Genomic DNA, 51,611 nt, shown 5'->3' with positions numbered 1-51,611 from the left:
GCATCCGACCCCCTCCGTCTTCCGGGAGTCGTCTTCAGAATCCGTCTTGCCTTCCAATGCAATAGCTAGACAAAACCCATATGCGATTCCCCTGCACAAGGGGGGAGGGTGAAGCAGCACCGGCTTCGATAAACTCAGTGCGGTAGGGTGGGCAAAGCGAAGCGTGCCCACGTCCTGCGTGTTTGGCGAGACGACGTGGGCACGGCGCAAGTGCGCCTTTGCCCACCCTACGATTCCGGACTCGCTGAGAGAGACCCCTCACCGTATCGCCGCCATGCGGCGAGCCACCCTCTCCCACAGGGGAGAGGGTGCAGCGCGCCCGCCGCGCTATCTCGCTAACATCAAAACGGATCCGTTCCCAATCCCGGCACATCCGCGGGCCGCGGCCCGGGCGCGGTCCAGTGAAACCGGCGATCCTTCTCCGCAATCGCGATATCATTGATCGACGCCTCGCGCCGCTTCATCAAGCCGTGCTCGTCGAACTCCCACTGCTCGTTGCCGTAGGAGCGATACCACTGTCCGCCCGCGTCGTGCCATTCGTACTGGAAGCGCACGGCAATGCGGTTCTCGTCGAAGGCCCAGAGGTCCTTGATCAGGCGGTAGTCCTGCTCCTTCTCCCATTTGCGGGTGAGGAAGGCGACGATGGCCTCGCGGCCCTGAAAGACCTCAGAGCGATTGCGCCAGCGGCTATCCTCGGTATAGGCGAGCGAGACGCGCACCGGGTCGCGTGAATTCCAGGCGTCCTCGGCCATGCGGGCCTTCTGCGCGGCGGTCTCACGGGTGAAGGGCGGAAGCGGCGGGCGCGACATAATGGCCTCATCGGTTGGTCGGGGCCGCAATCTATCGCCCCAACTGCTGGAGTCGATAGACCATCACAAATCGGGCGATCACTTATCGGGCGATCACGAAATCAGATCGGCCTTCATCAACGCGCGGATCGATTTCGGGATCGGCTGCGCGCGGCCGCCGCTGATGAAGGCGACGCGGACCTCGGCCTTCACCAGAACTTCCCCGCCGCGCCGCACTTCCTGCGCCAGCATGATCGAGGCGCCCTTCACCGCGACCGGCCAGGTCACGACATCGAGCACGTCGTCCATCCGCGCGGGTTTCAGGAAATCCAGATGCATCGAGCGCACGACGAAGGCGAAGCCCGCGCCTTCCGTCTCCACCTGATCGAACAGCGCCTGCTGCTCGGCGCCCATCAGCCGGAGGTGATTGGTGCGGCCACGCTCCATGTAGCGCAGATAATTGGCGTGATAGACGATACCGGAGAAATCCGTGTCCTCGTAATAGACGCGGACCTGCATGTGGTGGCGGCCGTCGCGGATCTCGCCGTCGAGATGAGCTGTCACGTCGCGAGCCTCTTCGCTTGTCGCTATAGGTCCGTTTTGCGCAAAAACGGCCGGACGCGCAAGCGTTGCTAGGACACAGCGAGCCCTGTCCTTCCCAGCGTCACCTCGACGATCTCGGGCGGCACACCGACACGGACCGGCATGATGCTGCAACCGAGGCCGCCGGAGACAATGAGGTCGCATTTCAGCCGGAAGTGGCCATAAGCGAGGCGCAGGCCGTTCTTGGGCGAAACCGCCGGCGACCAGCCGAGCAGACGAACCTGGCCGCCATGGGTATGGCCGGACAGTTGCAGCGCGACGCGCCCAGGTACGAGCGGCGCGATGTTGGGCTCGTGCGCGAGCAGGATGACCGGCGCATCGTCGGTGACCTTCGCCAGCGTGCCCGCAAGATCATCGACGCCAAGCCGGTGCGCGCGGCCGAAGCGCTTCGAAGGATAATAGGCCAGCTGATCGCCGAGCCCGGCGAGCCAGAACGGGCGGCCGTCTTTGGAAAGACGCACGACGTCGTTCTCGTAGACGGGAATGCCGGCCGCCTCCAGCGCCCGATGCGCGATGGTCGGCCCATGCCCCGCCCGCTGCACGGTCAAGTCGTCCCAATAATCGTGATTGCCCATGACGGCATGGACGCCGAGCGGTGCCTTGAGTCCGACCAGCACCCTCGCCCATTCGCGCGACGGGATGAGACGCGTGACGTGGTGAAGGCCGGCGACATAGTCGCCGAGCAGCACGATGATATCAGGCTTCAGCGCATTGGTACGGTCGACGATGCCCTCGATCCGCTCCAGCGACATCCAGGGATCGCAGGCGTGGATGTCGGCGATGGCCGCGATCTTCAACGGAAAATCCGCCGGCCATTGCCGCGGCGTCGGATGATAGCGGGTGACGCGAAGCCGCAGCACCGGCTCGACGCCGACGCCGTACGCGGCGGTCGAGATGCCGAGGGCGGACAGACCGCCGATGGAACGGATGAAATGACGGCGCGTGATCATGGAAGCCCGATCGAGATGCGCCTTGTTGATGCGGTCTGATTGGAGCGGAATTGGGGTGCGTTCGTGCAGACCGTCTGCACGAGATTACCAGAAATTCATGATAGAAGGAGCGCGCTGCATTGGCGCAGCTCAATCGTCGCTCTCGTCCGTGCCGAACAGGCCGAATTGTGCCGCCGCATCGCGCGAGGGCTCGGCGATGCCGAGATGACGGAAGGCGTGCGAGGTGAGCAGACGGCCGCGCGGGGTGCGCTGGAGATAGCCGCACTGGATCAGATAGGGCTCGATGATGTCCTCGATCGCATCGCGCGGCTCGGACAACGCGGCGGCCATGGTCTCAACGCCAACCGGGCCGCCGCCATAGTTCATCGCGATGGTCGTGAGGTAGCGACGGTCCATCGCGTCGAGGCCCGCGGCATCGACCTCGAGCGCGCTCAGGGCGTGGTCGGCGATCTTGCGATCGATCTTGTCGGCATCGGCCGCCGAGGCGAAATCGCGCACGCGGCGGAGCAGGCGGCCGGCGATACGCGGCGTGCCGCGGGCGCGGCGGGCGATTTCGTTGGCGCCATCCGCGCTCATGCCGACATTGAGCACGCGCGCGCCGCGGCTGACGATGCTTTCGAGCTCCTCGATCGTGTAGAAATTGAGCCGCACCGGAATGCCGAAACGATCGCGCAATGGATTGGTGAGCAGGCCGGCACGCGTGGTGGCGCCGACGAGGGTGAATTTCGACAGCTCGATCTTCACCGAGCGCGCCGCCGGGCCTTCGCCGATGATGAGGTCGAGCTGAAAGTCCTCCATCGCGGGATAGAGCACCTCTTCCACCGCCGGGCTCAGACGATGGATCTCGTCGATGAAGAGCACGTCGCGCTCTTCGAGATTGGTGAGGAGGGCTGCGAGATCACCGGCCTTTGCGATCACAGGCCCTGACGTCGCGCGAAAGCCGACGCCCAGCTCCTTGGCCACGATCTGCGCCAGCGTGGTCTTGCCGAGGCCGGGCGGGCCGACGAACAGCACGTGATCCAGCGCCTCGCCGCGCTTGCGCGCCGCCTCGATGAAGATCGAAAGGTTCTTGCGCGCCTGCTGCTGGCCGACGAAGTCGGACAGCGATTGCGGCCGCAGGGCGGTGTCGCCGACATCGTCGCTGCGGCGCTCGGGCGAGACCATGCGGTTGGCCTTGGGATCGCTCACCTGGCGAACTCCCCGTAGGGTGGGCAAAGGCGCTCTTCGTGCCGTGCCCACGATATCTCTCCGATCGCCCTAAGAGTGGTGGGCACGCTGCGCTTTGCCCACCCTACGAGACTGACCATTGCCGCGCTCACTTCGCCAGTTCCTTCAGGCCGAGGCGGATCAGCTGCGCCGTCTCGGCATTCTCACCCGCGCTGCGCGATGCGGATGCAATGGCGGCGGCCGCTTGCGGCTGACCATAGCCGAGATTGACCAGCGCGGAGATCGCGTCTGCGACGGGCCGCGGCGCCCGCTGGTCGTCGACAGCGCCGGCAAGATGCACCACAGCCGGATCGACATTGGCGAAAGCCGGCGCCTTGTCCTTCAATTCGGTGACGATGCGTTCGGCGACCTTGGGACCAACGCCGGGCGTGCGCGCCACCGCGGCCTTGTCGCGGAGCGCAATGGCATTGGCGAGATCGGCCGGCGCCAGCGTGCCGAGCACGGCGAGCGCGACCTTGGCGCCGACGCCCTGCACGGTCTGGAGCAGGCGAAACCATTCGCGCTCCTGGTCGGTGCGGAAGCCGAACAGTTTGATCTGGTCCTCGCGGACATAGGTCTCGATCGACAGCACGGCAGCCTCTCCCGGCTTGGGCAGATGCTGCAACGTGCGCGTCGAGCAATGCACCTGATAGCCGACGCCGCCGACGTCAAGAATCACGAAATCCTCGCCATAGGAATCGATCAGGCCCTTGAGCTTGCCGATCATAACCCCGCCACCTTCAGCCGCAGCGCGGTGCTCTGGCGGTGATGGGCGTGGGTGATGGCGATGGCGAGCGCGTCGGCGGCGTCGGCGGACGGCGGCTCGGCCTTGGGCAGCAATATCTTCAGCATCATCGCGATCTGTTGCTTGTCGGCATGGCCGGCGCCGACCACGGTCTTCTTGACCTGGTTCGGCGCGTATTCGGCGACCGAGATGCCGAACATTGCGGGCGCCAGCATGGCGACGCCGCGGGCCTGGCCGAGCTTCAGCGTCGCAACGCCGTCCTTATTGACGAAGGTCTGCTCGACCGCGGCTTCCATCGGCTGATGGTTCGAGAGCACGGCCGCGAGCCCTTCATGGATCGCGAGCAGCCGGCGCGCCAGCGGCAAATCGTCCGGCGGTTCCACCGAACCGCAGGCGACGTAGATCAGGCGATTGCCCTCAGCCTCGATCACGCCCCAGCCGGTGCGGCGGAGGCCAGGGTCGATGCCGATGATGCGAACGGGGCCACGAATCGGGAGCGCAGTCATGGGGCCAGTGATAGCGGCTGGCTGCCGTGGGGGAAACAGAAACAGAACGGAAGTAACAGGGGAAGTGGGGGCGTTAGTGAGCCGCACCGCCCACCACAGACTCCGGCGTCATACCCCGCGAAGGCGGGGTATCCAGTACGCCTCGGCTTCTCCGTATTCCCATTGCTGTCTCTGGAATACTGGGTCGCCCGGTCAAGCCGGACGACGACAGCGGAATGCGGAGCTGGTGATCACCCACCCATCTTCGCCATCAGCGCGTCCGAGACCTCGAAATTGGCGTAGACGTGCTGGACGTCGTCGTGCTCGTTGAGCAGGTCCATCAGCTTGAGCAGCTTCTCGCCGGTCTCGTCGTCGACCGCGACCGTGTTTTGCGGCTTCCAGATCAGCGCGGCCTTGCGCGGCTCGCCGAACTTGGCTTCCAGCGCCTTGGCGACGTCGCGATAGCCTTCGGTCGAGGCGTAGATCTCGTGACCGGCTTCGCCGGAGACGACGTCGTCGGCGCCGGCCTCGATCGCGGCATCGAGCACGGCGTCGTCGGAAGCGACGCTGCGGTCGTATTCGATGATTCCGGTGCGATCGAACATGAAGGACACCGAACCGGTTTCGCCGAGATTGCCGCCCGATTTGGTGAAGAAGGAGCGGATGTCGGAGGCGGCGCGGTTACGGTTGTCGGTCAGCGCCTCGACGATGACGGCGACGCCGCCAGGACCATAGCCCTCGTAGCGGATCTCGTCATAGTTCTCGCCGTCGCTGCCGAGTGCCTTCTTGATGGCGCGCTCGATATTGTCCTTCGGCATGTTCTCCTGCCGCGCGGCGATTACGGCGGCGCGGAGGCGGGGGTTCATGTTGGGGTCGGGCGTGCCAAGCTTGGCCGCGACGGTGATTTCCCGCGCCAGCTTGCCGAACAGCTTCGACTTCTGGGCATCCTGCCGCCCCTTGCGGTGCATGATGTTCTTGAATTGGGAATGTCCGGCCATGCGTGGTCTCTCGGGGATCTCTTGGAATCGTACGCCAATGAGGGTGGGAAACGCGGCCTTATAGGCCGCCAACCCACCGGAATGAAAGGGTCTCGGATACTTTAAGGTAACACCGTACGGGCCCCTGCCCAGAGGTGAGGCATCGTTAACCCTGACTTCATTCCAGCCTGCGAAAATAACCTCCGAGCGTCCCCCGACAAGAGAGACCTGATGGCATTCGGACTATTTCGGAAGCGTCTGCCGGATATGGCCGCGCCCGTGGCAGCCGCAGAGGCCGCGCCGCCGGCGGCCCAGTCCGAGCCCGCCCCGGCCGAAGGTGATTCGGCCCGGGAGATCCTGGAATTGCTGGAACTCGAGCTTGGCGCGATGATCCGCCAGCTCGAGCGCGCCGCCAATTCGGTGGCGGGCGGCGCCGAAGCGACCGCATCGACGCTTGCCGCCATCCGCGACCGCACCGACGCCCTGACCGGCCGGACCAATGCCGCGCAATCGACCGCATCCACCTTCGCCCATGCCGCCGACAAGTTCACCCAGTCCGCGCTGGGGATCGGGGCGCAGGTTCGCGAGGCCGGCAAGCTCGCCGACGAGGCCAGCGCCGCGGCGCAGGAAGCCCGCGCCAATGTCGATCGCTTGCGCGAATCCTCCGCCGCCATCGGCAATGTCGTCAATCTGATCGCACAGATCGCGCGGCAGACGACGCTGCTCGCGCTCAACTCGACGATCGAGGCCGCACGCGCGGGCGCTGCGGGAAAAGGCTTTGCGGTCGTCGCGACCGAGGTCAAGGCCCTCGCGGTGCAGACGCAAGGGGCGACGGAAGAAATTACGAAGAAGATCGACGCGCTGCAGCGCGACGCCGCCGGCTCCGCGGACGCCGTGCACCGCATTTCGCAGGCGATCGAGGCGATCCGCCCGGTCTTCGAGACCGTCAACGGCGCGGTCGCCGAACAGAACGCCACCACCAGCGAAGTCTCCGGCAACGCCGCCAGCGCCTCGGAGTTCATCGTCTCGGTCGGCGAGAGCGCAGCCGAGATCGATGCCGCGACCAAGGCGGCCGAGAGCCATGGCGAGAACGTCGCCAGTGCCGGCAAAGCCGTCACCACCTTCGCACAGAAGCTGAAATCGCGCTGCGCCGTGCTGCTCCGCCAGAGCGAGCATGACGACCGCCGCAAGACCGAACGGCTGCCCTGCCATCTGAAGCTCGAAACCGCGCGCGGCGTGATGCCGGTCTATGAAATCTCGATGGACGGCGTGCTGATCGGTGGCGCGGATGCGGGCCGGCTTGCACCGCAATCAATGATCGAAGGCACCCTCGAAGCCGTCGGCGCCTGCCGCCTGCGCGTGATCGAGCAATCCAAGGCCGGGGCCCGCGCGCAATTCGTCGGTCCCAATGCCGAACTCAGCGAAAAGATCGAGGACAGGCTCTGGGCGATCCACGAAGAGAACACGGAGTTCGTCACCCGCGCCATGGAAGCGGGCAACGCGCTGACCAAGATCTTCGAGCAGGCCCTTGCCCGCGGCGAAGTTGGGATCGACGACCTGTTCGACACCGACTACGCCGAAATCGCCGGAACCAATCCGCAGCAATACCGCACGAAATATCTCGACTGGGCCGACCGCGCGCTGCCGCCGTTCCAGGAGGTCTTTCTGGCCAAGGACCAGCGCATGGCGTTCTGCGCCATGGTCGACCGCAACGGCTTCCTGCCGGTGCACAACAAGATCTATTCGCACCCGCAGCGACCGGGCGACGTCGCCTGGAACACAGCCAATAGTCGCAACCGCAGGATATTCAACGATCCGGCGGGGTTGGCGGCCGCACGCAACCTGCGCTCGTACCTGGTGCAGAGTTATGCGCGCGACATGGGCAATGGGAATACGGTGATGATGCGCGAGATCGACGTTCCGATCCGCGTGCAGGGCCGGCACTGGGGTGGATTCCGCACGGCTTACAAGCTCTAGAGCCTGGTCCGAAAAAATGTCCCGCAGTTTTTCGAGCGGAATAGAGAAATAAGGCGCGAATTGCGCCTGAGTGCACGCTCAGGCAAGACGCCGGCCGCGAATCATCCTTTTAAGCAGAACTGGATTGGGAATGCCGCCGTGAGCCGGGTTGCGGCTCTGACTGGAGGACTCATCGAACATGTCCGTCGTACAACTTGCAGTCATGGACACCGGCTCCAATCGCACGCTGGCCGAGCGGCTGATTGATCAGCTTGCCGACCGCATCGGCGGCCTCGGCGTGGAACTCGCCGATATCGCCGGCAACGTTCAGGAAGTCGCCAACCGCGTCGCAAACCAGTCGGAACGGTTCCACCATCTCCAGGAGACGGCCGAGACGATGGTCTCGGCCAACCACGATATCGCCAATGCATCGCAGGCGGTGCAGACCACGACCTCCGCTGCGGTCGGCGAGATCGCGCAATCGCGCAGCGCCGTCGACACCGCGGTCAGCCACATCTCCGAGCTCGTCGCAGCGGTGGAGCGCATCGAGGCACGCCTCAGTGCCGTCGGCTCGGCGCTGGCGCAGGTCGCGAAAGTCTCTGGCTCGATCGAGGCGATCGCGAAGCAGACCAATCTGCTGGCGCTGAACGCAACCATCGAAGCCGCCCGCGCCGGCAATGCCGGCCGCGGGTTCGCGGTGGTGGCAAGCGAGGTGAAGAACCTCGCGGAAGCCACCCGCCAGGCCACGCACCAGATCTCCGACACCGTGCGCGATCTCGACGGCCAGATCGAAGGCCTGATCGGCGAGAGCAGCGACGCCTCGCAGCGCGCCAAGACCGCAGGCGAAGGCGCCCAGCAGATCTCCGGCATCATCTCGCGGGTTCAGCAGGGCTTCGCCTCCGTGGAGGCGGAGATCGGCAGCGTCACGCGCGCGGCGACCTCCAATCTCGGACATTGCGACACCGTCATCAGCGAGCTGAACGAACTCGCCAAGGGCGTCGACCTCTCCTCGCGCGATCTCAAGAGCGCCGACCAGCGCGTGACCAAGCTGCTCGACACCTCCGAAGGCCTGATCGCGCTGATTGCCGACAGCGGCGTGGAGACATCCGACGCACCGCTGATCCGGGTCGTCGTCGAGACCGCGAAACGGATCTCGACCGAGTTCGAGGCCGCGATCGATCGCGGCGACATCACGCTCGACCAGCTCATGGACGAGACGTATCGCGAAATTCCCGGCACCGATCCAAAGCAGTACCTCACCAATTACGTCGACTTCACCGACCGCGTGCTGCCGGCGATCCAGGATCCGATCCAGAAATCCGATCCCCGCATCGTGTTCTGCGTCGCCTGGGCCAAGGGCGGCTATCTGCCGACCCACAACCCCAACTACCGCCTGCCGCAGGGCAAGGACCCGGTCTGGAACAACGCCAATTGCCGCAACCGCCGCCTGTTCACCGATCGCGCGGTGAAGAAGGTCGCGGCGAACACCAAGCCGTTCTTGCTCCAGACCTATCGCCGTGACATGGGCGGCGGACAGTTCGTGCTGATGAAGGACCTGTCCTCGCCGATCGTGATCCGCGGCAAGCACTGGGGCGCCTTCCGGATGGGTTTCCGGCAGAGCTGACGGCCGGCGCGACGGCACGCGCCGTCGTCCCCGAAATATAAAAACTCGAAAACAACCCCATGCACAGTAGCCGGGGCGTGCGAAATCAATGGCTTACAGTCGGCTGAAATTGAGCTGGCTGGTTGCCATGGAAAAGGTGCGCTCCCTCTCCCGCTTGCGGGGGAGGGCTGGGGTGGGGGTGTCTCCACAACGAACACTCCCAATGTGGAGAAAGCCCCAATGTGGAGAAAGCCCTCCCCCGGCGCTTCGCGCCGACCTCTCCAGCAAGCGGGAGAGGTTAAGCGAGCCCGCGGCTCGACCGATTCAACAAACAGTCATTCTGCTCCACACGCTTGACGCTCCGTCGGGCAAAACAGGAGAATAATGTCGTCATCGCGCAACTCTCCGGCCGCCAGCCGTTGCGATTGATCCCGTGCGCGCCGCCGCACGGCTCTCCTAATCACCCGACTTTCCCAATCGCACGACTTTCGTCATCGCATGATTTTGCGCATCCGCACGACAGTCTGCGGCGATCGACGACGCGCGCGCCGAAAATGCGTCAAAACATGACGATTATCATATCAATTAGCCCAAAATGCTGGCAGCGAGCGCCGCACAAATTCGTGAACGTCATGGGCTGACGCGTCAGCAGCGCAAATATGCATTGCCGGAGATTGCGACGCTTCATCGTTTCGTATCGGTATGATTATTGTCGCGCGCGAATTCGCTGACTAGATCGCCGCAAGCGATCGAGCGAGCAAGGGGATGCATATGGCAACTGTTCTCACCATCAACGGCGAAACGAAATCGTTCGATGCGCCGCCTGAAATGCCGCTGCTGTGGGTGCTGCGCGACATCCTCGGAATGACCGGCACCAAGTTCGGCTGCGGCATCGCGCAATGCGGCGCCTGCACGGTGCATGTCGACGGCAAGGCGGTGCGCTCCTGCGTCCTGCCGGTCAGCGCGGTCGAGAACCGCGCCGTCACCACGATCGAACATGTCGGCAGCACGCCTGCGGGCGCGAAGGTGCAGAAGGCCTGGCTCGATCTCGAAGTGATTCAGTGCGGCTATTGCCAGTCCGGCCAGATCATGTCGGCCGCCGCATTGCTGGCAGCTACGCCCAATCCTGACGATTCCGACATCGACGCCGCGATGGCCGGCAACATCTGCCGCTGCGGCACCTATGTCCGCATCCGCGAGGCCGTCAAGCAGGCCGCCAACGGCCGCCAGTCCTGAGGTTCGCCATGAATGCACATGACAGCGTCTCCCGCCGCGCGCTGCTGACCGGCGGTCTCGCCACCGGTTTCCTGCTCGCCTTCCATCTGCCGCTGCGCGCCGCCGTCAACGAACCGGTGCAGCCGCGCGATGCGACCGAGGGCAAGTTCGCGCCCAATGCCTTCATCCGCATCGACGAGACCGGCCGCACCGTGCTGATGATGCCGCAGGTCGAGATGGGCCAGGGCACCTACACCTCGATCTCCGCCGTGCTCGCCGAGGAGCTGGATGCCGATTGGAGCAGGGTCGAGGTCCAGCACGCCCCGCCGAACGACAAGCTCTACGGTAATCCGACCTTCGGCCTGCAGGTCACCGGCAACTCCAACTCGATCCGGGCCTGGTGGCTGCCGCTGCGCAAGGCCGGTGCCACCGCCCGCGCGATGCTGGTGCAGGCCGCGGCCGCCCAATGGGGCGTCGAGCCCGCGAGCTGCACGGCATCGAAGGGCGAGGTCGCGCATGAAGCGAGCGGCCGCAAGCTCGCTTTCGGCGCGCTGGCGCTCGCTGCGCAAGGCCAGACCCCGCCGAAGGATGTTGCGCTGAAGGACCCCAAGGACTTCGTCATCATCGGCCAGCCGCTGAAGCGGCTCGACACGCCCGACAAGGTCAACGGCAAGGCCGTCTACGGCATCGACGCGATCCTGCCCGGCATGAAGTTCGCCACCGTCGCCGCCTGCCCCGTGTTCGGCGGCAAGGTCGGCAAGGTCGACGACAGCGCCGCGGTGAAGCTCCCCGGCGTGCGCAAGGTCGTGGTGCTCGACGACATGGTCGCCGTGATCGGCGATCACATGTGGGCGGCCAAGAAGGGCCTCGAAGCGCTCAAGATCGAGTGGAACGAGGGACCCAACGCTGCGATCACCACGAAGGATGTCTGGGACGATCTGCGCAAGGCCAGCCAGAAGGACGGCGCGGTCGCCAAATCCGACGGCGACATCGCCAAGGCGCTGGCGAGCGGCGACAAGTTCGAGGCGGCTTACGAGCTGCCGTTCCTGGCGCATGCGTCGATGGAGCCGATCAACGCCACGGTGCACGTGAAGCCCGGCTCCTGCGAGATCTGGACCGGCACGCAGATCATGACGCGCGTGCAGTCGGAGGCGGCGAAGGCCGCCGGGCTTCCGGTCGACAAGGTGATCGTCAACAATCATCTGCTCGGCGGCGGTTTCGGCCGCAAGCTCGAGCCCGACATGGTGATCGCGGCGGTGAAGATCGCAAAACAGGTCGACTACCCCGTGAAGGTGGTGTGGACCCGCGAGGAGGACATCCAGCACGATGTCTATCGTCCGGTCTATCGCGACCAGATCACGGCATCGCTGGTCGACGGCAAGGTCGCGGGGTGGAAGTACAAGGTCGCCGGCTCCGCGGTGCTGGCGCGCTGGTTGCCGCCGGCGTTCCAGAAGGGCATCGACATCGACGCGATCGATGCCGCGGTCGACGCGCCCTACGACTTCGCCAATTTCCACGTCGAATATGTCCGCGCCGAGCCGCTGTCGGTGCCGACAGGCTTCTGGCGCGGCGTCGGCCCCAACAACAACGTGTTCGCGGTCGAATGCGCGATGGACGAGCTCGCGCGCAAGGCGGGCAAGGACCCGATCGAGTTCCGAAAGTCCATGCTGACCAAGAACCCGCGCATGCTCGCGGTGCTCACCCAGGTCGCAGAGAAATCCGGCTGGGGCCAGCCGCTGCCTCCGCGCGTCGGTCGCGGCGTCTGCGTGCAGCCGTCATTCGCGAGCTTCATCGCGACCGTGGTGGAGGCCGAGATCGACGACATCGGCGAGATCGTGCTCCGCCGCATCACCTCGGTGGTCGACACCGGCATTGCAGTCAACCCCGACACTGTGAAGGCGCAGATCGAGGGCGGGCTGATCTTCGGCCTCACCGCCGCGCTCTATGGCGAGATCACCATCGACAAGGGCCGCGTGCAGCAATCGAACTTCCACGACTACCGCATGATGCGCATCAACGAAACGCCGAAGATCGAGGTGATCGTCGCCAAGAGCGGCGAAGCGCCCGGCGGCATCGGCGAGGCCGGCGTCAACGCCGGACCGCCGGCGCTGCGCAACGCGATTCTTGCCGCAACCGGCGTGGCGCTGCGGCGCCTGCCCATTGACCGGAAACTGCTGGCTGCGGGGAAGAAGGCATGAGCGGCAAGATGCGTATCCTCACAAGCGTCGCGGCAATCGCCATCGTCGCAGCAGGGCTCGGCGTCTGGATCATTCGCGGGCCCGGCCCGCTCGACTTCGCCGGCGGCACGAAGGTGGCGCTGGCGGATTACCGCGCCGGCAAGCCGACCGGCGTGCCCGCCAAGCTGGAGAAGGCAAGCCTGGTCGAGCGCGGCGAATATCTCGCCAAGGCGGCCGACTGCATGGTCTGCCACACCAAGCCGGGCGAGAAGGACTATGCGGGCGGGCTCGCGTTCAAGCTGCCGTTCGGCACGCTCTATTCCACCAACATCACGCCGGACAAGGACACCGGCATCGGCGATTACAACGACCAGGATTTTCTGAACGCGGTCCAGCACGGCCAGCGTCGCGACGGCGCCCGGCTCTATCCGGCGATGCCGTACACGTCCTACACGTTCATGACGGATGAGGACGTGCTGGCGGTGAAGGCCTATCTGTTCAGCCTGCCGCCGGTGCGCGCGAAGGCGCCGGACAATACGCTGTCGTTCCCGTTCAACCAGCGCTGGGCGATGATTGCCTGGTCGGCCGTGTTCAATCCGGACACGCGCTTTGCCCCCGATATTTCGAAGAGCCCGGAATGGAACAGGGGCGCGTATCTTGTCGAAGCGCTGGCGCATTGCGGCGAATGCCACACCCCGCGCAATCTCGGTTTTGCGCTGGATAACCGCAGGAAGTTCGCCGGCGCGATCACGGCGGGCTGGCGCGCCTTCAACATCTCCTCCGACAAGGCGACAGGTCTTGGCAATTGGAGCGACCAGGATCTGATCTCCTATCTGTCGCTCGGCCATGCGCCGGGCCACGGCTCGGCCTCGGGGCCGATGGGTGAAGCGGTCGACCACAGCTTTAGCCGGTTCGCGCCCGAAGACATCCGCTCCATCGTTGCTTACCTGCGCAGCGTGCCGCCGCAGCCCTCGCCTGACCTGCCCGCGACCACGGCGCCGGTCGCGCCCGCCTCGCACAAGGACGGCGTCACGGCGGACGCACGCGGCAAGAAGGTGTTCGCCAGCGCCTGCGCCAGCTGTCACGGCTGGAGCGGCGAGAGCCCGGTGTCCCCGATGGCAACGCTCACCGGCACCTGGGCCGTCAACGACCCCGCCGCCACCAACGTCGCGCAGATCGTGCTGTCAGGTACGAAGCGGCATACACCGGATGGCGCACTTTCGATGCCGGCGTTCGGCAATGCGTATACCGACGACGAGATCGCGGCGGTGGCGAACTACGTCACGGCGCGGTTCGGGACGAAGGGCTCGAAGCTGACGGCAAAGGATGTCGCGGAGCTGCGGGGGCAGACGGCGGAGTAGGCAGCCGGGGTTACTTGCGGCGAGATTGATGCGCTATCGCGCGCGTCAATCTCCGCCGTCGTCCCGGACAAGCGAAGCGCAGATCCGGGACCCATACCCACAGGGAGTAGTTTGACGATGACTCGGAGTGGGAGCTTTGCCCCATATTACTCCTGGGGTTATGGGTCCCTGCGTTCGCGGGGACGACACCGAGGTTGACGCGGCTCTGCTAACTCAGCCAGAACTTCGGCGTCGTCGGCTCCAGCCTTCCGCCGACGCGCACCGGTGCGATCTTGAGCGCGAGGCCCGTTGCATCATCCGTCTCCACCGCGACGCCGCTCAGCGTCGCTGCGCCCGCGGCCGGCTCGAATCTCCCCGACGGAATCCCCGAGGTGAACCTGCGCAGCGGCTCTTCCTTCTGCATGCCGATGATGGAATCGTAGTCGCCGGTCATGCCGGCATCGGTCATGTAGGCGGTACCGCCCGAGAGGATCTGGTGGTCGGCGGTCGGCACATGGGTGTGCGTGCCGACGACGAGGCTGGCGCGGCCGTCGCAGAAGAAGCCGATGCCCTGCTTCTCGCTGCTCGCCTCGCAATGGAAGTCGACGACGACGGCATCGGCGGCAACGCCGAGCGGACAGGCCCCTAACTCGCGCTCCAGCGCTGCGAAGGGATCATCGAACGGGGTCATGAAGACGCGGCCCAAAGCGTTGACGACGAGCGCATGCTTGCCGTTCTTGGTCTCGACCAGGGCGGCGCCGCGGCCCGGCGTGCCGCGCGGATAGTTCGCCGGACGCACCAGGCGCTCGGCACGCTCGATGAACACAAGCGCTTCACGCTGGTCCCAGGAATGGTTGCCGAGCGTGACCGCGTCGGCACCGGCATCGAGAAACTCCTGATAGATCGCTTCCGTGATGCCGAAGCCGCCGGCGGAATTCTCGCCGTTGACGACGACGAAATCGAGCGACCAGTCCTTGACCATGCCGGGCAGATAGTCGGCGATGGCCGTGCGTCCTGCACGGCCGACGACGTCACCCACGAAGAGAATGCGCAACTTCAGAACTCCGGAAATCGAACACGTCCGATTCCGTTAGCACATAATCCAGCGCGACGTCGTGGGATAGTGCCGGAACCGCCTTGATCTCCTGCGCTGCAAAAGCGAGCCCGATGCCGACGATATTCTTGGCCTTGCGCAAATGCGCGAAGGTGAAGTCGTAATGCCCCGCGCCATAGCCGATGCGATGGCCGAGACGGTCGAACGCCGCCAGCGGCGTCAGCATGATATCCGGAATGACTTCGCTTGCGGCTGGCGACGGCTCGGGAATGCCGAGCGGACCGAGCATCAGGCGATCGTTCGGGTGGAAGATGCGGAAGATCAGCGACTGGCCGCGCGCGGTGACGCAAGGCAGCGCCAGCTTTGCGCCCTCTTCGGCGAGCTTCTTCAGCAGCGGCATCGGATCGATCTCGCTGCGGATCGGCGAATAGCCGGAGACGATGCTGCCGGGCAGAAGCTGGAATGGCAGTCCGCGTTTGGCGAGCTTTGCGGCGGCGGCGCTGCGCTTCTTCTCGCTGAGCGCGTCGCGTGCCGCCAGGGCCTTGGCACGGAGTTCGGCTTTCGAATTGGGCATGCGCTTTGGTCCCCCACGTCATCACCGCGAATGCGGGTGATCCAGTATTCAGAGGCGGTGGTGATTCACACAAAGGCCGCGGCGTACCGGATGTCCCGGTCCCCATGCACAATTGCGCACTGGGAAGGGCATGACACCTGTTGAACTGGGCCGCAGTCGTTTCAACAAGCACAAACCAAGCAAACAAAAGTGCGAAGCCGCGTACGCCGTTGAAGCACTCGATCCCGGAGTTCCCTACGAAAGTAGGTGGGCACCATATGTCCGGGCCCACGGGCCCGGCCAGGGACAGTTCCCTAAAGGATCGATAAGGCCCCGGGGATATATGGCTCCTGACGCGCGTCGCAGCCTCGCCCGCGCAATGTAACAACGATACTGACGAATCGCCAGCCCGACGAGCAGCCTCGCTTCCGCCGCGCGCTTCTTACCCTCCCTGGAGGGGGAGGGTCGGCTCACATTGAGCGCAGCGAAATGTGAGACGGGGTGGGGTGACGGTCCTCCACCCTCCAACAGTGTTCGTGTGGAGAGATCACCCCGCCCCGCTCGCGCTGCGCGCGATCGACCCACGGGCGAGCCTCGCTCGTCCCGGACCTCCAGGGGAGGGTACGCGCGCGGACACATTGAGCAAACCAGGCGATCCGCGGACGCTACCCGATCGCAATCCCGTTGCCGACGGTCCGGTTCAGGACCTGGGTCGACTTCTCGATGCGTTCGGCCGCGGCGTTCAGGGCATTCACCACGGCGGTCTGCGTCATCCGGGCGCGCTCGACGGCGGCGTTGCGGAAGTCCCTGAGCTCGGTCAGCTCCTGCTCCATGGTGCGGACACGGTTGCCGGCATCGACCAGCTCGTCGCAGACGGTCAGCGCCGCCATCACGGTGAGGCGCGCATCGCCGATCTCGCCGAATTTTCCGCGCAGCGACTGGATCCGCGTCTCCAGGCTTTCCGCGAGCTTGAGCAGCCGCACCTCCTGGCCCTCCTCGCAGGCCATGCGGTATTGCCGGCCATTGATGGTGACGTTGATGTGGCTCATCCGTCCTCTCCGGTATCGAGCACCGAGCGTATCGTGACGATCGCGGAATCCAGCCGGTCGGAAATCTCGCGATTGGTGCGCTCGAGCTTGCGCGCCTTCACCAGCGCGCCGTCGAGCTCGTCGGCGAGCCGCGAGCGATCCGCGCCCAATGCCTGGATTCGTGCCGCAAGCTCGTTCTCGTCGCGATCAGCATCGCGCCGCCGCTCGACCGCGCTTTCGAGCGCGTCGAGCGCCGCCATCAGCCTGCGGGTCGCGATCTCGATCTCGACCGCGGAGGACTCCGTCATGGCGGCACTGTTGGACACGCGATCGTTCATGTAGTCAGCGGCGGAACCTGTGGCCTTTGCCCAGTGGCCTTTTCCTGGGGCGTGCCGTCCGGCAAAAGACTCGGTTCGGCAAGCGGTTAGAAGCAGAAATTTACGTGGCAAGCTAGCCAAGCGCAACGCCGCCGCGAAACTATGCACTGCTAGATCGGGAGCGATCATCCCGATCCGTGGGTTCCTGCCGGTGCGATCACCTCCGAAACGGAGCCCCTTTCGAAGCGTGCCGCAGGCAACTTTTACGGCCGAATCGGCGTTTGACTGCCTTGGACTCCCGGAACCGAGGTGCTATCCCAGCCCCGACCTTCAGTGGCCGCCAGGCTCCTCCCGCGCGGGCGTACACCGCCTCCAAGCGCCTCATTTCAGACGGATTTCAGACATGACGCAGGTCGATCACACCCGTATGGCCAACGCGATCCGCGGCCTTTCGATGGACGCCGTCGAGAAGGCGAAATCGGGTCATCCCGGCCTGCCGATGGGTGCCGCCGACATCGCCACGGTGCTGTTCACGCAATTCCTGAAATTCGACGCCACCGCGCCCGCCTGGCCCGACCGCGACCGCTTCGTGCTCTCGGCCGGCCACGGTTCGATGCTGCTCTATTCGCTGCTGTATCTGACCGGCAATTCCGAGATGACGCTGGACCAGATCAAGCAGTTCCGCCAGGTCGACTCGCTCACCCCGGGACACCCCGAGAACTTCCGGACCAACGGCATCGAGACCACGACCGGCCCGCTCGGCCAGGGCATCTCGACCGCGGTCGGCATGGCGCTCGCCGAGAAGATGCTTGCCGCCGAATTCGGCAAGAAGATCGTCGATCACCATACCTATGTGCTCGCCTCCGACGGCGACCTGATGGAAGGCGTGTCGCAGGAAGCGATCGCGATGGCCGGGCACTGGAAGCTCAACAAGATGATCGTGCTCTACGACGACAACGGCATCTCGATCGACGGCCCGACCTCGATCTCCGATTCCGTCGACCAGGTGAAGCGCTTCAAGTCGGCGGGCTGGGCCGCCGAGAAGATCGACGGCCACGATCAGGCGGCGATTGCCGACGCCATCACGCGCGCGAAGAAATCCAACAAGCCGACGCTGATCGCCTGCCGCACCACCATCGGTTTCGGCGCCCCGCACAAGGCCGGGACGTCGAAGGTGCATGGCGAGGCGTTGGGGGCTGAGGAGCTCAAGGCCGCCAAGGAAAATCTCGGCATCTCGCTCGAGCCGTTCGCGGTCGCCGACGACGCGCTGAAGGCGTGGCGTGCAGCCGGCAGCCGCGGCGCTGCGGCGCGCCAGGAATGGGAGGGCCGGCTCGGTGAGCTCGGCAGCCGCAAGCGTGCAGAATTCGAGCGCCGCCTGCGCCATGAGCGTCCGGCTTCGCTCGCCAAGGCGGTGCGCGCGTACAAGAAGGAATTGCTGGAAAAGCCGATGACCGCGGCGACCCGCAAATCCTCGGAAGCCGTGATCGAAGTCATCGCCGGCGCGATGCCGATGGAATTTCTCGCCGGCTCGGCCGACCTCACCGGCTCCAACAACAACAAGGCGAAGTCGGCGACCGCCTTCTCGGCGAAGACGCCGAAGGGCCGCTTCATCCATTACGGCATCCGCGAGCATGGCATGGCCGCGGCGATGAACGGCATTTTCCTGCACGGCGGCTTCGCGCCGAACGGTGCGACCTTCCTGGTGTTCACCGACTATGCACGTCCTGCAATGCGCCTTGCCGCACTGATGGGCTCCGGCGTCGTCTATGTGATGACGCACGATTCCATCGGCCTCGGCGAAGACGGCCCGACCCATCAGCCGGTCGAGCATCTTGCCGCGCTGCGCGCCATTCCGAACATGCGTGTGTTCCGCCCGTGCGACGCCATGGAGGTCGCCGAGTGCTGGGAGCTCGCGCTCAATCGCGTGGACGGACCGACCGTGCTGGCGCTGACGCGCCAGAACCTGCCGCAGCTGCGCACCACCGCGCCGAACGACAATCCCTGCGCACAGGGCGCCTATGAGCTGGTCGCCGCCCAGGGCGAAGCCAAGGTGACGCTGTTCGCCTCCGGCTCCGAGGTCGAGATCGCGGTCGCCGCCCAGAAGCAGCTCGCGGAACGCGGCATCGCGTCGCGCGTTGTCTCCGTTCCCTCGCTCGAGCTGTTGTTAGCGCAACCAGAGGCCAAGCGCGCCGCGATCATCGGCAACGCACCGGTCAAGGTCGCGATCGAGGCTGCCGTGCGCTGGGGCTGGGATGCCGTGATCGGCCAGGATGGCGAATTTATCGGCATGCATTCGTTCGGCGAAAGCGGCCCTGCAAAGGAGCTTTACAAGCATTTCGGCATTACCGCCGAGGCTGCAGTTAACGCTGTGCTGAAGCGCGTTAGCTGAGAGTTGAGCTTGCCGCAAAAAAGGACTACCTAGTCTTCCATATGATCAAGCACCGCCCGGCCGAACCGGGCGCCCGCCCCTAAAAAACCCTCGCAGGCGCGCATAGCGCGTTGTGCGGGATGACAACGGTCATTGAAGGAGACGAAACATGGCAGTCCGCGTCGGAATTAACGGTTTTGGCCGCATCGGCCGCAACATCCTGCGGGCTATCGCCGAGTCCGGCCGCAAGGACATCGAGGTCGTCGGCATCAATGATCTCGGTCCGGTCGAGACCAACGCCCATCTGCTCCGCTTCGACAGCGTCCATGGCCGTTTCCCCGGCACCGTCACCGTCGACGGCGATACGATCAATCTCGGTGGCGGCAAGATCAAGGTGACCGCCGAGCGCGATCCCTCGAAGCTGCCGTGGAAGGATCTCGGCGTCGACATCGCGATGGAATGCACCGGCATCTTCACCTCGAAGGACAAGGCGTCCGCGCATCTGACCGCCGGCGCCAAGCGCGTGCTGGTCTCCGCGCCCGCCGACGGCGCCGACGCCACCATCGTCTACGGCGTCAACCATGAGACGCTGACCAAGGAGCATTTGGTCATCTCCAACGGCTCCTGCACCACCAATTGCCTGGCGCCGGTTGCCAAGGTGCTGAACGATCTCGTCGGCATCGAGACCGGCTTCATGACCACGATCCACGCCTATACCGGCGACCAGCCGACGCTCGATACGATGCACAAGGATCTCTATCGCGGCCGCGCGGCGGCGATGTCGATGATCCCGACTTCGACCGGTGCTGCGAAGGCGATCGGCCTCGTGCTGCCGGAGCTGAAGGGCAAGCTCGACGGCGTCGCGATCCGCGTGCCGACCCCGAACGTCTCGGTCGTCGACCTCAAGATCGTCGCCAAGCGCGCCACCGATGCCAAGGAGATCAACGCGGCGATGAAGCGGGCCAGCGAGCAGCAGCTCAAGGGCATCCTCGGCTACACCAATGCGCCGAACGTCTCGATCGACTTCAACCACGACCCGCACTCCTCGACCTTCCACGAGGACCAGACCAAGGTGCAGAACGGCACGCTGGTGCGCGTGATGTCCTGGTACGACAACGAGTGGGGCTTCTCGAACCGCATGGCGGACACCGCCGCTGCGATCGCGAAGGTGATCTAACTCCGCTCTCGTGTCCCGGACGCGATGCAGCGTGAAACGCTGCTTCGCAGATCCGGGACCCATTTAACTGCGGGACTCGCTGCAACGTGGGTCCCGGTTCTGCACAGCGGCACTGCGCGCCGCTAGTAGCGCCCGGGACAAGGAAGCGTCCGATGACCAACAAATTCCGCACCCTCGATGACGTCGACGTGAAGGGCAAGCGCGTGCTGCTGCGCGTCGATCTCAACGTGCCCATGGACAATGGCCGCGTCAGCGACACGACCCGGCTCGAGCGCGTCGCGCCGACCATCACCGAAATCTCGGACAAGGGCGGCAAGGTCATCCTGCTCGCGCATTTCGGCCGGCCGAAGGGGCGCGATCCCAAGGACTCGCTCAAGCCCGTCGCTGAAGCGCTGTCGAAGGTGGTGAAGAAGCCGGTCGCCTTCGCCGACGACTGCATCGGCGAGCCCGCGGCCAAGGCCGTCGCCAGCCTGAACGACGGCGACATCCTGTGTCTGGAAAATACCCGCTTCCACAAGGAAGAGGAAAAGAACGATCCGGCCTTCGTCGCGGAGCTGGCAAAGCTCGGCGACATCTGGGTCAATGACGCGTTCTCGGCGGCGCACCGCGCCCACGCCACGACCGAAGGCCTCGGCCACAAGCTCCCCGCCTATGCCGGCCGCACCATGCAGGCCGAGTTGGATGCGCTGGAGAAGGCGCTGGGCTCGCCGACCAAGCCTGTCATCGCGATCATCGGCGGCGCAAAAGTCTCGACCAAGATCGACCTGCTCGAAAACCTCGTCAGCAAGGTCGATGCGCTCGTGATCGGCGGCGGCATGGCCAACACCTTCCTGCACGCCCAGGGCGTCGGCGTCGGCAAGTCACTGGCCGAGAAGGATCTCGCACCGACCGCGGTGCGCATCATGGAGAAGGCGGAAGCCGCCAACTGCGCCATCATCCTGCCGGTCGACGCCACCGTTGCCTATCATTTCGCTGCCAACGCGCCCTCGCACGCCTATGGGCTCGATGCGATCCCGGCCGACGGCATGATCCTCGACGTCGGCCCGCAATCGATCGCCCGCGTCCACGCCGCGATCGACGATGCGGCGACCTTGGTCTGGAACGGACCGCTCGGCGCCTTCGAGATGCAGCCGTTCGATCGCGGCACGGTCGCGGCCGCCAGGCACGCCGCCGAGCGCACCAAGGCCAAGAAGCTGATCTCGATCGCAGGCGGCGGCGACACCGTCGCGGCGCTCAACCAGGCCCATGTGGCCGGTGACTTCACCTATGTCTCGACCGCCGGTGGCGCGTTCCTCGAATGGATGGAAGGCAAGCCCCTGCCCGGCGTCGAGGTTTTGCGCGTCAAGTAAGCCAGATCGGCGAGTAATCAGCGGCCCCGCAAGGCCCCAACGGGAGAAAAAGACAGATGGCTCGGATCACGTTACGTCAATTGCTCGACCACGCGGCGGAGAACGATTACGGCGTACCGGCCTTCAACATCAACAATATGGAGCAGGCGCTGGCGATCATGGACGCGGCCAACCAGGTCGACGCGCCCGTCATCATCCAGGCCTCGCGCGGTGCGCGCTCCTACGCCAACGACGTCATGCTCAAGCACATGATGGACGCGGTGACCGAGATCTATCCGCACATCCCGGTCTGCGTGCATCTCGACCACGGCAACGAGCCGGCGACCTGCATGACCGCGATTCAGGCCGGCTTTACCTCGGTGATGATGGACGGCTCGCTCAAGGCCGACGGCAAGACCCCCGGCGACTGGGGCTACAATGTCGGCGTCACCAAGACCGTGACCGACATGGCCCATCTCGGCGGCATCTCGGTGGAAGGTGAGCTGGGGGTGCTCGGCTCGCTCGAAACCGGCATGGGCGACAAGGAAGACGGCCACGGCGCCGAAGGCAAGCTCAGCCACGACCAGCTCCTGACCAATCCGGACGAGGCCGTGAAGTTCGTCCAGGAGACCAGAGTCGACGCGCTCGCGATCGCGATGGGGACCTCGCACGGCGCCTACAAGTTCACCCGCAAGCCGGACGGCGACATTCTCGCCATGAACGTGATCGAGGAGATCCACCGCAAGCTGCCGAACACGCATCTGGTGATGCACGGCTCCTCCTCGGTGCCGCAGGACCTGCAGGAGATCATCAACGCCAATGGCGGCAAGATGAAACCGACCTGGGGCGTGCCTGTGTCCGAGATCCAGCGCGGCATCAAGAACGGCGTGCGCAAGATCAACATCGACACCGACAACCGCATGGCCATGACCGGCCAGATCCGGAAAGTGCTCAAGGACAATCCGGAAGAGTTCGATCCGCGCAAATATTTGAAGCCGGCGATGGAGGCGATGACCAAGCTGTGCAAGCAGCGCCTCCAGGAGTTCAACACCGCCGGCCAGGCCTCCAAGATCAAGAAGGTCCTGACCACCGCCGAGATGGCCAAGCGCTACGCCAAGGGCGAGCTGGACCCGAAGGTCGCGTAAGGGCCGCAAACGCTCTCTCGTCCCCCCTCGCCCCGCTCTTGCGGGGAGAGGGCGGGGTAAGGGGCTGTTTCCGCATAATTGGTGACAATGGACTCGCGGAGAGTCCCCCTCACCCGCCGCGCTGGTGCGCGTCGGCCTCTCCCCGCAAGCGGGGAGAGACGAAGAACCCAGCCTCCCCCCTTTACCCTGCGACGAACGTTAACTCGGCAATTGCCCGAGAACGGTCTATTTTCACGGGCAAGGGCAGAATCGTTTTGGGAGGACCTCTCGATGAATCTGACTGAGCTCAACAGGATCGCGACCGCCATGGTCGTATCAGGCAAGGGTATCCTCGCCGCCGACGAATCCTCCGGCACCATCAAGAAGCGTTTTGACGCGATCGGCGTGGACTCGACCGAAGGCAACCGCCGCGACTATCGCGAGATGCTGTTCCGGTCCACGGAGGCCATGAGCCAGTATATTTCCGGCGTGATCCTGTATGACGAGACGATCTGGCAGGATGCCAAGGACGGCACGCCGCTGGTCAGGCTGATCGAACAGAGCGGCGCCATTCCCGGCATCAAGGTTGACGAGGGCACGCAGGCCCTGCCGATGTGCCCGGGCGAGCTCGTGACCGTCGGGCTCGACAAGCTCGCCGAACGGCTGAAGAAATACTATGAGCGCGGCGCGCGCTTCGCCAAATGGCGCGCTGTGATCGACATCGGCAGCGGCATCCCCTCGATGACCGCGATCAGCGTCAACGCCCATGCGCTGGCGCGCTATGCCGCGCTGTGCCAGGCCGCGCAGATCGTGCCGATCGTCGAGCCCGAGGTGCTGATGGACGGTGATCACGACATCGACCGCTGCTATGAGGTGACGACCCGCGTGCTCAACAAGACGTTCCAGGAATTGCGCGTGCAGCGCGTCGCGCTCGAAGGCATGGTGCTGAAACCGAACATGGCGATATCGGGCAAGAAATGCGCAAAGCAGGCCTCCGTCGAGGAGGTCGCCGAGAAGACGATCCGGCTGCTCAGGGCTTGCGTGCCCGCGGCCGTGCCCGGCATCGCCTTCCTCTCCGGCGGCCAGTCCGACGAGGAGGCGACCGCGCATCTCAACGCCATGCACAAGCTCGGCCCGCTGCCCTGGGGCCTGACCTTCTCCTACGGCCGCGCCCTGCAGGCCGCGCCGAAGAAAGCCTGGTCCGGCAAGGCCGAGAACGTCGCGGCCGGCCAAACCGCCTTCAGCCATCGCGCGCGAATGAACGGCCTCGCCTCCAAGGGCGAATGGCAAAGTAGCCTGGAAAAGAAGGCAGCCTAGATCTTGTCGAACAAACCGCCTCCGCCGCGCCCGGCGCCGCGCCTCTATCTCGCGACGCCTGTCGTCGATGATCCCGCTTCGCTTGTGGCCGAGCTGCCGGGCCTGCTGGCCGCCGCCGACGTCGCGGCCGTGCTGCTGCGGCTGAAGGAGACCGACCAGCGCACCATGATCTCGCGCATCAAGGCGCTCGCGCCGCCGGTGCAGAAAGCTGGCGCCGCGCTGCTCGTCGAGGGCCATGCCGAGCTGGTCGCGCGCGGCGGCGCCGACGGCGCGCACCTCCCCGGCATCGCCGCGCTGAAAGAGGCGCTGCCATCGCTCAAGCCCGATCGCATCGCCGGTGTTGGCGGGCTGACGACGCGGCACCATTCCATGGATGCGGGCGAGATGGGCGCGGATTACGTGCTGTTCGGTGAGCCCGATGCGAAAGGCCAGCGCCCCCAGGCGCAAGCCATCGCGGAGCGGCTGGACTGGTGGGCGGAGCTGTTCGAGCCACCTTGCGTCGGCTTTGCCATGTCGCTGCAGGAAGCCCACGATTTCGCCGCCAGCGGCGCCGATTTCGTGCTGGTCGGCGACTTCATCTGGGCCGATCCGCGCGGGCCCAAGGCCGCGCTGAGCGAGGTCGACGCTGCGATCAAGAAAGCCCATGCGACGGCGACGGCCAGCCAAAATCCTGCGAGCCAGGAGCACGGCTAGCGCCCGACATGAAGCTCCCCTGCATCACCATGCTGGCCACATTGCTGCTCACAGTGCCCGCGGCCGCGCAGCTCCAGATCACCCCGCCGGCCGCAACGCCGAGCGCGCCGCCTGAGAAGCAAAAGTCCAAGCCGCACGCGCTCACCAAGAAGAAAGAGGCCGCGCCGGCGCCCAAGCCTTCCGCCTCACCCAAGCCGTCCCCTTCCCCCAAGCCGGCCGCCACCGTGATCCCGGCGCCGCCGACCGAAAATTCCAACGTCGATCTGGTGTTCGGCGCCTATCAGCGCGGCCAGTACAAGACCGCGTTCGACCTCGCCACCGCCCGCGCGCAAGCCGGCGATCCCAAGGCGATGACAATGCTCGGCGAGCTCTATTCCAATGCCATGGGCATGCGGCGCGACTACGCCAAGGCCGCCGAATGGTACAAGCGCGCGGCCGATGCCGGCGACCGCGAGGCGATGTTCGCGCTCTCCATGCTGCGCATTTCGGGCCGCGGCGGCCCGATCGACAAGAGCGAGGCGGTCAAGCTGATGGCGTCGGCCGCCAAGCTCGGCGAGCCCAGGGCGGCCTATAACCTCGCTCTGCTCTATCTCGACGGCCAGACCCTGCCGCAGGACGTGAAGCGCTCCGCCGAGCTGCTGCGCCTGGCCGCCGATGCAGGCCTGCCCGAGGCGCAATACGCGCTGGCGACCTTCTACAAGGAAGGCACCGGCGTGCCGAAGGACCCGGAACGCTCGGTGCGGCTGCTCCAGGCCGCCTCCCTCGCCGACAATGTCGACGCCGAGGTCGAATATGCCATCGCCATGTTCAACGGCACCGGCACGCCGAAGAACCAGCCGGCTGCCGTCGCCCTGCTCCGCAAGGCCTCCCGCCAGGGCAGCGCGATCGCGCAGAATCGGCTGGCGTGGGTGCTGATCAACGGCGTGGGCACGTCCGTAGACAAGGTCGAGGGCTTCAAATGGCACCTGGTGGCCAAAACCGCCGGCAAAGGCGACCCGGAGCTCGACAAGCAATTATCCGACCTGCCGGCCGAGGACCGGGCCAAGGCGGAGGCCGCCGCCAGAAAATGGCTCGGGACCAAATGACTTGACGCAATGACTTGACCTGAGGGCCCTTGCAGGGCACCCAGTCCCCCAAACAGGCGTGATTTCCCGCCATTTCCCCCGATCAAAACCAGAGCTCATGCTGTATTCCGCCACTATCAACGTCATGGTCAAAGCCGCGCGCCGCGCCGGCCGCAGCCTCAAGCGCGATCTCGGCGAGATCGAGCATCTCCAGGTCTCGCTGAAGGGGCCAGCCAATTTCGTTTCGCTCGCCGACAAGCGCGCCGAGGAGATCCTCTACCAGGACCTCGCCAAGGCGCGGCCTGGCTATGGCTTCATCGGCGAGGAGGGCGGCACGCGCGAGGGCTCCGACAAGAGCCACACCTGGATCGTCGACCCGCTCGACGGCACCACCAACTTCCTGCACGGAATCCCGCAATTCGCGATCTCGATCGGCCTCGTGCGCGAGGGCACGATCATCGCGGGCGTGATCTACAATCCCGCCAATGACGAGCTCTACATCGCCGAGCGCGGCAAGGGCGTCTTCCTCAACGACCAGCGCCTGCGCGTCGCCGGCCGCCGCCAGCTCAACGAATGCGTGGTGGCCTGCGGCCTGCCCCACATCGGCCGCGGCGATCACGAAGAATTCCGCCGCGAGATGACCGCGATCCAGGACCGCGTCGCAGGCCTGCGCCGTTTCGGCGCCGCCTCCCTCGACCTCGCCTTCGTCGCCGCCGGCCGCCTCGACGGCTATTGGGAACGCAATCTGCAATCCTGGGACATCGCCGCCGGTATGCTGATGGTGCGCGAAGCGGGCGGCACGGTGAGTGACATCAACACGCCCGGCGATGCGCTGGTCACTGGGGACGTGGTGTGCGGGAATGAGTACGTGCACGGGGAATTGGTGAAGATCTTGCGGAAACCGGCGTAAGACGCATCGTCATTCCGGGACGCGCCTCTTGGCGCGGGCCCGGAATCCATTGATCCGCATCAATGGTGGCATGATGGTTCTCAGATGCGCAACTGCGCATCATACATAGTTCGCGCTTCGCGCCCCGGAATGACGACGGTGGCGTTACGTCGACCGCACCGGCGCCGGGGGGCCGTACGCCTCACCTTCCCTCACCGCCTCCGCCTCCCTGTCCCCCGCGAGCACGCGCTGCACGGAGACGAAGAACACCGGCACCATCAACAGCGCCAGGATCACCACCGCGATCATGCCGCCCATCACGATGCTGCCGAGCGCTTGCTGGCTGGCGCCGCCGGCGCCGTGGGCGATCGCCATCGGCAGCACGCCGCAAATGAAGGCGAGGCCGGTCATCAGGATCGGGCGGAAGCGCAGGCGGCAGGCCTCGATGGTGGCTTCCACCAGCGGCTTGCCTTCTTTCCGCAGATCCTTCGCGAATTCGATGATCAGGATCGCGTCCTTTGCCGCAAGGCCGATGATGGTGATCAGGCCGACGGTGAAATAGACGTCGTTGGGCAGGCCGCGCAGCATGGCCGCGATCACCGCGCCGACGATGCCGAGCGGCACCGTGAGCAGCACCGCGAGCGGAATGGTCCAGCTCTCGTAGAGCGCCGCGAGGCACAGGAACACCACGAACACCGACAGACCGAGCAGGAACGGCGCCTGCGAGCCCGATAGCTTCTCCTGGAGCGACTGCCCGGTCCATTCGTAGCCGAAGCCGCGCGGCAGACGGCCGGCAAGACGCTCCATCTCGGCGATCGCGTCACCCGAGGTGAAGCCGGGCTTGGCCTCGCCGGAGATGCGCACCGCCGGATAATAGTTGAAGCCTGCGATCTGGGTCGGGCCTCGCGCCCATTCCACCGTGGCAAAGGACGAGAACGGCACCAGCTGGCCGCGGCTGTTCTTGACGTTGTAGTTGAGGATGTCCTCGGTCCGCATGCGGTCGCGGGCGTCGGCCTGCACCACGACGCGCTGCATGCGGCCGCGGTTCGGGAAGTCGTTGATGTAGTTCGACCCGAGATTGGTCGAGATCGTGTTGTTGATGTCCTCGAAGGTGACGCCGAAGGCGCCGGCCTTCTCGCGGTCGATCATGAGATTGACCACCCCGGCCTCGGGCAGGCCTTCGACATAGACCTTCTGGAGCACGGGACTGGCGTTGGCTTCCGCGATCAACTGATCGGCGGCGCGCATCAAGGCCGGATAGCCCTTCTGTCCGCGGTCCTGGAGGCGGAACGAGAAGCCCGACGAGTTGCCGAGATTGTCGATCGGCGGCGGCTGCAGCGCGGAGATTTTGGCATCGCGGATCGACGCCCCCAGATCGCGGTTGATGTCGTTGACGATCGCCGCGGCCGAATCCTTCGGTCCACGCTCCGACCAGTCCTTCAGCGTGATGAAGGCCTGCGCGGTGTTCATGCCCTGGCCGGAGAAGCTGAAGCCGGTGAGGAAGGTGACATCTTTCACGCCTGGACGTTCGGCGAGGTATTTCTCGACCTTCTCGATCACGGCCTCGGTGCGGGGATAAGAAGAATCCGACGGCGTTTGCACGTCGGTGGTGACGAAGCCCTGGTCGTCGATCGGCAGGAAGCCGCCCGGCAGGCTGACGAAGGCCCAGGACAGGCCGACGAGCAGCGCGACATAGACCAGCATCAGGCGGCCGGTCCGCTTCAGCGAGAAGCCGACGGTGCGGGAATAGCCTTCCTTGCCGCCTTCGAGCACGCGGTTGAACCAGCCGAACACGCCCCGCTTCGCATGACCGTGGCCGGCCGCGACCGGCTTGAGCAAGGTCGCGCACAGCGCCGGCGTCAGCGACAGCGCGAGGAATGCGGAGAAGCCGATCGCAGCGACCATAGTCACGGAGAACTGGCGGTAGATGATGCCGACCGATCCCGGGAAGAACGCCATCGGCACGAACACCGCCATCAGCACCAGCGTGATGCCGATGATGGCGCCCGATATCTGCGACATCGCCTTGCGCGTCGCCTCCTTCGGCGGCAGCCCCTCCTCGCTCATGATGCGCTCGACGTTCTCGACCACGACGATGGCGTCGTCGACGAGGATGCCGACCGCGAGCACCATGCCGAACATCGAGAGCATGTTGATGGAATAGCCGGCGAGCAGCAGCGTGGTGCAGGCGCCCAGAAGCGCCACCGGCACAACGATGGTCGGGATGATGGTGTAGCGGATGTTCTGCAGGAACAGGAACATCACCACGAACACCAGCACCACGGCTTCGACCAGCGTCGTCAGCACCTTCTTGATCGAAGCCTCGACCACCGGCGTGATGTTGTAGGGAATCTCGTAAGTGATGTTGGCCGGAAAGAACCGCGACAGCTCCTTCATCTTCTCTTCGACCGCGCTCGCGGTCGCCAACGCATTGCCGGTCGGCGACATCAACACAGAGAGACCGGCGGTCGGCTTGCCATTCAGGCGCGTGTTGAACTGGTAGCTGAGGCCGCCGACCTCGATGCGCGCAACGTCGCGCAGGCGCACGGTCGAGCCGTCGGCATTGGCGCGCAGGATGATGGCGCCGAATTCATCCGGGGAAGAGAGCTGGCCCTTGACCAGCACCAGCGAGGAGGTGCGCTGGCTCGAGGTCGACGGCTCGGCGCCGATGCTGCCCGAGGCAACCTGCGCGTTCTGCGCGGCAATGGCCTTGTTGACGTCGTCGGCGGTGAGCCCATAGCCGACGAGCTTGGCCGGATCGACCCAGACGCGAAGCGAGCGCTCGGTCGAATAGAGCGTGGCGCGGCCGACGCCGGGGATGCGGCGGACTTCACCGAGCACGTTGCGGATCATGAAGTCGCCGAGCCCGACCTCGTCGAGGCTGCCGTCGGTCGAATTCAGCGTGATGATCTGGAGCACCGCGCTCGAGGCTTCCTCGATCAGGATACCCTGCTGAATCACCGCGCGCGGCAGGCGCGCCTCGACCCGCTTGATGCGGTTCTGCACCTCGACCGAGGCCGCGCTGGTATCGGTGCCGGGCACGAAATTGGCGATGATCTCGACCTGGCCGAGCGAGTCGCTGGTCGATTCGAAATTGAGGATGCCGGAGGCGCCGTTGAGCTCCTCCTCGATCAGTCGCGTGACGCTGTTGTAGAGGTTTTCGGGCGAGGCGCCAGGATAGCTGGTCGAGATCGAGATCGAGGGCGGCGCGATGATCGGATATTGCGCGATCGGCAGCAGCGGCACGGCAATTGCGCCGATCAAGCAGATGAACAGCGCGACCACCCAGGCAAAGATTGGCCTGTCGATAAAGAAACTCGCCATGGCGCGTTACCGCGTGAGCTTCAGGGCGTGCCGGTTGTCCGCGGTCGCGTCCGCCTCCGACCAGGATTGCGGCTTGACCTTGTCGCCGGCGGCGAACTTCTGGAAGCCTTCAACCACGACCTTGTCGCCGGCCTTCAGGCCTTCGGTGACAAACCAGATTCCGTCCTGCACCGACCCCGTGCGCACCGGCTGCACCGCGATGTGGTTGTCGTCCTTGACGACGAACACTTCGCTGCCGCCGCCGCCATTGCGCTGGATCGCTTGCTGCGGCACCGCGATCGCGTCGCTATCGAGACCCTGGTCGATGCGGACGCGGACATACATGCCCGGCAGCAGTTCGCGCTTGGGATTGGGGAACTCGCCGCGCAACGTCACCTGCCCGGTGTGGGCGTCGACCTTGGCGTCGGAGAACAGCAGCTTGCCGTCGAGCGAATAAAGCGTGTTGTCGTCGAGCACGAGGCGCACCTTGGCGGCGTCGGACGCGATACGCTCGAGATCGCCGGTCTCGAAGGCGCGGCGGAGCTGGTTGAGCTCGGTCACCGACTGGGTGAAGTCGGCGTAGATCGGATCGAGCTGCTGGATGGTGGCGAGATTGGTCTCGTTCTGCACGGCGAGCGCGCCTTCGCTGACGAGGGCCGCACCGACGACGCCGTCGATCGGCGCGCGCACGGTAGCATAATCGAGATTGAGCTTTGCCCGCGCGAGCTCGGCCTTGCGTCCCTCGACCTCGGCGTGGGCCTGACGCTCGGCCGCGATCGCCTTTTCGTTCTCGGCTTCCGGGGCGGCGCGGTCCTTGGTAAGCGCAGCGACGCGGCGTGCCTGCTGGTGCGCCTGCATCGCAGCAGCCTCGGCCTTGGCGAGCGCCGCCTCGTTGGCCAGCACCTCGACCTCGAACGGGCGCGGATCGATGCGGTAGAGCGGATCGCCTGCCTTCACCTCGCTGCCCTGGCGGAACAGGCGCTCGACCACGATGCCGGAGACGCGCGGCCGCACGTCCGAGACACGCGTCGGCGCGATGCGTCCCGGCAATTCCCGGACCACTGCGCGCGGCTGCGGCTTAACAATGACGATGCTGACGTCCGGATAGGTGGGCGGGGCGGCAGACACGGCGGAGCTGGATTCGTCGCAAGCACCAAGCAGCGGCGCCAGGGCCGCGAGCAGTATTGCAACGCATGCCGATCGCGCGCGAAGTCCTGACATGAAATGGGGTGCCCCGATATTGTTGAAACTAATCATGCTCGCGCGAGGCCCGTTCTGGACCTTTTACACGCGGCTGATACCGCCAAAATAGAATGCATCTGCTGCGATGCAACGCATGACGCGGGCGGCTCATTGTCACACAGCTTACACGATTGAAATAAGAAGGCTTTTGCCGTGTCACTTGATTGTGAGTCGGGGTTCCACCGGCGCGTGTGCGGCGGAACATCGCAATTACTCGGCGGCCTTCATCCGGTAGTGACTGACCCCCCATTCGGTTCCATCGGCATAGCCGAACAGGCCCGATGTTGCGAGCAAGAACCAGCGCCAGCGCCGCATCCACAGGCAGGTGTGTTCGCCATAGACCTGGCGCAGGGACGCCTCGATCGCATCCCGATGCGTGTCGAAATTGGCGAGCCAGTCATTAGTGGTGCGCTGATAATGCGTGCCGCTCCAGCACCATTCCTTCTCGACCGTGAAGATGTCGTGGAATTGCCTGACGAGGTGATGGCTCGGCATCAGCCCGCCGGTGAAGACGTGCTGCGCGATCCAGTCCTCGCGATCGAGCCGGTCGAACAGCTGCGAGCCGGAGCGATGGGTGACGATCTGCATGAAGAAGCGCCCATCCGGCGCGAGCCATGACCGCAGCCGCGACATCAGCTTGCGCCAGTTCATCATCTGCTCGAACATCTCGACCGAGACGATGCGGTCGAACTGGCCGTCGGGCGCGAACACGTTCATGTCCGCAGTGACCACCCGCAGGTTCAGCAAGCCGCGCCGCCGCGCCTCCTCCTCGACATGAGCGCGCTGCGCCCGCGAGGTCGACACCGCCGTCACCTTGGCGTGTGGAAACTGCCGTGCCATCCACAGCGACAGCGAGCCCCAGCCGCAACCGAGCTCGAGGATGGTCTGGCCGTCGGCGAGGCCGGCATGCTCGACCGTCTGGCGCAGCGCCTCCTCCTCCGCCTCCTGCAAGGTGGTCGCATCGGTCTTGTAGAAGCAGCAGGAATATTTGCGGCTGGGGCCGAGCATTTCGGCGAAGAACGCCGCGGGCACCTCCTCACGCCCGGCCTCAGCGTTTTCGGCGATCGGCCGCAGCATCATCCGGCCGGCGAATGCGGCGTCGGCGGCCGCGTCATGCGCGGCGAGGCGGGTTGCGCTGCGGGAGCACAGGCGCTGGATCGCGGCGCGGATCACGACGTCCGGCAGCGGCACGCGTTCGGCAGTCCCGATGATCGCGGAAACGACACTCATGCGCCCCCCGAATGGCGAATCTCTGCAGATAGCTGCTTATCAAAGCCCCGCTTCCGGTCCGGGTTCCCCGAGCTGTCCCCGAAATCGGCGCATCCGGCGCTTTTTTTGGGCCGGCGCTGTGCCATAGTGCGCGCCGCAAGCAAGCTTTTGGAATGGATGATACCGGCCATGCCGTCAGGCGCCTCGCCCCGCTCCACCATGGATATCGAGTATACAAAGCTGTCCTCACCCAGCGTCTTCCTGGTGAGGATGCTGGTCTTCCTGGTGCTGTGCACGCTGGTCGGCGTGGTGCTCTACAAGCAGATCATCCAGGCCTTCTTCGCTAATCCCGGCCTCAATGCCCTGATCGGCGGCGTGCTGTTCATCGGCATCATCCTGGCCTTCCGCCAGGTCATCCGACTCTACCCTGAGGTCTCCTGGGTCAACAATTTCCGCATCGCCGATCCTGGCCTGGCGCCGGCCCGGCACCCGAAACTGCTGGCGCCGATGGCGGCGATCCTCGGCGGCGAGCGCTCCGGGCGAATGTCGATCACCCAGACCACGATGCGGCATTTGCTCGATTCGATCGCGACCCGCCTGGATGAAGCCCGCGACATCTCGCGCTACATGACCGGCCTCCTGGTGTTCCTCGGCCTGCTCGGCACCTTCTGGGGCCTGATCGAGACGGTCGGCTCGGTCGGCAAGGTGATCGACGGGCTCAAGGTCGGCGGCGATTCCGGCGCGCTGTTCGACACGCTGAAGGAGGGCCTCGCAGCCCCGCTGGGCGGCATGGGCATCTCGTTCTCCAGCTCGCTGTTCGGCCTCGCGGGATCGCTGATCCTCGGCTTCCTCGATTTGCAATCGAGCCAGGCGCAGAACCGTTTCTACACCGACCTGGAAGACTGGCTCGCCACCACGGTGCGCGAATATGGCAGCGGCGAGGTCGCGGTCGCTTCCGGCGGCGGCGGAGTCGCCGGCGGCGAGCTCCAGGCCGCGGTCGAACGCTTACGCTCCGTGCTCGAGGAAGGCAGCGCCAGCCGCGGCACCACGGCGGCGATGGCGAGCCTTGCCGAAGCCATCCAGGCGCTGGTCTCGCACATGCGCACCGAGCAGCAGATGATCCGCGAATGGGCCGACGGCCAGGGCGAGCAGAACCGCGAGATCCGGCGTCTGCTGGAGCGCATCGCCCGCCAGCCGGAAAAGAGCTGAGACGATCTCGTGCCCCGGACGCGACGCAGCATGAAATGATGCGTTGCTGAGCCGGGGCCCAGCGTCAGGGACAATATGGTCCCGGCCCTGCGAAGCAGCGTTGCACGCTGCATCGCGTCCGGGACACGAAAGTGGAGACGGACAACATGGCTCTAGCGCGCGGCCGCCGCAGCGAAGGCGCCTTCAACTACTGGCCCGGCTTCGTCGACGCGCTGTCGACGCTGGTGCTGTCGATCGTGTTCCTGCTGTCGGTGTTCCTGGTGGTGCAGTTCTTCCTGTCGCAGGAGGTCACCGGCAAGGACAAGGCGCTGGAGCTGCTCAACGCCAAGATCGCCCAGCTCAACGAGCTGTTGTCGCTGGAGAAGCTCGGCAAGCTCACGCTCGACGACCAGGTTTCGCAACTGAAGGCCGGTCTCGCCTCGGCCGAGACCGAGCGCGACCGCATCAAGGGCCTCTATGATGGCCTCGCTGCCGCCGGCAGCGATGCGCAAGGCAAGACCTCCGAGCTCGGCAAGGCGCTGGATTCGGAGAAGGCGGTCTCGGCGCGGGCACTGGCCCAGATCGAGGTGCTGAACCAGCAGATCAGCGCGCTCAGGCGGCAATTGGCCGCGCTGGAAGAGGCGCTCGACGCGAGCGAGAAGCGCGACAAGGAATCGCAGAACCGCATCGCCGATCTCGGGTCTCGCCTGAACGTGGCGCTGGCGCAGCGCGTGCAGGAATTGTCGCGCTACCGCTCGGAATTCTTCGGCCGCCTGCGCGCCATCCTCGGCAACCGGCCCGACATCCGCATCGTCGGCGACCGCTTCGTGTTCCAGTCCGAAGTGTTCTTCGACACTGGACAGGCGGTGCTTCTGCCCGAGGGCCGCGCCGAGCTCGACACCTTGGCGGCCGCGCTGATCGAGCTCGACAAGAAGATCCCGAGCGACATCCCCTGGGTGCTGCGCGTCGACGGCCACACCGATGTGCGTCCGGTCAACGGTCCGAACTTCAAGTCGAACTGGGATCTGTCCGCGGCACGTTCGATCTCGGTGGTGCAATATCTGGTCTCGCTCGGCGTACCCGCCCAGCGCCTCGTCGCGGCCGGCTTCGGCGAATTCCAGCCGCTCGATCCCGGCAACACGGAAGAGGCTTACAAGCGCAACCGCCGCATCGAGCTGAAGCTGACGGAGCGGTAGTGAGCGCGATCCACCTCCGCCCCTACGCGGCCTCCGACGAAGCCGCCGCGATCGATCTCTGGCATCGCACCTGGCAGCAGGCCTATCCGCAGATCGACTTCGCGGCACGGCTCGAATGGTGGCGCGAGCGCTGGCTGAGGGATCTGGTGCCGAAGGCGTCCATTGTCGTCGCCGAGCAGAATGGTGCCCTCACCGGCTTCGTCACCATCGACGGCGACGGCTATCTCGACCAGCTCGTGGTTGACCCTGATCACTGGGGCTCGGACGCAGCCCGGCTGCTGGTCGAAGAGGCCAAGCGCCTTTCGCCATCAGGCATCACGCTGCTCGTCAACAAGGACAATTCCCGCGCCATCCGCTTCTACGAGCGCAACGGCTTTGCTCATGCCGGCGACGATGTGAACCCGACCTCGGGCCGGCCGGTGCTGAAGATGGCCTGGCGGGCGTAATTCTGGCGGGCGTGAGGCCTGTCACGCAGGGATCCTGCGAGGTCGGTTATTCGTTGTGTCAGCGATGACAAGCGAATGGAGGCGATCGATGCGGCTGCGCGATCTTGCCAAGGGTTCCTCGGTGTTTCTGGGCGTCATCGTCGCCGGATATTTATCGACGACCTATGTCGACCAGCGTTTTGCTGCGCCCAAGGTCTCCGAACGGACAGAGTCGGCATCAGCCTCGGCCTGCGTCGGGGAGGACGGCAGCTGGAAGAATTGGCAGTGGCCAAACGTGCCTGCGCTGTCGCCGAAGTGCCGGTAAACCCGCCTGCCCAAGACAAAACGTCGAAAACAACCCCATGCACAGTAAACGGCGCAAGCAAAGTCAATAGCTTACGAACCGGCCCTGAGGGCCTCAAGCCCCCTCGAACTGCAACCTCGCCAGCCGCGCATAGAGCCCGTTCGCGGCCACGAGCTCGGCATGCGTGCCCTGCTCGACGATCTTGCCCTGGTCCATCACCAGGATGCGGTCGCAGGACAGCACGGTGGCAAGGCGGTGGGCGATCACCAGCGTGGTGCGGTGGCGCATCAGCTCCTCCAGAGCGGTCTGCACCAGCGTTTCGCTTTCGGCATCGAGCGCGGAGGTGGCTTCATCGAGCAGCAGCAGCGGCGCATCGCGCAGGATGGCGCGTGCGATCGCGATGCGCTGGCGCTGGCCGCCGGACAGCGTCACACCGCGCTCGCCGAGCGGGGTGTCGAAACCTTCGGGCAGGCGGCGGATGAATTCGGCGGCATGCGCGAGCTCGGCGGCGCGCTCGACCTCGGCGTCGGTTGCATCGGGCCGGCCGAAGCGGATGTTCTCGCGGGCGCTGGCGGCGAACACGTTCGATTCCTGCGGCACCAGTGCGATGCGCGCGCGGAAATCGCGGGGATCTGCGGACTTGACCGGCACGCCGTCGAGCGAGATCACGCCGCTGCGTGGATCGTAGAAGCGCAGCAGCAGATGGAAGATCGTGCTTTTGCCGGCGCCGGACGGACCAACGATCGCGACCTTCTCGCCGGGTCGCACCGTGAATGACACGGCATCGAGCACATTGACGTCGCGCCGCACCGGATAGGCGAAGCTGACCCGGTCGAAGCCGACCTCGCCGCGTGCCGGCACCGGCAGCGCGCGGGGAGACGCGGGCGCCTTGATGTCGGGCTGCACATGCAGGATCTCGAACAGCCGTTCGGCCGCGCCTGATGCCGCCGAGACCTCGCCCCAGACCTCGCTGAGCTGGCCGAGGCCGGCTGCGGCGAACACCGCATAAAGCACGAACTGACCGAGCCGGCCCGGCGAAATCGCGCCGGTGAGCACGTCATGCGAGCCGATCCAGAGGATCGCGACCACGCTTGCGAACACGATGAAGATGATGATGGCGGTGAGCACGGCGCGCGCCTGGGTCGAGGTGCGCGCGGCCTCATAGGCCTGCTCGACCTCGCCGCCGAAGCGCTTCTCGGCGAATTGCTCGCTGGTGTAAGCCTGCACGGTGCGGATCGCGCCGACCAGCTCGCCCGCATAAGCCGAGGCGTCGGCAAGCGTGTCCTGCGCATTGCGCGACAGACGCCGCACCCAGCGCCCGAAGGCGACCAGCGGCAGCACGATCAAGGGAATCGCCAGCAGCACGAAGCCCGACAGCTTCGGACTCGTGATCACCATCATCGCCGCGGCGCCCAGAAACATCATCAAATTGCGCAGCGCGATCGACACCGAGGCGCCGACGGCCGATTTGAGCTGGGTGGTGTCGGCGGTGAGCCGCGAGATCAATTCGCCGCTGCGTGCGGAATCGAAGAAGGCGGGAGACAGCGAGAGCAGATGGGCGAAGACGTCGCGCCTGAGATCGGCGACGATGCGCTCGCCGATCGTCATCACGAGGTAGTAGCGCGCGGCGCTGGCGAGCGCGAGCACGCCGACCACCGCGAGCATCACCGAGAAGTAGCTGTTGATCAGCTCGATGCCCTCGGGCGTCAGGCCGAAATCGATCATCCGGCGCACCGCGACCGGCACCAGCAGCGTGGTCAGCGCCGCGACCGTGAGTGCGACGAAGGCCAGCGCCGCGCGGCCGCGATAGCGGCTGACATAGGGCGCCAGCGCGAGCAGCGGCCGCAGCTTGGCGCGACCCTTGGCCGGCTCTTCGATCAGCTCGGCCTCGATCGACGGGGTGTCCGCGGCATTCATTCCGGGCCGATCGACATAATGGTCATCAAGCCGTTCCACTGCGCTCATGAGATCCAACCCATTGCATTCGTTTGCTCCCAATAGGCCGGTGCAAGGGTAGTGGCAAATCCGGGAAGTCCCTTAGGGGCAAACCCGGTTCACCGCCCCGGAGTGGCTTGTTTTAGCGGGTTTCGTGAGGTATAGAGCCGCCCAAATCCGTCATTCGATAGCCACCCAAGAAGGCGCCGGGGCGCCGAGGAATTGCCATGAAAGCCGAAATTCACCCGAACTATCATACGATTAAGGTCGTGATGACCGATGGAACCGAGTACCTGACCCGCTCGACCTGGGGCAAGGAAGGTGACACGCTGAACCTCGACATCGACCCGAAGTCGCACCCGGCCTGGACCGGCGGCAATGCCCAGCTGATGGATCGCGGCGGCCGCGTCTCGCGCTTCCAGAAGAAGTTTTCGGGCTTTCTCAAAAAGGATTGATCCGGCCCGCAATGGCTGGAGACGAAAAACGCCCCCGGAGAGCCGGGGGCGTTTTTGTTTTAGGGGGTCTCGCGCCGCTGCCAGACCCGTCATCCTGAGGTGCGAGTGGCGCGATGCAACGCATCGCGCCGGGAGCCTCGAAGGATGAACGGCCACAGCCGGGCCGTCGCCCTTCGAGGCCCGCTACGCGGGCACCTCAGGGTGACGGTCAGAGATTGAGTCTTACCGCTCGAACGCCGCCTTCAGCGCGTTGAGGTGCGGCACCAGCGGATTGCCGATCGCGATGTGTTCAGCCGGCGGGGTGTGGATGGTGGCGTCGAGGCGGCGGACGCGGGTCTGCAGGCTCATCGAGCGATGGATCAGGTCCTGGAGCTGCGAGGGCAGCTTCTCGATGGTGTCGGTGGGGCCGGGATCGGCAGCGCTGAGCTTGACTTTGGTCTTCTCCCGATTGGCCTGGCTCAACGTCATCTCGCCTTCCTTCACCGCGCGGTGCAGCAGCAGCCACGAGGCGAGCTGCATCAGGCGGGTGGTGAGACGCATGCTCTCGGTCGCGTAGGTGAGGCTGACGGCACGGTCGAGCGCCTTGGCCTCGGTGCGGCCGGCGCCGTCGAGATAGGCGGCGGTCTCTTCGACGAGGTCCATGCCCTCGCGGAACAGGACGCCGAACGCCGCAGAATTGGTGAACCGCTCGCTGAGTTGAACGAGAGCGCCGTCGGCCTGCAAACGTTCCATGGTTAACGCCTCTTACGCAACTGTTTGACTGCCCGGCTTTGGCGCCGGCTTATGATGAACAAATCATTGCGCGGGCGGGACGCGGAGTCCAGTGACAAGCACGGTTATGGTTTCCGCGGGTCATTCCTCGGAATGCAACTGGGCGGAGATTCTTGTTTTGACGCGTCTTCTTGACGCGAAGCGGTAGCCACGCCGCTCGAAACGCTGTGCGCAAAAAAAGAGCCGCCGGAGACCGGCGGCTTTGAAAGTTGATAACAGGGAGGCGTCAAACAGAGTGGACAGGAGCCACTCGGTGTCCAAACGAGGACAGTTCCAGTCATAAACCCGAAAGCTTAATCGACCGTAAACGAGCGAATTTTTTGAGGGTTCGTTAGCCATGTCGGCCAGTGACCGAGCGGGGGTGGAACAAACTCTGCCCGCCGTTTTGACGTCCTGGGGTTATGGATTCCGGGCTCGGCGCTGCGCGCCGTCCCGGAATGGACGCGAAGGTGCGGCTGCGCGAGACGTGGGTCCCGGCTCTGCGGAGCGTCACTGCGTGCCGCACCGCGTCCGGGACACGAGAGGCGTGAAAATCCTACGACTTGAAAAAGCTGTTCGCCGCATCGCGTGAGGCGCGCTTCTTCGTAGCGGCTTCTTCCAGCCTTGCGATCTCGGTCTTGAGCAGCGTGACGCGCTCGGTCAGTTCCTCGACCGACAAGAGCGAGAGGTCCTGCCCGATTTCATGGCTGATCTTCTTGCGCGGGCGGTCGTCGTCTTCCGTCGCCATCCTCGTTCCTCCAAAGTTCGCGCACACAATGCTGAGGCGGTTGCCAGCTTGGATCACGCTGGCTAAGCAAGGGCCTCGTTCATCCCGCACCTTCACCCAAGGACACATCATGGACAAGCTGCCCGCGCAAATGACCGTGGTCGCCATATCCAAGCCCGGCGGACCGGAAGTGCTGGTGCCGGAACAACGCAGCATTCCGCAGCCCGGTCCCGACGAGATCCTGGTCAAGGTGATGGCCGCCGGCGTCAACCGGCCCGACGTTGCGCAGCGCTCGGGAGCCTATCCGCCGCCGCCCGGCGCCAGCGACCTGCCCGGTCTCGAGATCGCGGGCGAAGTGGTTGCCGTCGGCAGCAATGCCAAGCGGCACAAGATCGGCGACAAGGTGATGTCGCTGGTCGCCGGCGGTGGCTATGCGCAGTACTGCATCGCCCAGGACGCCCAGGCGATGAGCGTGCCGCCCGCGCTGTCCATGAAGGAAGCCGGCGCGCTGCCGGAAACCCTGATGACGGTCTGGCACAACGTGTTCGAGCGCGGTGGCCTGAAGGCAGGAGAGACGCTGCTGATCCATGGCGGCTCCTCCGGCATCGGCACCATGGCGATCCAGCTGGCGAAAGCGTTCGGTGCGAAAGTGTTCGTCACCGTCGGATCGCAGGACAAGATCGACGCCTGCCTCAAGTTAGGCGCCGACCGCGCCATCAATTACAAGACCGAGGACTTCGTCGCCGTCGTCAAGGAAGCGACCAACAAGGAAGGCGTCAACCTGATCCTCGACATGGTCGCCGGCGAATATGTCGACCGCAATTATGATGCCGCCGCGGTCGACGGCCGCATCGTGCAGATTGCGACGCTGAATGGCCCCAAGGTCAGCGTCAACATCGCCAAGGTGATGGTCAAGCGCCTCACCCACACCGGCTCGACCCTGCGCCCCCGTAGTAATGCGGACAAGGCGGCGATGGTGGCCGCAATCGAGCAGAAAGTGATGCCACTTTTGCGCGAAAGCCGCGTCAAACCGCTGATGGACAGCACTTTCCCGCTGGAAAAGGCAGCCGATGCGCACCGGCGCATGGAAACGAGCGCACATATTGGCAAAATTGTGTTGGAGGTCTAGGCCAACGGCCCACGGGAGACGCCGGAAACCCTTTGATTTTCCTCGCTTTCGTGGCATCTATCGCGACGCACCGAACCACTTCCGTTCGGTTTGAAATCGTCTTCACTGAAGAGTTTGCGTCGAACGCGGAGAACTGGCCTTGCGTCTGATCAGGTGCCTCGCGCCCATCGCGCTGGGCCTCATGATTCTTGTCGCCGCGTATCCCGCGCGCGCGCTCGACGCCGTCAGCGTCCGCAGTGACGCGCCCGCGATCGACCTCACCGGCGTGCTCGAGCATCAGCGCAGCGATGCCGACCGCATCCAGGTCTCCACCGCGCCCGGCACCGATGGCATCGTCCGCCGCATCGAAGTGCGCGCCCGCGAGGGCGGACAGAACTGGGTGGTGTTCGCGCTCGCCAACAACACCGACGACCAGCTCGACCGCCTGATCGTCGCGCCGCATTACCGTATCGTTTCCTCGGGGCTGTTGTGGCCCGACCTCGGCCTGTCGCGCATTGCGACCATCACGCCCTCCACCGGCGACCGGCCGGAGCGACAGGAAAGCCCGACCGCCGACGTCTTCCGCGTCACGCTCGACCCCGGCGCCGTCATCACCTTCGTCGCGGAGCTGCGCACCGACAAGCTGCCGCAGCTCTATCTGTGGGAGCCGGAAGCCTACAAGGACAAGGTCAACTCGTTCACGCTGTACCAGGGCATCGTGATCGGCATCTCGGGCCTGCTGGCGCTGGTGCTGACCATTCTGTTCGTGGTGAAGGGCAGCATCATGTTCCCGGCCGCCGCGGCGCTGGCCTGGGCGGTGCTGGTCTATATCGGCGTCGATTTCGGCTTCTGGGGCAAGGTGCTCGACATGTCGAACAACGCCGAGCGCATCTGGCGCGCGGCGGGTGAAGCGATCCTGGCGGCCACGCTCTTGGTGTTTCTGTTCGCCTATCTCAATCTCAGCCGTTGGCACGTGCGCTATTCGCACATCACGGTGGGCTGGCTCGCGTTCCTGGGCTCGCTGGTGGCGCTGGCCCTGTTCGACCCCGCGGTGGCCTCCGGCATCGCGCGCATTTCGCTGGTGCTGATCGCCTTCGCGGGCTTCGCGCTGATTGTCTATCTCTCCACCCACGGCTTCGACCGCGCGGTGCTTTTGATCCCGACCTGGTTCCTGCTGGTGGTCTGGGTGGTCGCGGCCGGCATGACGGTCGCGGGTTCCGTGACCAACGACATCGTCGGCCCGGCCCTGCTCGGCGGCCTCGTGCTGATCGTGATGCTGATCGGCTTCACGGTGATGCAGCACGCCTTTGCCGGCGGCGGCGCCACCACCGGCGTCGTCTCCGACATCGAGCGCCGCGCCCTGGCGCTGGCCGGCTCCGGCGATCTGATCTGGGACTGGGACGTTTCCGCCGACAAGGTTTTTACGAGCCCCGAGACCGAAGCCCTGCTCGGCCTCAAGCGCGGCACGCTCGAAGGCCCGGCCGCCTCGTGGCTCGAGGTGCTGCACCCGCTGGACCAGGACCGTTTCCGCGCCGCGCTCGACAGCGTGCTCGACCAGCGCCGCGGCCGCCTGGTGCAGGATTTCCGCCTGCGCACCCCCGACGGCCATTTCATGTGGTTCGCGCTGAAGGCACGCCCGGTGGTCGGCTCGGACGGCGAGGTCTCGCGCGTGGTCGGCACGCTCACCGACGTCACCGAGCTACGCAACGCCGAGGAACGCCTGTTGCACGATTCCGTGCATGACAACCTCACCGGCCTGCCCAATCGAAAACTGTTCATGGACCGGCTGGGCGCGGTCGCGCATTTCGCCAAGACCATGCCGACGCTGCGCCCGACGCTGATGGTGATCGACCTCGACCGCTTCAAGCAGGTCAACGATTCCGTCGGCATCGCGGTCGGCGATTCCATCCTGCTCACCCTCGCCCGCCGCCTCACCCGCATCCTGAAGCCGCAGGACACGCTGGCGCGGCTTGCCGGCGACCAGTTCGGCCTGATCCTGCTCTCGGAGCAGGACCCCGCCCGCATCACCGCCTTCGCCGAGACCATCCGCAAGACCATCCGCGCGCCGATCGCCTTCAACGACCGCGAGATTTTTCTCACGGCGTCGATCGGTCTCGCGCTTTCTGATCCGCAGGTTCAGCTCACGGACGAGATCATCAAGGACGCCGAGCTTGCGATGTATCACTCCAAGCGCATCGGCGGCGACCGCATCGACGTCTACAAGCCCGCGATGCGCGCGCGGAAGACCGATCGCCTGACGCTGGAGAGCGAGTTGCGCCGCGCCATCGAGCGGCAGGAGCTCACGATCCTGTACCAGCCGATCGTGCGGCTGGAGGATCGTTCGGTCGCCGGCTTCGAAGCGCTGGTGCGCTGGGATCACCCGAAGCTCGGCCGCATGGCGCCCTCGGAATTCATCACCATCGCCGAAGAGACCGGCCTGATCGTCGACCTCGGCATGTTCGTGCTGGACCAGACCGCCAAGCAGCTCTCGATCTGGCAGCGCGCGATGCGCTCGCGCGAGCCGATCTTCGCCTCGGTCAACGTCTCCTCGCGGCAGTTGCTGCGCCACGATCTGATCCACGACATCCGCACCGTGCTGTCGCGCTCCTCGGTGGCGCGCGGCACGCTCAAGCTGGAATTGACGGAATCGCTGGTGATGGAGAATCCGGAGCACGCAGCGCAGATGCTGACGCGGATCCGCGAGCTCGGCACCGGGCTCTCGCTCGACGATTTCGGCACCGGTCATTCGTCACTGGCCTATCTCCAGCGCTTCCCGTTCGACACCATCAAGATCGACCAGTCCTTCGTGCGCACGACCAATCGCGGCACGCGGCCGGTGATCCTGAAGTCGATCATCGCGCTCGCGCACGACCTCGGCATGGACGTTGTGGCCGAAGGCGCCGAGACCGATTCCGACGCGGTCGAGCTCTACCAGATGGGCTGCGAATACGCGCAAGGCTTTGCCTTCGGCGAGCCGATGGACGCGGACGCCGCGATGCGGCTGCTGACCGAAGTGCGGCTCGAAGCGGCGAGCTAGGCTTCTCTTTTCCCTTCTCCCCTTGTGGGAGAAGGTGGCGCGAAGCGCCGGATGAGGGGTCTCTCTCCTCTCGAGACCTTGGAGAGAGACCCCTCACCCAAGCGAGCCTGTGTCTACTGGCGTCGCTGCCCTCTCCCACAAGGGGCGAGGGCACATCAATGTGCGTCTCGCTCGTCGCGAATGCGAAGCAAGTGTCGTAGGGTGGGCAAAGGCGCACTTGCGCCGTGCCCACCATCCATCCAGCACTGCGACAGAAGTCGTGGGCACGCTTCGCTTTGCCCACCCTACGATACTGTTGGATATGGAGAGACCTTCACCCACCTGACCGGGTGCTCCGCCGCTACCGCCGCCCGTCCTTCTTCATCTTCGTGAACCGCACGCTCTGGCCGTCCGGCATCCGCACCGCCTTGAACCCGGCAGCAAGACAGGCTTCGCGTTGCGGCATCTGGATGTCGGGGCTGCGCAGGCTGTCCCACCATGAGGCACGATTGGCGGCGCGCGGCAGGGCCGCGCCGATGATCTCTTCGATCTGTTCGAAGCTCAGGACGAATTCGGCCTGCTTCTGCCGCAGCAGATAGTCGCGCAACGCGTCGTAGTCGTTCACATCCGTCCTCTTGTCCGAAACCGGGTCTGCTCGCAGGAGATCTGCCCAAAACCGTGAGCGGCGTAAACCGATTCTTAACTCACTACGGCAGCGCTGTTCCACCTTAAACACTACTCAAGATTTCGGGCGCATCCACTAAGGGATCGGGAGCAAACGATGCTGTCTGGATGGCGCGAAGTCATGGCCCGCCGGCCGTGGCAGATTTCGGCGAAGCTGCTGATCATCTCGTCCGTGGTGACGGTGATCGGCTTTTCCGCCATTTGCGTCAACGTCATGCTCGACATGCGCCGGGGCGAGGAGGCGCTCGCCCGCCAGACGCTGGAGAACCTCGCGACCACCATCCAGTCCGACGTCAGCCGCAACGTCGAGATCTACGACCTGTCGCTGAAGGCGGTCGCCAGCAACATGCTGCTGCCCGAGCTCGCGACCGTGTCGAAGCCGATCCGTCACCTGATCCTGTTCGATCATGCGACGACGGCGAGGCATTTCGGCGCCATCCAGGTGTTCGACGCCGAGGGCAGGCTTGCCATCGACGCCTCCACTCTCGATCCCCTCCCCGAGAACCGCAGCGAGGAGGAGTATTTCAGGGTTCACCGCGACAATCCCGAGGCCGGGCTCTTCATCAGCCGCCCGATGCTATTCCGCGGCGCCTACGCGATCGTGCTGAGCCGTCGCATCAGCGATACCGATGGCGGTTTCCTCGGCGTCGTCGCCGGCTCGATCCGCTTCAGCTATTTCCACGAATTGTTCGAGCGGCTGAACCTCGATCCCGAAGACACCATCACCGTGCTCAGGCGCGACCGCACCATCATGATGCGTCGGCCGTTCGATCTCGACATCATCGGTACGAACCTGAACGACCGGCGGGCCTGGAAGCCCGACAATCTCCCGATCGGCGCCTCCTATTCGGGAAAGGGCCCGGTCGATCCGACGCCGCGGCTCTATGTCCGCAGCGCCGACAACGGGCCGCTGTTCGTGGTGGCGGGCAAGCCGCTGGCCGCGGTCTTCGCGCTCTGGCAGAAGGAGGCGTTTCGCATCGGCGCCGTGGTGCTGGCGCTTGCGCTGTTCGTGCTGGGATCGACGCTGGTGCTCGCGCGCGAGATCGGCCGGCGCGCCGAGGCCGAGCGCAAGCTGGAGGAGATGGCGACGACGGACGCGCTCACCGGCCTGAAGAACCGCCGCAAGTTCGATACCGTCATCGACGTCGAATGGCGGCGCGCGATGCGGCAGAAGGCGCCAGTCGCGCTCTTGATGATCGATGCCGATCACTTCAAGGCCTACAACGACACGTTCGGCCATCAGGCCGGCGACCAGGTGCTGGTCGGCATCGCCATCTGCATTTCCGATTCGGTGAGCCGCGCGGGCGACTGTGCCGCCCGCTATGGCGGCGAGGAGTTCGCGGTGCTGCTGCCGAATACTTCAGCCATCGACGCCTTCAAGGTCGCCGAGGCGATCCGCACCAAGGTGCAGGGCTGGTCCGACGAGCAGGTGACCTTGACGGTGTCCTGCGGCGTCGCCAGCCTCGTTCCCACCGCCGGGATGGACTGGCCGGTCCTGGTCGCCGCCGCCGACAAGGCGCTCTATGCGGCGAAGGCGGGCGGACGCAATCAGTCGGTGGTTGCGAGCTTGCCGAAGCTGTCGCTGGTGGCGTGAGGGGTTCGCTCGTCGTCATTGCGAGCGAAGCAATCCACCACACCATTGGTGTCGTCCCTGCGAACGCAGGGACCCATAACCACAGGAAGTTGTTTGGCGAAGACTCGTCGTTCGGTACTGCTACCGAACACGACCGATGGATCACGCGGTATGGGTCCCCGCGTTCGCGGGGACGACGGCGGAGCTTGTGGCGACTACTGCCCCAGATACTTCTTCATCTCCGCGATTAGCCCGTCACGCAGCTCCGGGCGCTTCAGGCCGTAGGCGATGTTGGCGCGGAGGAAGCCGGGCTTGGAGCCGCAATCATGGCGCTCGCCCTCGAACTCGACGCCGTAGAATTTCTGCGATTTGGCGAGCCCGATCATGGCGTCGGTGAGCTGGATCTCGCCGCCGGCGCCGCGCTCCTGCGTCTCGAGGATCTTGAAGATCTCAGGTTGCAGGATGTAGCGGCCGGTGATCGAGAGATTGGAGGGCGCGGTGCCCTTGGCCGGCTTCTCGACCATGCCGTCGACCTCGAACATCTTGCCGCTGCGCTTGCCGACGCCGCAGATGCCGTATTGATGGGTGAGATGGTCGGGCACCGCCTCGACCGCGACCAGGTTGGATTTCTCGCCGAGCGTGGACGCCGTCTCGATCATCTGCTTGAGGCAACCGGGCGAGTTGAGCACGAGCTCGTCGGGCAGCACGACGGCGAACGGCTCGTTGCCGACGATGTCGCGCGCGCACCAGACCGCGTGGCCGAGGCCGAGCGGCGCCTGCTGGCGGGTGAAGCTGACGGCGCCGGCTTCGGGCTGGTTCTGCGCCAAAATCTCCTGCTCGGCCTTCTTGCCGCGCTGGCTGAGCGTCGCGTCGAGCTCGAACATCCGGTCGAAGTGATCTTCGATGACGTTCTTGTTGCGGCCGGTGACGAAGATGAAGTGCTCGATGCCGGCCTCCCTCGCCTCGTCATAGACGTACTGGATCAGCGGCTTGTCGACGATGGTCAGCATTTCCTTCGGCATCGCCTTGGTGGCGGGCAGGACACGGGTGCCGAGGCCGGCGACGGGGAATACGGCTTTGCGAATTTTCATGTGATTGTTCGAATACCTGGGGGCACATGGGAACGAGGCTGGGAACGGAGCAATGGCATCTTGCTAGCCTGTTTGCAGCCGCCAACAAAGGCGGATGTGGGGCCTCATCCGCGCAGAGTTAAGAAAAAGGCCGTCACCAAAATTTCACCTTTGTTAAGCTATTGGCAACCGTAACCGGGCCTCCTGATGGCAGATTCTTGGAAGGCCGATGGGTGGGACATGACGCGATCGGTGGCTAGGCAGGCAAGACGGGCGGGATCCGTGACCGGCGCGGCGATGATCGCGGCCGTCCTGCTGCTGCCCGTCAGCGCACACGCCCAGGCGCAGAACGGCCTGTCCAATCTGTTCGGCGGCATCTTCTCCGGCCCCAATGCTGCGCCCTCGCAAGCCCCGCCGGGACCCGGCGGCGCCTTGCCCTGGAGCGGCGAGGACGGGGCTTCCGGCCATCCGCTGATGACGGCCGCGGCGATCCGCGAGGCCGCCGGCAATTTCAGCAATTGCGTTGCCGCGATGTGGCCCGATGCCGCACGGCGCAACATCACCCAGGAAAACTTCCAGCGCTTCACGGCCGGGCTCTCACCCGATCTGCGCATCATGGACCTGATGGACTCGCAGCCGGAGTTCACAAAATCAATCTGGGACTATCTCGATATCCTGGTGAACGACAACCGCCTCGCCAAGGGTCGCGAGATCCTCGCCAAATACAAGGCGCAGTTTGACGCCACCGAAAAGGCCACTGGCGTCGACCGCTACATCATCGCCTCGATCTGGGGCATCGAGTCCAATTACTCGACGCAGATGGGCGACCGCAGCGTGCTGCAATCGACCGCGACGCTCGCCTGCATCGGCCGGCGCCAGGCCTATTTCAAGGACGAGTTCCTCTCCGCGCTGGAGATCCTCAACCGCGGCGACCTCAGGCCGGAGCAGATGCGCGGCTCCTGGGCCGGCGCGTTCGGCCCGACCCAGTTCATGCCGACTGCATTCAAGCGTTTTGCCGTCGACGGCGATGGCGACGGCAGACGCGACGTCGTCGACAATCCGACCGACCTGATTGCATCGACCGCCAACAACCTCAAGAAAGACGGCTGGCAGGCCGGCCAGACCTGGGGCTTCGAGGTCGTGGTGCCGCAAGGGTTCAACTACATGCTGGCCGACCGCGCCAAGGCGATGACGATCGCGCAATGGGAGAAGCTCGGGCTCAAGCGGGCGACGGGCCAGCCGTTCCCGCATCCGGCGGAGAAGGCCTATCTGCTGGCGCCGGCCGGCGCGCAGGGGCCCGGCTTCCTGATGCTGCAGAACTACCGGGTCATCATGAAATACAATCCGGCCGAGGCCTATGCGCTGGCGATCGGTCATTTCGCCGACCGCCTGCGTGGGGGCCAACCCTTCGTGCAACCCTGGCCGCGGCAGGAACGCGAGCTGTCGCGCACCGAGCGGCTGGAGCTGCAGCAACTGCTGGCCCAGCGCGGCTTCTACAAGGGCACCCCGGACGGCCAGTTTGGCGGCCAGACCCGGGAAGCCCTGCGCAACTTCCAGGCCTCGATCGGAGTGCCCGCGGACGGTTTTGCCTCCTCCGACGCACTGGAACGGCTGCGCGGACGGTAAAATCGCGCCAAAAGTAACCCTGAACTGGGATTTTGGCAGGCAGCCTTGACGCAGGCGGCTGTTCCCCGGTGTATGAGCCCAAGAATCTGCAACGGAATTTGCCCGTTTGGCGCCCGATTCCGTTATTATATTGAGCTACCTCCGATCCCCATTGCGCTGGCCCGAGATCGCATGTCGAAGCCGAAGTCCCTGTTCAAGGCGCTGACCGAGACCGGCCCGTTGATCGCGCTGGGGACGGCGCTTGCGATTCTGGTCTCGGTCGCAGGGCCTGCCTCGGCGCAGTTCTTCAACTTCCCGGGCTTCGGCGGCCCGCCGCAGCGTTCGGCTCCGCCACCACAACGGGGCGGTGGCGGAGGCGGCGGCTGGTTCGGCGGCGACTTCTTCGCGCCGTTCCAGCAGCAACAGCCGCAGGCGCCGCGCCAGGATTTTTCGCGCGCGCCGGCGCCAGCCAAGCGCGACACCATCCCTGAGAAGAACGTGCTGGTGATCGGCGACGCCATGGCCGACTGGCTCGCCTATGGCCTGGAAGACGCCTACACCGAGCAGCCCGACATGGGCGTGATCCGCAGGCACAAGACCACGTCCGGCCTGATCAAGTACCAGCCGCGCGGCGAGCCCGCGGATTGGACGACTGCCGCAAGGGGCATCCTCGAGACCGAGAAGCCCGACGTGATCGTCGTCATGCTGGGCCTCAACGACCGCAGCGCGATCCGCGAGCCCGTCGCCGACAAGACGGACAAGGCCGCCGCAGACAAGGACAAGAAGAACGACAAGGGCGCGCGCGCCAAACAGCCAGCGAAGCCGGGGGACGCCAAGCCCGGCAACGACACCGCCGCCAAGCCCGACGACAAGCCTGCCGATGCCGATCTGCCGCAGGACGACGCCGACAACGCCGACGCGCCGGCGGCGGCGCCGGAAAAGACGGCCCGCAATCCGAACGGCCTCTACGAATTCCGTGACGACCGCTGGGTCGAACTCTACGGCAAGAAGATCGAGGAGCTCGCCAGCGTCCTCAAGGCCAAGGGCGTGCCGGTGCTGTGGGTCGGCCTTCCCGCCATCCGCGGGCAGAAGGGCACGGCGGACATGCTGTTCCTGGATTCGCTCTATCGCGAAGGCGCGGCCAAGGCCGGCATTACCTATGTCGACGTTTGGGACGGGTTTGTCGACGAGGCCGGCCGCTTCCTCCAGAAGGGTCCTGACTTCGAAGGCCAGATCCGTCAGCTCCGCAGCTCTGACGGCGTCTTCTTCACAAAGCCCGGCGCGCGCAAGCTCGCGCATTATGTCGAGCGCGAAATCACGCGTCTGCTGGCAGGACGCTCCGGCCCGATCGCGCTGCCGAGCGAGCCGGCGACGCCCGACACCAGCGCCGAGCCCGGCAAGCCCGCACCGCGGCCGCTGGCGGGGCCGATCGTGCCGCTGGTTGCAGCCTCGATCTCGACCGATCAGTTGCTGGGCGGCCCGGGCTCGCGTCCCGCCGCCGTCGATGCGCTGGCTGCGAAGACAATGGTGAAGGGCGAGCCGCTGGCGGCTCCGGCCGGCCGCGCCGATGATTATGCCTGGCCGCGCCGCGAAGTCGGCCGCGAGCAGGCCAAGGGCGATACGCCGATGGCCGCGACAACGCCTGAGGGCGGCGTCGCCAATCCCGCCGCGCCGGGAGCCGCCGCCGCGATCGCCCCGCCGAAACTTGCGCCGAAGAAGCCGCCGGTCCCACCGCAGCAACCGGCACAGGCTACGCCCTCATTCCGCGATTTCTTCGGCTTCGGCTCTCCGCAGCCACCGCCGCCGCGTCAACTGACGCCGGCGCCCGGGCCGCGCAATCCGAATCCCAATCCCGGGGTCCCGCGTCCGCCGGGTAACGTCGGCCGCTCGGCCGAGATGTTCCGATAAGGTAAGGTCTCGTGTCGCGGATGCGACGCGGCGCCTCTTGGTGAGGAGGCGCAGAGCCGGGACCCAATTCGTGCGGCATTCACAAAAGATGGGCCCCGGCTTAGCGATGCAGCGTTTCCGGACGATGCTACGCATCGCCTAGGCTGCATCGCGTCCGGGGCACGAGTGATAGGCGTTCGGCGACTAGCCTTAATAGCGCCAGCGCGACGGCGGCGGACGGCGTGCGGGACGCGACATCAGAAGCGCGAGCGCGAAACCGATGCCGCCGGCGACCAGCAGCGCGCCGAGCGGATTGTCCTGCACCTTCTTCGACAATGCTTGCGTACCGTCGCGAAGAGTCTCGCCGCTGTTGTCGTAGGCGTCCTTGGCGTAGTCAGCCGCAGTCTCGCCGGCCTCGCGCACGGCATCCTTGGCCTGGCCGTAGAGATTCTGCACCGTGCCCGCGGCTTCCCGCGCCTTGCCCGACGCCTGCGTCTTCGCATCGCCTGCCATGTCTCCGATCGCGCCTTCCGCGCGTCCGGCATATTCCTTGGCCGATCCAACAATCCGATCCGTGTCCATGATGATCCTCCTCGGTGGTCAGCCGAAGTAACCGATCAGGCGCGGCGCAGTTCCAAGAGTTTGCGAAAGTGTAGCTTGTACGAAGTGTGTAGCCCGGATGGAGCGCAGCGCAATCCGGGCTACGGGGCAGCTACAGGATGAGCCCGCCATCGACGACCAGCGTCTGTCCGACGATATAGGACGACAGCGGCGAGGCCAGGAACAGGGCTGCGCCCGCCATGTCGGCCGGCGTGCCCAGGCGCCGCAATGGAATGCGTGACAATGCACCTTCGAGCCGCTTGGGATTGTCGGTCGTCACCTTCGTCATCTTGGTGTCGACGAGCCCCGGCGCGATACCGTTGACGCGGATGCCGTCCTCGGCCCAGGCCTCGCCCAGTGTCCGCGTCAATCCGACC

Annotated in this window: 44 protein-coding genes and 1 other RNA gene (1 of these 45 running past the window's edge); 23 read left to right on the top strand and 22 right to left on the bottom strand. The window is 65.4% G+C overall.

The features are described 5' to 3' along the window. Positions 1-341: 341 nt before the first annotated feature. The 7 genes from GGD67_RS31095 to GGD67_RS31065 form a co-directional block, all read right to left on the bottom strand. A complete protein-coding gene (locus GGD67_RS31095) occupies positions 342-809 on the bottom strand; it encodes a nuclear transport factor 2 family protein (protein ID WP_018317713.1) in 468 nt (155 codons plus the stop codon). A 93-nt stretch (positions 810-902) separates the two neighbouring features. Then, on the bottom strand, positions 903-1,352 hold the full coding sequence (gene ybgC / locus GGD67_RS31090) for a tol-pal system-associated acyl-CoA thioesterase (RefSeq protein ID WP_092254538.1): 450 nt from the start codon (positions 1,350-1,352) through the stop codon (positions 903-905). Between the two features lie 68 nt (positions 1,353-1,420). Beyond that, positions 1,421-2,341 carry a metallophosphoesterase gene (locus GGD67_RS31085; protein ID WP_179738162.1) on the bottom strand — a complete coding sequence of 307 codons (921 nt, stop codon included), beginning with the start codon at positions 2,339-2,341 and terminating at the stop codon, positions 1,421-1,423. A gap of 129 nt (positions 2,342-2,470) precedes the next feature. Then, a complete protein-coding gene (ruvB, locus tag GGD67_RS31080) occupies positions 2,471-3,505 on the bottom strand; it encodes a Holliday junction branch migration DNA helicase RuvB (RefSeq protein WP_177237050.1) in 1,035 nt (344 codons plus the stop codon). A gap of 151 nt (positions 3,506-3,656) precedes the next feature. After that, positions 3,657-4,274 (bottom strand): Holliday junction branch migration protein RuvA, encoded by a 618-nt coding sequence (gene ruvA / locus GGD67_RS31075; RefSeq protein WP_092254532.1) that lies wholly within the window; start codon positions 4,272-4,274, stop codon positions 3,657-3,659. After that, the gene (gene ruvC, locus GGD67_RS31070) at positions 4,271-4,798 is read right to left on the bottom strand and encodes a crossover junction endodeoxyribonuclease RuvC (protein ID WP_092254529.1); all 528 of its coding nucleotides are present in this window, start codon (positions 4,796-4,798) and stop codon (positions 4,271-4,273) included. Before ruvC ends, ruvA begins: the two co-directional genes overlap by 4 nt. 230 nt (positions 4,799-5,028) lie before the next feature. Further along, complete coding sequence (locus tag GGD67_RS31065) at positions 5,029-5,775, bottom strand: YebC/PmpR family DNA-binding transcriptional regulator (RefSeq protein ID WP_179738160.1); 747 nt, start codon at positions 5,773-5,775, stop codon at positions 5,029-5,031. Between the two features lie 210 nt (positions 5,776-5,985). Here GGD67_RS31065 and GGD67_RS31060 point away from each other — a divergent pair, with 210 nt between their 5' ends. The 5 genes from GGD67_RS31060 (at position 5,986) to GGD67_RS31040 (ending at position 14,066) form a co-directional block, all read left to right on the top strand. Continuing rightward, positions 5,986-7,731 carry a methyl-accepting chemotaxis protein gene (locus GGD67_RS31060; RefSeq protein WP_179738158.1) on the top strand — a complete coding sequence of 582 codons (1,746 nt, stop codon included), beginning with the start codon at positions 5,986-5,988 and terminating at the stop codon, positions 7,729-7,731. Positions 7,732-7,909: 178 nt separating this feature from the next. After that, positions 7,910-9,334, top strand: a complete 1,425-nt coding sequence (locus GGD67_RS31055) for a methyl-accepting chemotaxis protein (RefSeq protein WP_179738156.1) — start codon at positions 7,910-7,912, stop codon at positions 9,332-9,334. Positions 9,335-10,084: 750 nt separating this feature from the next. Beyond that, positions 10,085-10,549 carry a (2Fe-2S)-binding protein gene (locus GGD67_RS31050; RefSeq protein WP_018318697.1) on the top strand — a complete coding sequence of 155 codons (465 nt, stop codon included), beginning with the start codon at positions 10,085-10,087 and terminating at the stop codon, positions 10,547-10,549. Between the two features lie 8 nt (positions 10,550-10,557). Further along, the gene (locus GGD67_RS31045) at positions 10,558-12,726 is read left to right on the top strand and encodes a xanthine dehydrogenase family protein molybdopterin-binding subunit (RefSeq protein WP_179738154.1); all 2,169 of its coding nucleotides are present in this window, start codon (positions 10,558-10,560) and stop codon (positions 12,724-12,726) included. Then, positions 12,723-14,066: a cytochrome c gene (locus GGD67_RS31040; protein ID WP_179738152.1), complete on the top strand. Its 1,344-nt coding sequence runs from the start codon at positions 12,723-12,725 to the stop codon at positions 14,064-14,066. Before GGD67_RS31045 ends, GGD67_RS31040 begins: the two co-directional genes overlap by 4 nt. A gap of 208 nt (positions 14,067-14,274) precedes the next feature. On the opposite strand, the gene GGD67_RS31035 is transcribed toward GGD67_RS31040, so the two are convergent. The 5 genes from GGD67_RS31035 to GGD67_RS31015 form a co-directional block, all read right to left on the bottom strand. Then, a complete protein-coding gene (locus GGD67_RS31035; RefSeq protein WP_018318700.1) occupies positions 14,275-15,099 on the bottom strand; it encodes a TIGR00282 family metallophosphoesterase in 825 nt (274 codons plus the stop codon). Further along, positions 15,077-15,673, bottom strand: a complete 597-nt coding sequence (locus tag GGD67_RS31030) for a 5-formyltetrahydrofolate cyclo-ligase (protein WP_018318701.1) — start codon at positions 15,671-15,673, stop codon at positions 15,077-15,079. Before GGD67_RS31030 ends, GGD67_RS31035 begins: the two co-directional genes overlap by 23 nt. Before the next feature lie 190 nt (positions 15,674-15,863). Then, positions 15,864-16,024, bottom strand: a non-coding RNA gene (gene ssrS / locus GGD67_RS31025) — 6S RNA. Positions 16,025-16,317: 293 nt separating this feature from the next. Next, a complete protein-coding gene (locus GGD67_RS31020) occupies positions 16,318-16,701 on the bottom strand; it encodes a cell division protein ZapA (RefSeq protein ID WP_018318702.1) in 384 nt (127 codons plus the stop codon). Continuing rightward, complete coding sequence (locus GGD67_RS31015) at positions 16,698-17,018, bottom strand: DUF4164 domain-containing protein (RefSeq protein WP_018318703.1); 321 nt, start codon at positions 17,016-17,018, stop codon at positions 16,698-16,700. The genes GGD67_RS31020 and GGD67_RS31015 overlap by 4 nt, the downstream gene beginning before the upstream one ends. 382 nt (positions 17,019-17,400) lie before the next feature. Here GGD67_RS31015 and tkt point away from each other — a divergent pair, with 382 nt between their 5' ends. The 8 genes from tkt (at position 17,401) to GGD67_RS30975 (ending at position 26,978) form a co-directional block, all read left to right on the top strand. After that, positions 17,401-19,386: a transketolase gene (gene tkt / locus GGD67_RS31010; RefSeq protein ID WP_179738150.1), complete on the top strand. Its 1,986-nt coding sequence runs from the start codon at positions 17,401-17,403 to the stop codon at positions 19,384-19,386. Positions 19,387-19,534: 148 nt separating this feature from the next. Continuing rightward, the gene (gene gap / locus GGD67_RS31005; protein ID WP_018318705.1) at positions 19,535-20,542 is read left to right on the top strand and encodes a type I glyceraldehyde-3-phosphate dehydrogenase; all 1,008 of its coding nucleotides are present in this window, start codon (positions 19,535-19,537) and stop codon (positions 20,540-20,542) included. Positions 20,543-20,694: 152 nt separating this feature from the next. Further along, complete coding sequence (locus GGD67_RS31000) at positions 20,695-21,891, top strand: phosphoglycerate kinase (protein WP_179738148.1); 1,197 nt, start codon at positions 20,695-20,697, stop codon at positions 21,889-21,891. Between the two features lie 56 nt (positions 21,892-21,947). Continuing rightward, positions 21,948-23,015, top strand: coding sequence for a class II fructose-bisphosphate aldolase (gene fba / locus GGD67_RS30995; RefSeq protein ID WP_018318707.1), 1,068 nt, complete (start codon positions 21,948-21,950; stop codon positions 23,013-23,015). A 270-nt stretch (positions 23,016-23,285) separates the two neighbouring features. Beyond that, positions 23,286-24,311, top strand: a complete 1,026-nt coding sequence (locus GGD67_RS30990; RefSeq protein WP_179738146.1) for a class I fructose-bisphosphate aldolase — start codon at positions 23,286-23,288, stop codon at positions 24,309-24,311. A 3-nt stretch (positions 24,312-24,314) separates the two neighbouring features. Continuing rightward, positions 24,315-25,004 (top strand): thiamine phosphate synthase, encoded by a 690-nt coding sequence (locus GGD67_RS30985; RefSeq protein WP_179738144.1) that lies wholly within the window; start codon positions 24,315-24,317, stop codon positions 25,002-25,004. An 8-nt stretch (positions 25,005-25,012) separates the two neighbouring features. Then, positions 25,013-26,089 carry a tetratricopeptide repeat protein gene (locus GGD67_RS30980; protein WP_179738142.1) on the top strand — a complete coding sequence of 359 codons (1,077 nt, stop codon included), beginning with the start codon at positions 25,013-25,015 and terminating at the stop codon, positions 26,087-26,089. Between the two features lie 97 nt (positions 26,090-26,186). Continuing rightward, on the top strand, positions 26,187-26,978 hold the full coding sequence (locus tag GGD67_RS30975; RefSeq protein ID WP_092254484.1) for an inositol monophosphatase family protein: 792 nt from the start codon (positions 26,187-26,189) through the stop codon (positions 26,976-26,978). 144 nt (positions 26,979-27,122) lie between these two features. Here the strand turns inward: GGD67_RS30975 and GGD67_RS30970 are convergent, their stop codons facing one another. From GGD67_RS30970 to GGD67_RS30960, 3 genes are all read right to left on the bottom strand, one after another. Further along, positions 27,123-30,281, bottom strand: coding sequence for a multidrug efflux RND transporter permease subunit (locus tag GGD67_RS30970; protein WP_179738140.1), 3,159 nt, complete (start codon positions 30,279-30,281; stop codon positions 27,123-27,125). A 6-nt stretch (positions 30,282-30,287) separates the two neighbouring features. Further along, positions 30,288-31,481 carry an efflux RND transporter periplasmic adaptor subunit gene (locus GGD67_RS30965; protein WP_018318713.1) on the bottom strand — a complete coding sequence of 398 codons (1,194 nt, stop codon included), beginning with the start codon at positions 31,479-31,481 and terminating at the stop codon, positions 30,288-30,290. A gap of 231 nt (positions 31,482-31,712) precedes the next feature. Next, complete coding sequence (locus GGD67_RS30960; RefSeq protein WP_179738138.1) at positions 31,713-32,732, bottom strand: cyclopropane-fatty-acyl-phospholipid synthase family protein; 1,020 nt, start codon at positions 32,730-32,732, stop codon at positions 31,713-31,715. A gap of 168 nt (positions 32,733-32,900) precedes the next feature. Between GGD67_RS30960 and GGD67_RS30955 the strand changes: the two genes are divergently transcribed. From GGD67_RS30955 to GGD67_RS30940, 4 genes are all read left to right on the top strand, one after another. After that, positions 32,901-33,920 carry a flagellar motor protein MotA gene (locus GGD67_RS30955; protein WP_179738136.1) on the top strand — a complete coding sequence of 340 codons (1,020 nt, stop codon included), beginning with the start codon at positions 32,901-32,903 and terminating at the stop codon, positions 33,918-33,920. A gap of 146 nt (positions 33,921-34,066) precedes the next feature. Then, positions 34,067-35,095: a peptidoglycan -binding protein gene (locus tag GGD67_RS30950; protein ID WP_026202059.1), complete on the top strand. Its 1,029-nt coding sequence runs from the start codon at positions 34,067-34,069 to the stop codon at positions 35,093-35,095. Beyond that, positions 35,095-35,541 carry a GNAT family N-acetyltransferase gene (locus GGD67_RS30945; RefSeq protein WP_018318717.1) on the top strand — a complete coding sequence of 149 codons (447 nt, stop codon included), beginning with the start codon at positions 35,095-35,097 and terminating at the stop codon, positions 35,539-35,541. The genes GGD67_RS30950 and GGD67_RS30945 overlap by 1 nt, the downstream gene beginning before the upstream one ends. Before the next feature lie 88 nt (positions 35,542-35,629). Continuing rightward, positions 35,630-35,845 (top strand): hypothetical protein, encoded by a 216-nt coding sequence (locus tag GGD67_RS30940; RefSeq protein ID WP_020508691.1) that lies wholly within the window; start codon positions 35,630-35,632, stop codon positions 35,843-35,845. Positions 35,846-35,938: 93 nt separating this feature from the next. Here the strand turns inward: GGD67_RS30940 and GGD67_RS30935 are convergent, their stop codons facing one another. Next, on the bottom strand, positions 35,939-37,789 hold the full coding sequence (locus GGD67_RS30935) for an ABC transporter ATP-binding protein/permease (RefSeq protein ID WP_179738134.1): 1,851 nt from the start codon (positions 37,787-37,789) through the stop codon (positions 35,939-35,941). 197 nt (positions 37,790-37,986) lie between these two features. On the opposite strand from GGD67_RS30935, the gene rpmE reads away from it, so the two are divergent. Continuing rightward, positions 37,987-38,214 (top strand): 50S ribosomal protein L31, encoded by a 228-nt coding sequence (rpmE, locus tag GGD67_RS30930; protein WP_007599895.1) that lies wholly within the window; start codon positions 37,987-37,989, stop codon positions 38,212-38,214. 222 nt (positions 38,215-38,436) lie between these two features. Here the strand turns inward: rpmE and GGD67_RS30925 are convergent, their stop codons facing one another. Continuing rightward, positions 38,437-38,946, bottom strand: a complete 510-nt coding sequence (locus GGD67_RS30925; protein ID WP_179738132.1) for a DUF1465 family protein — start codon at positions 38,944-38,946, stop codon at positions 38,437-38,439. A 574-nt stretch (positions 38,947-39,520) separates the two neighbouring features. Then, entirely contained in the window at positions 39,521-39,712 is a 192-nt protein-coding gene (locus tag GGD67_RS30920; RefSeq protein WP_018318721.1) for a DUF1192 domain-containing protein, read from the bottom strand. Between the two features lie 109 nt (positions 39,713-39,821). Between GGD67_RS30920 and GGD67_RS30915 the strand changes: the two genes are divergently transcribed. Together GGD67_RS30915 and GGD67_RS30910 are read left to right on the top strand one after the other, a co-directional pair. Beyond that, on the top strand, positions 39,822-40,820 hold the full coding sequence (locus GGD67_RS30915) for an NAD(P)H-quinone oxidoreductase (RefSeq protein ID WP_179738129.1): 999 nt from the start codon (positions 39,822-39,824) through the stop codon (positions 40,818-40,820). A gap of 139 nt (positions 40,821-40,959) precedes the next feature. Further along, entirely contained in the window at positions 40,960-43,836 is a 2,877-nt protein-coding gene (locus GGD67_RS30910) for an EAL domain-containing protein (protein WP_018318723.1), read from the top strand. 340 nt (positions 43,837-44,176) lie between these two features. Here GGD67_RS30910 and GGD67_RS30905 read toward each other — a convergent pair whose 3' ends face one another. Beyond that, positions 44,177-44,440 carry a hypothetical protein gene (locus GGD67_RS30905; RefSeq protein WP_026202061.1) on the bottom strand — a complete coding sequence of 88 codons (264 nt, stop codon included), beginning with the start codon at positions 44,438-44,440 and terminating at the stop codon, positions 44,177-44,179. 156 nt (positions 44,441-44,596) lie between these two features. Between GGD67_RS30905 and GGD67_RS30900 the strand changes: the two genes are divergently transcribed. Further along, positions 44,597-46,093 carry a diguanylate cyclase gene (locus GGD67_RS30900; protein WP_179738127.1) on the top strand — a complete coding sequence of 499 codons (1,497 nt, stop codon included), beginning with the start codon at positions 44,597-44,599 and terminating at the stop codon, positions 46,091-46,093. A 194-nt stretch (positions 46,094-46,287) separates the two neighbouring features. Here the strand turns inward: GGD67_RS30900 and galU are convergent, their stop codons facing one another. Next, the gene (gene galU / locus GGD67_RS30895; RefSeq protein WP_018318726.1) at positions 46,288-47,163 is read right to left on the bottom strand and encodes a UTP--glucose-1-phosphate uridylyltransferase GalU; all 876 of its coding nucleotides are present in this window, start codon (positions 47,161-47,163) and stop codon (positions 46,288-46,290) included. 219 nt (positions 47,164-47,382) lie between these two features. On the opposite strand from galU, the gene GGD67_RS30890 reads away from it, so the two are divergent. Both GGD67_RS30890 and GGD67_RS30885 read left to right on the top strand, forming a co-directional pair. Further along, a complete protein-coding gene (locus GGD67_RS30890; RefSeq protein ID WP_179738171.1) occupies positions 47,383-48,768 on the top strand; it encodes a lytic murein transglycosylase in 1,386 nt (461 codons plus the stop codon). A gap of 171 nt (positions 48,769-48,939) precedes the next feature. Beyond that, positions 48,940-50,655, top strand: coding sequence for an SGNH family hydrolase (locus GGD67_RS30885; protein WP_179738117.1), 1,716 nt, complete (start codon positions 48,940-48,942; stop codon positions 50,653-50,655). Positions 50,656-50,844: 189 nt separating this feature from the next. Here the strand turns inward: GGD67_RS30885 and GGD67_RS30880 are convergent, their stop codons facing one another. Both GGD67_RS30880 and GGD67_RS30875 read right to left on the bottom strand, forming a co-directional pair. After that, the gene (locus GGD67_RS30880) at positions 50,845-51,216 is read right to left on the bottom strand and encodes a CsbD family protein (RefSeq protein WP_018318729.1); all 372 of its coding nucleotides are present in this window, start codon (positions 51,214-51,216) and stop codon (positions 50,845-50,847) included. Positions 51,217-51,346: 130 nt separating this feature from the next. Further along, a protein-coding gene (locus GGD67_RS30875; protein WP_026202063.1) for an SDR family NAD(P)-dependent oxidoreductase crosses the window boundary here: on the bottom strand, positions 51,347-51,611 show its end. 473 nt of this gene lie beyond the right edge of the window; 265 of the gene's 738 nt are visible here — the last part of the coding sequence; the start codon falls outside the window, past its right edge — the gene reads right to left on this strand; its stop codon occupies positions 51,347-51,349.

The organism is Bradyrhizobium sp. IAR9 (assembly GCF_013408065.1).
Taxonomy (GTDB): Bacteria; Pseudomonadota; Alphaproteobacteria; order Rhizobiales; family Xanthobacteraceae; genus Bradyrhizobium.
This window is presented reverse-complemented; position numbering and strand designations above follow the sequence as displayed.

Coding starts and splice junctions, on each gene's coding strand:
- GGD67_RS31095 (WP_018317713.1), bottom strand. CDS start 809: ATGTCGCGCCCGCCGCTTCCGCCCTTCACCCGTGAGACCGCCGCGCAG.
- GGD67_RS31085 (WP_179738162.1), bottom strand. CDS start 2,341: ATGATCACGCGCCGTCATTTCATCCGTTCCATCGGCGGTCTGTCCGCC.
- ruvB (WP_177237050.1), bottom strand. CDS start 3,505: ATGGTCTCGCCCGAGCGCCGCAGCGACGATGTCGGCGACACCGCCCTG.
- ruvA (WP_092254532.1), bottom strand. CDS start 4,274: ATGATCGGCAAGCTCAAGGGCCTGATCGATTCCTATGGCGAGGATTTC.
- ruvC (WP_092254529.1), bottom strand. CDS start 4,798: ATGACTGCGCTCCCGATTCGTGGCCCCGTTCGCATCATCGGCATCGAC.
- GGD67_RS31065 (WP_179738160.1), bottom strand. CDS start 5,775: ATGGCCGGACATTCCCAATTCAAGAACATCATGCACCGCAAGGGGCGG.
- GGD67_RS31060 (WP_179738158.1), top strand. CDS start 5,986: ATGGCATTCGGACTATTTCGGAAGCGTCTGCCGGATATGGCCGCGCCC.
- GGD67_RS31055 (WP_179738156.1), top strand. CDS start 7,910: ATGTCCGTCGTACAACTTGCAGTCATGGACACCGGCTCCAATCGCACG.
- GGD67_RS31050 (WP_018318697.1), top strand. CDS start 10,085: ATGGCAACTGTTCTCACCATCAACGGCGAAACGAAATCGTTCGATGCG.
- GGD67_RS31045 (WP_179738154.1), top strand. CDS start 10,558: ATGAATGCACATGACAGCGTCTCCCGCCGCGCGCTGCTGACCGGCGGT.
- GGD67_RS31040 (WP_179738152.1), top strand. CDS start 12,723: ATGAGCGGCAAGATGCGTATCCTCACAAGCGTCGCGGCAATCGCCATC.
- GGD67_RS31030 (WP_018318701.1), bottom strand. CDS start 15,673: ATGCCCAATTCGAAAGCCGAACTCCGTGCCAAGGCCCTGGCGGCACGC.
- GGD67_RS31020 (WP_018318702.1), bottom strand. CDS start 16,701: ATGAGCCACATCAACGTCACCATCAATGGCCGGCAATACCGCATGGCC.
- GGD67_RS31015 (WP_018318703.1), bottom strand. CDS start 17,018: ATGAACGATCGCGTGTCCAACAGTGCCGCCATGACGGAGTCCTCCGCG.
- tkt (WP_179738150.1), top strand. CDS start 17,401: ATGACGCAGGTCGATCACACCCGTATGGCCAACGCGATCCGCGGCCTT.
- gap (WP_018318705.1), top strand. CDS start 19,535: ATGGCAGTCCGCGTCGGAATTAACGGTTTTGGCCGCATCGGCCGCAAC.
- GGD67_RS31000 (WP_179738148.1), top strand. CDS start 20,695: ATGACCAACAAATTCCGCACCCTCGATGACGTCGACGTGAAGGGCAAG.
- fba (WP_018318707.1), top strand. CDS start 21,948: ATGGCTCGGATCACGTTACGTCAATTGCTCGACCACGCGGCGGAGAAC.
- GGD67_RS30990 (WP_179738146.1), top strand. CDS start 23,286: ATGAATCTGACTGAGCTCAACAGGATCGCGACCGCCATGGTCGTATCA.
- GGD67_RS30980 (WP_179738142.1), top strand. CDS start 25,013: ATGAAGCTCCCCTGCATCACCATGCTGGCCACATTGCTGCTCACAGTG.
- GGD67_RS30975 (WP_092254484.1), top strand. CDS start 26,187: ATGCTGTATTCCGCCACTATCAACGTCATGGTCAAAGCCGCGCGCCGC.
- GGD67_RS30970 (WP_179738140.1), bottom strand. CDS start 30,281: ATGGCGAGTTTCTTTATCGACAGGCCAATCTTTGCCTGGGTGGTCGCG.
- GGD67_RS30965 (WP_018318713.1), bottom strand. CDS start 31,481: ATGTCAGGACTTCGCGCGCGATCGGCATGCGTTGCAATACTGCTCGCG.
- GGD67_RS30960 (WP_179738138.1), bottom strand. CDS start 32,732: ATGAGTGTCGTTTCCGCGATCATCGGGACTGCCGAACGCGTGCCGCTG.
- GGD67_RS30955 (WP_179738136.1), top strand. CDS start 32,901: ATGCCGTCAGGCGCCTCGCCCCGCTCCACCATGGATATCGAGTATACA.
- GGD67_RS30950 (WP_026202059.1), top strand. CDS start 34,067: ATGGCTCTAGCGCGCGGCCGCCGCAGCGAAGGCGCCTTCAACTACTGG.
- GGD67_RS30940 (WP_020508691.1), top strand. CDS start 35,630: ATGCGGCTGCGCGATCTTGCCAAGGGTTCCTCGGTGTTTCTGGGCGTC.
- GGD67_RS30935 (WP_179738134.1), bottom strand. CDS start 37,789: ATGAGCGCAGTGGAACGGCTTGATGACCATTATGTCGATCGGCCCGGA.
- rpmE (WP_007599895.1), top strand. CDS start 37,987: ATGAAAGCCGAAATTCACCCGAACTATCATACGATTAAGGTCGTGATG.
- GGD67_RS30925 (WP_179738132.1), bottom strand. CDS start 38,946: ATGGAACGTTTGCAGGCCGACGGCGCTCTCGTTCAACTCAGCGAGCGG.
- GGD67_RS30920 (WP_018318721.1), bottom strand. CDS start 39,712: ATGGCGACGGAAGACGACGACCGCCCGCGCAAGAAGATCAGCCATGAA.
- GGD67_RS30915 (WP_179738129.1), top strand. CDS start 39,822: ATGGACAAGCTGCCCGCGCAAATGACCGTGGTCGCCATATCCAAGCCC.
- GGD67_RS30900 (WP_179738127.1), top strand. CDS start 44,597: ATGCTGTCTGGATGGCGCGAAGTCATGGCCCGCCGGCCGTGGCAGATT.
- galU (WP_018318726.1), bottom strand. CDS start 47,163: ATGAAAATTCGCAAAGCCGTATTCCCCGTCGCCGGCCTCGGCACCCGT.
- GGD67_RS30890 (WP_179738171.1), top strand. CDS start 47,383: ATGACGCGATCGGTGGCTAGGCAGGCAAGACGGGCGGGATCCGTGACC.
- GGD67_RS30885 (WP_179738117.1), top strand. CDS start 48,940: ATGTCGAAGCCGAAGTCCCTGTTCAAGGCGCTGACCGAGACCGGCCCG.
- GGD67_RS30880 (WP_018318729.1), bottom strand. CDS start 51,216: ATGGACACGGATCGGATTGTTGGATCGGCCAAGGAATATGCCGGACGC.